This window comes from Pseudomonas sp. G34 (genome assembly GCF_031119625.1).
Lineage (GTDB): Bacteria > Pseudomonadota > Gammaproteobacteria > Pseudomonadales > Pseudomonadaceae > Aquipseudomonas.
Genome location: NZ_JAVHZV010000018.1, coordinates 167,932 through 214,049, shown reverse-complemented (window position 1 = coordinate 214,049; position 46,118 = coordinate 167,932). Strand labels below are relative to the sequence as shown.

Sequence of the window (46,118 nt, the reverse complement as noted above, 5' to 3'; positions counted from 1 at the left end):
CTAGCTGTGTAAACCCAGTCACGTAGGGTGGATGACGCTTTTTTCATCCACCATCGCGATATAACGTCAAACTCCTCACTCGCCGTAATTGTGGCCCGTCCGCTCGGGCTCTACACACCAGCCCGCGGGATAGACGCTTATCGCCACTGCCCGGTGAAAACTCGAATACGGCCAGTCCTCCAGCCGCTCCACATAGCCATGTTTCAGTGGGTTGATGTGGATGTAATCGAAGTGGCGTTGGTAATCCCGTTCATCACGGATCAGATGCTCCCAGTAACGCCGTTGCCAGATACCGCGCTCGCGCCGCCGTTGTTGGTTGACGGTGCGGGTTTCAGTGACTGGCAGACGCTTGGCGAAGGCAAATTTGATGACTTTCCAGCGCAAGGCGAAGTCCGCATCACCGGGTGGCAATGTCCATAGGCAATGCATATGCTCGGGCAGCAAGACCCAGGCATCAATATGGAAAGGATGGCGAGCTTTGGTCGCACGAACCGTTTCGCGCAGCAGGTCGATCTCGCGGATCAGTAGGTCGCTGGTGCGGTCACGCAGATTGACGGTAAAGAAGTAAGTAGCGCCGGGAACACGGGCGCGACGGTAATCGGGCATGGCGGTTCATCCTTGAACGTGCGGGTGTTTTCACCATGGTGGACAAGCTTCGCGTTGTCCACCCTACATCCGACATCACCACCACAGTTGCCCTACGTAGGGTGGATGACGCCTTTTTCATCCACCATTGCGATGGTAGTACGGGCTACTTGCTGATTAAGCGGTTGCCGCCAGAAAGCCAGGCTGAGTACAACCGGGCGAGCGAGCTTTACAACTGGGCGGAGCAGTTGAGAGAAGCCGGGAAGGTTCGCCCGGGAGATCTAGGCTAATTACAAGGCAGTTGATTCAGAGAGTAGCTGCAGGAGCATCTACGATTACCGCCCCTTTAAGGGGCGGTTTTCATGCCAAAGCTGCTGCAGAACCTAGATGGCAGCAGCGTCAGCAGCCAGCACTTGGTTGATTATGCTGAAAAGCAAGTGATAGGAAGCCTCATCGCCTTCATTGCCTAGTACAACCCGCTCAGGCAAGGTGTAGAAAGCGCCCGCGCTGTCCATGAGGACGCTTGAGACAATAGCCATCTCTTCCTCGACCGGGTGGGCGACAGCAAGCACGAGCTGCGCAAACAGCTTCTGCTGATCGCCTGCGCCATAGCTCAGCGGGGTCGCAGTGACGGTGAATTTCTTCCCAAGTGTCTCACCGTTCATTCGCCACCGAGCTGTCGTGGCTGGTGTGACCTTCGTATGAATGCCTGGTAACCGTTCGCACAGACCGGGCCAATATTCGGCGATCTCTTGCAACTGGTTTTGAATCCTTTTCCATGAGCCCGTCGTCCGATACAACAGACGTTGGGCCTCATCACCATCTTTGAAAAATTCCATCTGGCTTTCCTTGTGATCGGCCTGCATGGCCAAAAGCCATTTAAGGCTAGCGGAGCCGGTCACTTATGCCAAACAAACCGCGAAACGGCATCAGGCGCGACTGTTAAGGCTGTGCCAAACGTCGCGCAACGCTGTGCCAAAAATGGCGCGCTTACAGCTTGTTGCTCTGCCTTCCACATAACACTCAGACACCGCGATCCCCGAATCCCGTCAGGAGGCCGAGTGGAGGTGCTGTGGAGAGGGGCGTTTGGCATGGATGCCAAACGAGGAACGATGGGCCAGGGATGGCCCACCGTGACGACCCTCGGAACAGTGCCGGAGCGAGGGAAGTTTCGCGCAGCGAAACTCGGATGTCGGGCGCGCTTTCTCTTTGGTTACTTTCTCTTTCGCGCGAGCAAAGAGAAAGTGACTCGCCGTAAGGGCGAAAACGGTAGAAGAGGACCGCAGAGAAAGTGAATCTGCCTCTTTTCCTCTAATTACTTCCTGATATTTGAGCTCTAAGGCTTTGCCTTTCATTTTTTTCGTACTGATATGTAATGCAGAAAGCAAGGAAAACTTCAGAGGTATATCTTCTATAAAATTTTGAAAACCCTAGGTATAAAATTGAGAAGCATAAAAATGAAGCTGCCCCTAGTAATAAATAAGTAGGGCTGAAGTCTGGAAGTGATTTGTATCTATAAATGCTCACTGCGAGATTTTTTGACGTTTCAAATATAAATGCCCAGGCTGTTAGGAGTGCTACAAAAGCTGTGTTTCTGAATAGTCCATATAGTGCTACATAGTTCTGGATTTTTGATAAATGTGCCGAGCTATTTTCTACGCAGTAATGATATATGTGATGAAAGTACTCTGAGTTTATTAGGGATTCAATATCGTCGCATTTGTGGTTCTTAATAAAGTAGTGCTTTATTTTTTTGAGTGTAATGTTGTCTAGTTGGCTTTCGAGTGTTTTGGCTTTAAAGATATCGCTTCTGATGAGTATGCGGATAGTTTTTTCTGCTAAGTAGGTTGATAGGAATGTGAAAGGACTTTCTTTGAATAGCTTTAATTTTTCTTTTTTAACTTGTTTATATGTTGAGCTAAGGATTTGCCTTGAGGGATATCCATATCGGTCTACATACGCGTTTTCGATTGTGTAGGAGGATACTATGCCAATTATATGTCCTGCCATATAGGAGAATATGATAAGTGGCATTATTCCTTGTGTTGATCTGAAAAATACAGAAAGCTTATTTATATAGCTCAATTGGTAGAATAGGTCATTTAAGCCAAATGCTATGTATATTAATAGTGCGCCTGGTATCAAATAGCCGAGAAAATCGTAGAGTGAGAATGGATTTTGCTTTGAAGGCATGAGATTAGCACTTTTATTAATTCTATTAATCAGGGCTTAATAAAAAGCCCCGCACTAGGCGGGGCTTTTTATTAAGCTTCAACCCCAACATCCATGGCAGGTGTAGGGTCAATCTACTCTGATGTCAGCGAGCCATCAATCCCAGCTCAACGCCCCACCAGTCTGATACTCGATCACGCGGGTTTCGAAGAAGTTTTTCTCTTTCTTCAGGTCCATGATCTCGCTCATCCACGGGAACGGGTTGCTGGCGCCTGGGTATTCTTCTTTCAGGCCGATCTGGGTCAGGCGGCGGTTGGCGATGAATTTGAGGTAGTCCTCCATCATCGCCGCGTTCATGCCGAGTACGCCGCGGGGCATGGTGTCGCGGGCGTATTCGATTTCCAGCTGGGCGCCCTGCAGAATCATCTGGGTCGCTTCGTCTTTCATCTGCGCGTCCCACAGGCTCGGGTTTTCGATCTTGATCTGGTTGATCACGTCGATACCGAAGTTCAGGTGCATGGACTCGTCACGCAGGATGTACTGGAACTGCTCGGCGGTGCCGGTCATCTTGTTGCGGCGGCCCATGGAGAGGATCTGGGTGAAGCCGCAGTAGAAGAAGATGCCTTCGAGTACGCAGTAGTAGGCGATCAGGTTCTTGAGGAACTGGCGATCGGTTTCCGGGGTGCCGGTCTCGAACTTCGGATCGGAGATCGAGCGGGTGTACTTGAGGCCCCAGGAGGCTTTCTTCGCGACGCTCGGGATCTCGTGGTACATGTTGAAGATCTCGCCTTCATCCATGCCCAGCGATTCGATGCAGTACTGGTAGGCGTGGGTGTGGATCGCTTCCTCGAAGGCCTGGCGCAGGATGTACTGGCGGCACTCGGGGTTGGTGATCAGGCGGTACACGGCCAGCACCAGGTTGTTGGCAACCAGGCTGTCGGCGGTGGAGAAGAAGCCCAGGTTGCGCATGACGATGCGGCGCTCGTCTTCGCTGAGACCGTCTGTGGATTTCCACAGCGCGATGTCGGCGTTCATGTTCACTTCCTGCGGCATCCAGTGGTTGGCGCAACCATCCAGATACTTCTGCCAGGCCCAGTCGTACTTGAAGGGTACGAGCTGGTTGAGGTCGGCGCGGGCGTTGATCATCTGCTTGTCGCCGACTTCCACGCGTGCGGAGGTGCCTTCGAGCTCGTCCAGGCCTTCCTGGATGTCGAGGTCGTTCAGGGCTTTCTTGGCCCGGGCGATGGCGTCGGAGTCATTGGCGTCGATGGCGCGGGCTTCGAGGGCGGCGTTGCCACCGACCTGATTGAGCTTGTCCAGGCTCATGTCGGCAGCGGCTTGTGCGGCAGACTGTTTCGGAGCGGCAGCTTCAGCGCCGTCTTCCTTGTCGAATTCATCCCAGCTCAGCATGGTTTGGCTCCTGCTAGAGGGCCGGCGTGAAAGCCGGCCTGTGTGGATAGTGGCTAATCGTCGGTGGCTCGCGGTGCACGCAGAGCGCTACGGCTGATTATCAGAGGCCGGGCTATAGCCCGGCTCTTGGGTTATGTGGGCCGGCTGCAGCAGCTGCAGCCGGCTGGGCCATTACTGGCAGGCTTCGCAATCCGGCTCGTCGATGGCGCAGGCCTTCGGAACCGGAGCCGGGCCAGGGGAGGCCTGGGTGGCCGGCGCGGCAGCAGGTGCTGCGCTGAGGCCCTGGTCGCCACCACTGGACACGGCGTTGAGCTTGCCGGTGTTGATGGTGGACTTCTCGGTGCTGGTCGCGGCCAGGGCACGGAGGTAGTAGGTGGTTTTCAGGCCACGGTACCAGGCCATGCGGTAGGTCACGTCGAGCTTCTTGCCCGAGGCGCCAGCGATGTACAGGTTGAGCGATTGCGCCTGGTCGATCCACTTCTGGCGACGGCTGGCAGCATCGACGATCCACTTGGTGTCGACTTCGAAGGCAGTGGCGTACAGGTCTTTGAGTTCCTGCGGGATGCGCTCGATCTGCTGCACGGAGCCGTCGTAGTACTTGAGGTCGTTGATCATCACCGAGTCCCACAGGCCGCGCGCCTTGAGGTCGCGAACCAGGTAGGGGTTGATCACGGTGAATTCGCCCGACAGGTTCGATTTCACGTACAGGTTCTGGTAGGTCGGCTCGATGGACTGCGATACGCCGGTGATGTTGGCGATGGTCGCGGTCGGCGCGATGGCCATGATGTTCGAGTTACGAATGCCTTTCTGTACGCGAGCCCGTACCGGTGCCCAGTCGAGGGTTTCGTTCAGGTCGACGTCGATGTACTTCTGGCCACGGGCCTCGATGAGGATCTGCTGGGAATCCAGCGGCAGGATGCCCTTGCTCCACAGCGAACCCTGGAAGGTTTCGTAGGCGCCACGCTCGTCGGCCAGGTCACAGGACGCCTGGATGGCGTAGTAGCTGACCGCTTCCATGGACTTGTCGGCGAAGTCGACCGCGGCATCGGAGCCGTACGGGATGTGCTGCAGGTACAGCGCGTCCTGGAAGCCCATGATGCCCAGGCCGACCGGACGGTGCTTGAAGTTGGAGTTGCGCGCCTGGGGTACCGAGTAGTAGTTGATGTCGATGACGTTATCGAGCATGCGTACTGCGGTTTTCACGGTGCGCGCCAGCTTGGCGGTGTCCAGCTTGCCGTCGACGATGTGGTTCGGCAGGTTGACCGAGCCCAGGTTGCAGACGGCGATCTCGTCCTTGTTGGTGTTCAGGGTGATCTCGGTGCACAGGTTGGAGCTGTGTACCACGCCCACGTGCTGCTGCGGGCTGCGCAGGTTGCATGGGTCCTTGAAGGTCAGCCATGGGTGGCCGGTCTCGAACAGCATCGAGAGCATCTTGCGCCACAGGTCCTTGGCCTGGATGGTCTTGAACAGCTTGACCTTGCCTGGGTACTCGGTCAGGGCTTCGTAGTACTCGTAGCGCTCTTCGAAGGCCTTGCCGGTCAGGTCGTGCAGATCCGGTACTTCGCTTGGCGAGAACAGGGTCCACTTGCCGTCGTCGAAGACGCGCTTCATGAACAGGTCCGGGATCCAGTTGGCGGTGTTCATGTCGTGGGTACGACGACGGTCATCACCGGTGTTCTTGCGCAGCTCGATGAACTCTTCGATGTCCAGGTGCCAGGTTTCCAGGTAGGCACACACGGCGCCTTTGCGCTTGCCGCCCTGGTTGACCGCTACGGCGGTGTCGTTGACCACCTTGAGGAACGGCACCACGCCCTGGGACTTGCCGTTGGTGCCCTTGATGTAGGCGCCCAGCGAGCGAACCGGGGTCCAGTCGTTGCCCAGGCCGCCGGCGAACTTGCTCAGCAGGGCGTTATCGCGGATGGCGTCGTAGATGCCGCCCAGGTCGTCCGGAACGGTGGTCAGGTAGCAGCTGGACAGCTGCGGACGCAGGGTGCCGGCGTTGAACAGGGTCGGCGTGGACGCCATGTAGTCGAACGACGACAGCAGGTTGTAGAACTCGATGGCGCGGTCTTCGCGGTTGTTCGGCTCTTCGATGGCCAGGCCCATGGCCACGCGCATGAAGAACACCTGAGGCAGTTCGAAACGCACGCCATCCTTGTGGATGAAGTAACGGTCGTACAGGGTCTGCAGGCCCAGGTAGGTGAACTGCTGGTCGCGCTCGTGGTTGATCGCCTTGCCGAGTTTTTCCAGGTCGTAGGTTTTCAGTTTCGGGTCGAGCAGTTCGAACTCGACGCCGGCTTCGACGTAGGCGGGCAGGGCCTTGGCGTACAGCTCGGCCATCTCGTGGTGGGTGGCGCTGGCGGCGACGTTGAGGAAGCTCAGGCCTTCGGCGCGGATGTTATCCATCAGCAGGCGGGCGGTGACGTAGCTGTAGTTCGGCTCACGCTCGACCAGTGTGCGCGAGGTCATCACCAGGGCGGTGTTGACGTCTTTCTGGGCAACGCCGTCGTAGAGGTTCTTCAGGGTTTCTTTCTGGATCAGCGCGCCGTCGACTTCCAGCAGGCCTTCGCAGGCTTCGGTGACGATGGTGTTGAGGCGGCCCATGTCCAGCGGTGCCAGGCTGCCGTCAGCCAGGGTCACGCGGATGCTCGGGTGCGGCTCGGCGATGCCGTCGGCGGCGTCGCTGGTCTTGCGCTTGTTGGCCTGGGCTTCGCGGTAGATCACGTAGTCGCGGGCGACTTTCTGTTCGCCGGAGCGCATCAGGGCCAGTTCGACCTGGTCCTGGATCTCTTCGATATGGATGGTGCCGCCCGAGGGCATGCGGCGCTTGAAGGTCGCGGTGACCTGCTCGGTGAGGCGCGCCACGGTGTCATGGATACGCGACGAAGCAGCGGCATTGCCGCCTTCCACAGCGAGAAACGCCTTGGTGATCGCGACGGTGATCTTGTCACCGGTGTACGGCACCACGGTGCCGTTACGCTTGATCACACGCAGTTGGCCCGGCGCGGTAGCGGCCAGATCCTGAGGGGCGTCGCCCTGAGGCGCGTTGGCCTGAGGGTTCTCACGAGTGGTGTCGGTATGCATGAAGGTCTCCATGAGCAATGAAATTTTCGGGGCGAAGCGTTGTGGTGCTGATCGACGTGGTACCTGGCGTTCATTCCAATCGACAAAGCCTGTGCCTGCACGAGGCTGGCAGCAGGGTGTTGCAAAAAGGCGGTGATGGACCGCTCGAGGTTTGCCTCGGCTGCGGTCGGTACTGTTCGATGCCGGAACGCTTCATCCCTGGCGTTTACTGGTGCTTCCTGCTGCGTGTGGCCACTAGATGTAGTGGTGGCGGTTACAGGCGCAGCGTCTGGTGTCGCGTTGGTCGCGAACGATAGGCTCGTTCGCGGCCGGGGTATCTCGGTTTGCCTCGGCCCTGGCAAAAAAGGCTCGGGGGCATGGACTTTTTCAGCACATCTGTGCTTGGTCCGTTTTGGCCAGAAACCCAACATATAGGGGTCTGGTGAACTGGGGATACAAGATAGTGCGGTGTGGGCGCCAAGGCAAGCCCTTCGGGCTGTGGATAAATCTGTGGGTTAAAGCGGGGTAAGTGGCGCAAATGCCCATGGTTGCTGGCGCTCGCGCGAACCTGGGCATTTATGTCGCAGGCAGTTTTTTTTAGGGCAGCGGCGCGCACGTTCCACGGGTTCACAGAAACACAACATATGGGGTTTTTTACGGAACTTTCAGATCAAAGTGCCATCACGACTCGAGTGCCCGGTTTCGGGCTGTCGGGCACGACCGTTGGTCGCTCAAGGACGGATCGGTGCGCGTTTCTGCAAGGCGCGCCGCGGTGCTGGTAGAGCACCTCGTGCTCGCTGGCGGTTTGCGTCCACGGCACGGCATCGAGCGGGCGATGGTCCCTGGGCGTCTGCTGGCAGCCAGTGAGCAGGGCTGCCTATGGTCTGTGGGAACCTGTGGGAGCGGGCCATGCCCGCGAAAATCTCGGGCATGACCCGCTCCCACCTGATGTGGTGATCAGAAACTCACCGTGGCAGACAGGCGCGCCGTACGCGGATCCCCCGGGAACAGGTAGCCGTCACCCTGATAGGCGCCGGTGTCGCGCCAGTAGCGTTTGTCGAACAGGTTGTCGACGCTCAAACGCAGCACCGTCTCATGGCCTTCGATGCGCGTGGTGTAGCGGCTGCCCAGATTGAACACCGTGTAATCACCGACCTTTACCGTGCCGCTCGGATCGGCGTACTTGCTGGCGCTGTACTGCAGGCCGCCGAGCAGCGACAGGCCCTGGATGCCGGGTATCTGATAGTCGGCGGCCAGGCTGGCGCGCACCTTGGGCACGTTGACCGCCTGGTGGCCTTCGTAGGCTTCGCTGCCGCTGTCGATGGCCCGGGCGCGGATGAAGGCGGTGCTGGCGGACAGTTGCAGGTTGTCGGTGGCCTGGCCGCTGGCATTGAGCTCCAGGCCGATATTGCGCTGCTTGCCCTGCTGCACGTAGGTCAGCTCGCCGTTGTCGTCGGGGCGGCTGTATTGCAGCGCCTGGTCGATGCGGAACAGTGCCGCGCCCAGGCTCAGGCCCTGCCAGTCGCGCTTGAAGCCGGCTTCCAGCTGGCGCGACGTGGTAGGCGCGAGGGTTTCACCGCTGTTGGTGGTGAACCATGGCGCCTCGCCGCCCAGTGACAGGCCCTTGCTGTAGCTTATATAGAGGGTGGTATCGGCCTGGGGCTTATAAAGCAGCGCGGCGTTGGGCAGGAATTCACTGCGCCGGGTACGGCGGTTGCTGACGCCGCTGCTGGTGAAGGCTTCCTCGATCAGGCGTACCTGTCGCCCGCCGAGCAGCATCTGCCAGTGTTCGTCGAAGCTGATGCGGTCGCTGAAGAACAGGCCGTACTGGCGGCTGTCCAGGCGGCGCTGCCTGGGGTTGAGCGGCACGTCGGTGGGGGCGAATTCGGCTGGGTCGTCATGGATATTGCCGAAGCCAATGGGTACGTTGACCGCCTCGCGTCGGTCCACGGTGCGGCGCAGTGCGCTGCTGCCCACGGTCAGCTCATGTCCCAGCGTGCCGGTGGTGAAGGCGCCGGCGAGGGTAGCCTGCAGTTCGTCGTGGCGACGGGTATCGTCCGGGCTGCGGTAGTCGTAGATGTCGTAGCCGCCTTCGGGGCTGAAGTGGGCAAGCCAATCGCTGCACCCGGAGTCCGGGCTGCAGCCATACGGGAAACTACTGTAGTCGTCGATTACCACTTGGCTGCGCGAAGCATCGATGGCGGCTTTCCAGTCGTCATCGAAGCGGTACTCGAAGCGCCCGCCCAGGTTCAGCGAATCGATGCCCACCGGCTTGCTCCAGCGCTGGTGGCCAAGGCGCTTGTCCGGGTCGATGCCGCTTGGCACCTGGGTGCCGCCGAGCAGTTGATAGCCCGGCACCGAGTGCTGTTCGCGGGTCTGGTAGTCGGCGTCCAGCTGCAGGGTGGCGTTTGGCGAAAGGTTCCAGTCCAGCGCCAGGGAAATGAAGTCGCGCTTGCCGTCGGCGTGCTCGACGAACGAGCGGATATCCTCGTGGGCCAGGTTCAGGCGCAGGCCCAGCTGCTGCTCGGCGCCAAACCAGTGGCCAAGGTCGGCGGCCAGGTAGCGCTCGCCGTCCTGGTTGCTGGCCACGCTCAGCGAGCGCACGTTCTCGGCGCGCTTGGTCACGTAGTTGATCAGCCCGCCCGGTTCGCTCACGCCGCTCTGCAGGCCGGACAGCCCCTTGAGCAGCTCGACCTGCTGCTTGTTCTCCAGCGCCACGTTCTGCTCGCCCACCAGGCTGCGGCCGTTGAGCCGGTAGCTGTTGGCGGCGTTCAGGGAAAAGCCGCGCACCACGAAGTTCTCGTAGTAGCCGATGGGGGCATAGGCCTCGCCCACCGAGGCGTCGTTGCTCAGCACGTCGCTGAGCAGGCGTGCCTGCTGGTCGTCGATCAGTTGCCGGCTGACCACCGTCACCGCGGCCGGGGTGTCGAGCAGCTCGGCTTCGTTGAAGCCGCCCACTGCGGCGCTGCGCGCCCGGTAGCCGTCGCTGGCCTGCTCCTCGATGGTGGTGGCGTCGAGCACCATGGCCGGCTCGGCGGCCCAGCAGAAGGTCGGGCTCAGCGCCAGGGCGAGCAGAGTCGAGGCGAAACGCGGGCAGGGCAGGGCCATGCAAGTTTCCTTGGATGCGGGGTCGGAGGTGGGCTATCCGGTACGCGGGCGATTTGTTATCGGCACGAGGCGGCCATCGCTTGGCGGGGTGGCATTGTCCTTCATAAGCGCTGCCGTTGCCATGCCGGTTCTCGGTGTCCGTAGCCTGCGGATGTCGAGGCGATACCGGGGCGTTGTGCCTGGATTTCGCTACGCTCCACGCCGGGCGACCAGAGCAGTGATCAGTTCGTAGCCTGTGGTTGAGCGAAGCGATACCCAGGAGCTGTTCTCGGGCTTCGCTACCCTCCGAACCGGGCTACCAGGCGGGATTAACGCTTGAGCCGTCAGAACGGCGCCGGGCACTCGAAGCGCAGGCGTTCGCCGCTTTGCGGGTGGCTCAGGCTGAGCATGCTGGCGTGCAGGCACAGGCGCGGGTAGGCGGCCAGGGCTTGTTCGTGGGCATACAGGCCGTCGCCGAGCAGCGGGTGACCGATGGACAGCATGTGTACGCGCAACTGGTGGGAGCGGCCGGTGATCGGTGTCAGCTCGACGCGGGCGTGCTCGGCGTGCCGTTCGAGCACGCGCCAGAAGGTCAGGGCGTGCTTGCCCTGTTCATGGTCGACCACGTGGCGCGGCTTGGTGGGTGGGTCGTAGCGCAGTGGCAGGTCGATGCTGCCGCTGTCGCCTTCGGGCGAGCCCCAGCACAGCGCGGTGTAGGCCTTTTCGGTCTCGCGGTCGTGGAACTGGCGCGACAGCTCGCGGTGGCTGTCGGCATCCCGGGCCAATACGATCAGCCCCGAGGTTTCCCAATCCAGGCGATGCACGATGCGTGCTTCCGGGTAGCCGTTTTCCTGCAGGCGGGTGACCAGGCAATCCTTGTTGTCGTCGGCACGGCCGGGCACCGAGAGCAGCAGGGTGGGCTTGTTGATCACCAGCAGGGCGGCATCCTGGTGGACGATTTCGATTTGGCTGAGCGGCATGGGCGTTCTTTTGGTTGGGCTTTAAAAACGAAAAGCGGCCATCGAGGCCGCCATTCGTGGTGCTGATTACGCAGCGGTCGATACCGTTTCCGGCATCGCCTGATGGGTTACGCAGCGCTCAGGGTGCGATGGTGAACTGACGATCACCACCAGGCGCTGCTCACCCATCCTACAGTGCTGAGGAAAGAATTGATCAGCGGTCGGGCAGGGTGATGTTCAGCTCCAGAATCGAGCAGCTACCCTGATTTTCCAGGGCGACCTGCACCTGATCCGAATCGATGTTGACGTACTTGCGGATCACCTCGACCAGTTCCTGCTGCAGCGCAGGCAGGTAGTCGGGCTGGGTACGCTGGCCACGTTCGTGGGCAACGATGATCTGCAGGCGCTCTTTGGCGATGGAGGCGGTGGCTTCCTTCTTGCGCGAACGCAAGAAGTCAAAAATATTCATTCTCGACCTCCAAACAGACGTTGCAGGAAGCCCTGCTTCTTCACATCAAGGAAGCGGTGCGCCACTTCCTTGCCGAGCAGGCGATCGACGGCATCGCTGTACGCCTGGCCGGCGTCGCTCTGGTCATCGAGGATCACCGGCACGCCCTGGTTGGAGGCCTTGAGCACTGCCTGGGATTCCGGGATCACGCCGAGCAGACGGATAGCGAGGATTTCCTCGACGTCTTCCACGCCGAGCATCTCACCCTTGGTGACGCGCTCCGGGTTGTAGCGGGTCAGCAGCAGGTGTTCCTTGATCGGGTCGCCGCCCTGTTCGGCGCGACGCGATTTGCTGGCCAGCAGGCCGAGCATGCGGTCGGAGTCACGAACCGAGGAAACTTCCGGGTTGGTGACCACGATGGCTTCGTCGGCGAAGTACATGGCCAGGTGGGCGCCTTTCTCGATACCGGCCGGCGAGTCGCAGACCACGTATTCGAAGTTTTCGCGCAGCTCGTTGATGACCTTCTCGACGCCTTCCTGGGTCAGCGCGTCCTTGTCACGGGTCTGGCTGGCGGCCAGCACGTAGAGGTTCTCGAGGCGCTTGTCCTTGATCAGGGCCTGGGTGAGGGTCGCTTCGCCGTTGACGACGTTGACGAAGTCGTACACCACGCGGCGTTCGCAGCCCATGATCAGGTCGAGGTTACGCAGACCGACGTCGAAGTCGACGATGACGGTCTTGTGGCCGCGCAAGGCGAGGCCGGTACCGATGGCAGCGCTGGTGGTGGTTTTACCGACGCCACCTTTGCCGGAAGTGACTACGAGGATCTTGGCCAAGGTGATTCACCCTAAAAATGACTAAAAAGCAGAAGCCTGACGCGATTGGCGGTCTGTCGAAAGAATCGCTGCGGCGGGGCATTGCTACCAACCGCTGGTAGATGCTTGCCGGTGATTGTTTTGACAGCCCGCCCAGAGGCGTTCGAGGGCCCTGTGTGACAGTTAAAAGTGCCGGGCAGTATCCGTTAAAGACGGGTGATGTTCAACACGTCGCCCATCAGGCTGACTTGCACGGCACGGCCCCAGTTCGGGTCGCGGCGCAGGTCTTCGGCAACCTTGTACTGGCCGGCGATGGAGAGCATTTCGGCGCCCATCTGCTGGCAGAAAATCCGCGCTTGCCGGTTGCCCTTGACGCCGGCCAATGCCCGACCACGCATTGGGGCGTAGACATGGATGTTGCCATCGGCGAGAAGTTCCGCGCCGGCACTCACCGGGGCCAGAATCACCAGGTCGCAGCCCTGGGCGTAGATCTGCTGGCCACCGCGCACCGGGGTGGTGATGACGCGGGTCGGCTTGACCTCGGGCTCCACCGGCTTGGGCGGCTCGACCGGTTTGGGCGCCGGGTCGATGACCCGCTCGCGGGCGCCGGAGGGCGGCAACACCGGCAGGTCCAGGGCGTTGGCGGCGGCGATGTGTTCCTCGCGGCCGGCGCGCACGGCCAGGGTGCGCAGGCCGTGCTGGCGGCACAGGGCCATGAGCTCGCCGAGGTCGAGATCACCTTCCTCGCGCGGCAGTTTGTCCAGGGCCAATACCAGCGGCGTGTTGCTGAAGAAGTTGGGCGCCTGGGCGACCTTCTCGGCGAGTTGCAGGTCGAGGCGGGAGAGGTCGTTGTGCGCCAGCTCCATCACGGTGATGGCCAGCATGCTGCCTTTGAGCTGGAACACGGGGTCTTGGTCGAGGAGATCAGCTTGGCTCATGGTCTGCCTGATGGCCCTTGGAAAAGTAGCGGGACTTATAACGAGAACGGCGGCGGGGCTCAAGGATAAATGTCGCGCCGGTTGCCGTCGCCAGGCTTGCACTGACACGCTGGCGAGCCATTGGTGCCGCGCACTGCCTTCACGGCTGGCATCGGTTGTGCGGCGCCAGGCGTGCGCGTTATGTTGCCGGCCCTTTTCAGGCGAATGAGCGAGTAGCTTGCGGCCCCATGATGAATAGCGCTTGCGTACAGATAACCCGGGCCACGGGCGAGGATAGCGACGAGGCGATTGGCTTCGTGATGGCGGCCCGCGCGGAAATGTTCCCGATGCTCGACAGCCCCGTGCTGCCGGCCGACCTGCAGCGCTTCGCCCAGGTGTATGAGCAGGGCGAGGCGGGCGCCTTCTGGCTGGCGCGCTGTGCGGGGCAGATCGTCGCCGCCGTCGGCTACCTGCCCTACGACCACCGTTTCGCCCAGTTCGACTACCGGGGGGTGCACACGGTGGAGATCGTGCGGCTGTTCGTGGCCCCTGCCTTCAGGCGCTCCGGCCTGGCCGCGAGGCTGTGCAGCGAGTTGCGCGAGCACGCCATCAGCCAGGGCGTGGAGGTACTTTACCTGCATACCCATCCCTTTCTGCCAGGCGCCATCCGCTTCTGGGAAAAACAGGGCTTCACGGTCACCGACGTGGAAGACGACCCCCTGTGGCAGACCACGCATATGCAATGCCGGCTGGCGGACTTGCGCTAGAGTCACTGCCAGTCACGCCTGGAGAACCGTTGATGGACAAACTGCTGGCCTTGCAGGCCTTTGTGGAAACCGTGCGCACGGGTGGGTTTTCCGCGGCGGGGCGCTCGCTGGGTGTGGCGACCTCGTCGGTGACGCGGCTGGTCAGCAGCCTGGAGTCGGAGCTGCAGAGCGTGCTGCTCAACCGCAGTACCCGCCAGGTTGGCGTGACCGAGGCTGGGCAGGCCTACTTCGAGCGTGCCGTGGCGATTCTCGAGGCGCTGGCGGAGGCCGATGCGGCGGTGTGTGACGCCGGCAGCCAGGCACGCGGGCGGCTGAATGTCAGCGTGCCGGTGGAGTTCGGCCGGCGGGTGATCGCACCGCAGTTGGGCCGGTTGTTCGCGCTGCATCCTGAGCTGGAGCTCAATCTGCGCCTGAGCGACGAGGTGGTCGATTTGCTTGGCGCGGGAGTGGACGTTGCCGTGCGGCTGGGCAGCGCGGTGGTCAGTGATGATGTGGTGAGCGTTCGGCTCGGCGCGTTCAATCGTTGGCTGGTGGCCAGCCCGGAATATCTCGCGCAAAGCCTGCCAATCGATGAGCCGCAGGCGTTGCTCGACCACCAGTGCCTGCGCTTCGATTACGGCACGGCCAGTCAGCGCTGGCAGTTCAACGCTGCCGGTGAAGTGCAACAGGTGGCAGTGCGCGGCCGTTTGCAGAGCAACAATGCCGACGTGCTGCGTGAGGCGGCGCTGGCCGGGCAGGGCGTGGCGCTGCTGGCCGACTGGCTGGTGCGTGACGATGTCGCCGGTGGTCGACTGCTGCGGCTGCTCGAGCCTTACGACATCAGCCCGGGCTCGGCGAGCGGCGCCATCAGCGTGCTCTACCTGCCCAATCAGCGTGGCTCGCGCCGGGTGGCCGCGTTCGTCGAGTTCTTACGTGAGCTGCTTGCGGGCTGAGAGCGGGTAGCGTTCGACCTGGCGCAACGCTGCGTTGCGTGGCAGGTGGATTCTCCGCTGGTACCAGGGCCCGTAACCTTGCTTCACCCAGGCCGCCAGCCTCGTGCTGGTGACGCCCTGGCATCGGGGGCATCCCACCCGTGTCCTGTTCCGACGAGCCGCCGTGCAGGTCGGCTTATCGCGAGGTAATCATGAGTACATCCACATCCAACCAGCCCCACAGCCTTTCGCCGGCGCTGGTGCTGCTGTTCGCCTTTTGCTGCGGCGCCATCGTCGCCAACCTCTACTACGCCCAGCCGATCATCGAGCTGATCGCGCCCGCTGTCGGGCTGTCGATGCATCAGGCCAGCCTGATCGTCTCGTTGACCCAGATCGGCTATGCCGTCGGCCTGCTGTTTCTGGTGCCACTGGCCGATCTGCTGGAGAACCGACGGCTGATGCTGCTGACCACCCTGGCGGCGATGGCCTGCCTGTTGGCAGCCGGTTTCTCGAGCGCACCGGGGATCTTTCTCGGCCTGTCGCTGCTGATCGGCCTGAGTTCGGTGTCGGTGCAGATGCTGATCCCCCTGGCCGCCCACCTGGCCTCGGAAGCGACCCGCGGCCGGGTGGTGGGCAACATCATGGCCGGCCTGCTGCTGGGCATCCTGCTGGCACGGCCGGTGGCCAGCCTGGTCGCCGAATACTTCGGCTGGCGGGCGGTGTACTTCATGGCGGCGGCGCTGATGCTCGGCATCCTGGTGGTGATCGCCACCACCATTCCCCGCCATGCGCCGGATAACCGCGGCCATTACGGGCACCTGCTGTTGTCGCTGTTCAGCCTGCTGCGCCGCTACTCGACGCTGCGCCAGCGGGCGTTGTACCAGGGCTTGATGTTCGCCTCGTTCAGCCTGTTCTGGACGGTGGCGCCGATGGAGCTGGTGCGCCATTACGGCTTCACCCAGACCCACGTCGCGCTGTTCGCCCTGGTCGGCGCCATCGGTGCCATCGCCGCGCCGATTGCCGGGCGGCTGGCCGATGCCGGCCATACCCGCCGCGCCACCCTGGTGGCGCTGGTGCTGGCCCCGCTGGCGTTCATGCTGACCCTGGCCGGGCCGCTGGCTGGCGTGCTCGGCCTGGTGCTGTGTGCGGTGCTGCTGGATTTCGCCGTGCAACTGAACATGGTGCTCGGCCAGCGTGACGTCTATGCCCTGGAGCAGAACAGCAAGGCGCGGCTCAATGCGCTGTACATGACCAGTATCTTCGTCGGCGGCGCCAGCGGTTCGGCCATCGCCAGCCCGATCTACGAGAACTTCGGCTGGCCGGGCGCGGCGCTGGCTGGGGCGGCATTTCCGGCGCTGGCCTTGATACTCGCCCTGTGGCATGGGCGCCTTGCGGCCGGCGAACAGCGCCTGGCCATAGGCAAGTAGGCAAGCGCTGGCGGCGGGCCGATCAGCTGCCGCTGAGCGGTCAATCTACCGGCCGCTGAGGAACCCGACCGATCTGCTGCGGTCTTTCAGCAGTCGGCCAAACCGGTGGCAGGCATGGCGTTGCGCCACTTTCGCGCCTCTACCCACCGGTACAACAATTCGCCTGGCCGGCATTCGCGCGCTGCGTCGCATTGTGTTCCACCGCCGAGTGAAGATGGTTTTTATGTCCCTAGCCCGCCCTTTTACTGCATCCCTTTCCCTGCCGCAGCTTCGTGTGCTGGGGACTTGCCTTCTATCCGGCCTGTTGCTGATCGCCGCGCCGGCCCATGCCCAGCAGGCCAGCGACAACGTGCGCTGGGTCAGTGACAGCCTCAATACCTACGTGCGCAGCGGCCCGACCGAGGGCTATCGCATCGTCGGCACCCTCAGCTCCGGTACCCGCGTGCAACTGCTGCGCACCCAGGGCGACTACAGCCAGGTGCGTGGCGAGAACGGCGACGCGGTGTGGATCCCCAACAGCGACCTGCAGGAGGTGCCCGGCCAGGCCGAGCGCCTGCCAGCGCTGGAGAAGAAGGTGACCGAGCTGAGCACCGAACTCAAGAACATCAACGAGACCTGGGAAACCCGCGTGCAGGGCATGCAGGAGACGCTGGATACGCGCAAGAAGCTGATCGACGAACTCGAAGCCAACCGCAGCGCCCTGGATATCGAACTCAATCAGGCCCGCTCCGAGCTGCGCGAGGCCCAGGCGCAACTGGGCGACGAGCAGAAGCAGGTGCTGATGCGCTACATGGTCTACGGCGGCAGCATCGCCGGCGCCGGTTTGCTGGCCGGGTTGATCCTGCCGACCATGTTCCGCCTGCGCCGCAAGCGTAACGATCAGTGGGTCTGAGTCGGTAGGCTTTTAGCGCTTCTCATCGCTTTTGTTTGCAGGGGCGAGTGCTGCAGCCGAGGCTCGGGTTATCCATGTTTGTGGGAGCGGGCCATGCCCGCGAAAGGCAGTTGTATCGACTCGGTACTGCTGCATGTTCATCCAACTGGGCCAGCTTATAGATGGGAGTTCGCGCGCATGGCGCGCTCCCACATTTCCTAAGTCCCACAACATGGCGCGCCGGCCTGCATTGAGCAGTGCAGCGAGCAGTGCAGCACCTCAGTGCACCTCGGCCGCCACCGCCGCCCGAATCGCGTCGAGCAGCATCAGGCAGGCGGGGTTGTCGTTGTGGCTGCGCCAGGTCAGGTGCAGCTCGCTCTGAATGCCTTCGCCCAGGTCGATGTCGCGGAATGTCACCTCCTTGAACACCACATTGGTGGCGCAGCGCGGCACCAGGGCCAGGCCCATGCCGGCGTTGACCAGCGCCAGAATGGTCAATGACGAACCCAGCCATTGCACGTATTCCGGCGCCACGCCGGCGGAGCGGAACATGCCGGTCAGCAGTTCGTTGAAGGGCGGGTAGGCGGCGTGGGCGTACATCAGGAAGGGCGCGCCATCCAGATCCCGGACGCCGACTTCGCCAGCGCCCGCCAGCGGGTGCTGGCGGGGAATGGCCAGTACGAAGGGCTCGCGCACCAGGCACTCATTCTCGTAGCCGGCCTGCAGCAGCGGCTGGCGCACGATGCCCAGGTCGATGCGCCGGGTGCGCAGCGCCTCGTGTTGCTGGTGGGTGTTCATCTCGCTCAGGGAAATCTTCACCTGGGGCTGATTGAGCCGCGCCTCGGCGATCACCCTGGGCAGGAATTCGTACACCGCACTGCCGACGAAACTGATGCTCACCGAGCCGATATCCCCCGCCGCGAAGCGCCGCGCCGAGGCGGCGGCCTGGTGCGCACGTTCCAGCAGGTTCTGCGCCTCGATGAAAAACGCCCGGCCGGCGGCAGTGAGCGCCACGCTGCGGGTGCTGCGGGTGAACAGCTCGACGCCAAGGCTGTGTTCGAGCAGCTGGATCTGCCGGCTCAGCGGTGGCTGGGTCATGTTCAGCCGTTCCGCGGCGCGGCGAAAGTTGAGTTCGGTGGCTACGGTGGTAAAGCAGCGCAGCTGGGCGAGTTCGAACATTGATCTAATCCAGGTATCAATCGAGTGCCAATATAGATTAGACGGGATCAATGCGTCGCGTAATGATCGGCGCATCCGTTAATGGGGCACCGCTGAACGGCTCGATGCGGCCTGGTATCGACAGTGTCGCGATCGCTGCCTGATCGAGCGCCCCAGCTACCGTCTCTGCGCCATGTCGAGGATTACCAACAGTGAAGATCAAACAGGTACGCGTCACGCCTATCGCCTTTCGCGATGCCCCGCTGCTCAACGCCAGCGGCATCCACGAACCCTATGCGCTGCGGTCGATCATCGAAGTGGAAAGCGACAACGGCTACATCGGCCTTGGCGAGAGCTACGGCGATGCACCGGTGCTCAGTGTGCTGCAGGCCATGCAGGCGTCGCTGGTTGGCCTGGATCCCTTCGACCTCAACGGCCTGCGGGCCCGGGTGGTGAAGACGGTCGCCGCGCTGAAACCTGGCACCGCCGGCGCCGAGCTGGCGCCGGGCTCGCATCCCAGCAAGCAGGTGGCCAACGCCTATTCGGCCTTCGAGGTGGCCTTTCTCGACCTCCAGGCACGTTCGCTGGGCATGCCCCTGGTGGATCTGCTCGGCGGCGCGGTGCGTGATCGCGTGCCGTTCAGCGCCTACCTGTTTCTCAAGTACGCCGAGCACGTGGGGTCGCCCTACAAGCCGGATCGCTGGGGCGAGGGCATCAGCCCCGAGCAGATGGTCGCCCAGGCACGCACCATGATCGAAGAGAACGGCTTCAAGAGCATCAAGCTCAAGGCCGGCACCTTGCTCGGCCCCGAGCATGAGGTGGCGTGCATCAAGGCGCTGCGCCAGGCCTTCCCGGAGGCGCCGCTGCGTATCGACCCGAACGGCAACTGGTCGGTGGCAACCTCGCTGCGCATGGCCGAGCTGATGGGCGATGACCTGGAATACTACGAAGACCCCTGCCCGGGGCTGGAAGGCATGGCCGAAGTGCACAAGCGCACCGGCATCCCCCTGGCGACCAACATGGTGGTCACCGACTTTGACGAGTTCCGCCGCAGCGTGGCGCTGAACAGCGTGCAGATCGTGCTCGCCGACCACCATTACTGGGGCGGCCTGCGTGACACGCAGATCCTGGCGCGCATGTGCGACACCTTCGGCCTGGGTGTATCGATGCACTCCAACTCGCACCTGGGCATCAGCCTGATGGCCATGACTCACGTGGCGGCCGCGGTGCCGAACCTGTCCTACGCCTGCGACACCCACTACCCGTGGCAGGAACCGGATGAAGAGGTGATCACGGGCGGCAAGCTGCCGATCGTCGATGGCTGCGTGCAACTCACCCGGGCCCCTGGCCTGGGCGTCGAGCTGGATTACGATCAGTTGGCCAAGCTCAATGACCAGTACCTGACCTGCGGCATCCGCTCACGCAACGACGTGACCCAGATGCAGAAGTACGACCCGAGCTGGAAAGCGCTCAAGCCGCGCTTCTAACCGTGGCTTAGCGAGGCGGCCGGCATGGCCGCCTTATCGTTTTACGCGTGCTCGAGCAGTGCCAGCGCGGCGCTGCTGTTTATTACCTGCGCGTATTCGTCGTGCAGGTTGGCCAGCGCCATGGCATGTACCTCATCGGCGCTGCGCAGCACGCCGTTGTAGTCGTTCTTGGCGAAGGTAAAGCAGCCATCGGCGACCACGTAGGTGCTGAAGCCCAGGTTACCCGCCGTACGTGCGGTTGCTTCCACTGAATTGTTGGTGCTCACACCGACGATCACCAGCGACTGGATATCGCGCACGCGCAGCCAGCGCTCCAGCCCGGAGTTGATGAACGCATCCGGCACGTTCTTCTCGACAACATGCTCACTTGGCAGCGGCAGCAGCGCGGGCTGGAATTCCACGCTGGCCTGGCCTGGCGCGAACAACGAGCCTGTTGAGCGGGATATATGGCGTACATGCACCACCGCCGCGCCGGTCAGCCGCCATGCCAGCAGGATTTCGCCAATACGCGCCGGTGCATCGGGGTTGTTGCGTTCACCTGCTGCAGGCTCGAGCATGCCGCGCTGCATGTCGATGATGATCAGGGTGGGCTGGGCCATGGGCATACCTTGTGTCGGGTGGCAGGGCACTTCTCGGGGAATTGTCTCTCTATAGATCAATCCCCCTCGCATTCAGTATTGCATCTTGCACGACCAGAATCTGGCTACCGTGCAGGATGCATAGTTCATTAATTTTTTATTGGAAAATAGTTGTTTTAAATCAATGGCTTAGTTTTTATCAATAGCTGGCATGCAGTCTGCAATATCCCTCTCATAAGGAACACCACTCAGAGGGTACGAGCCATGCAATACGCCATCCAGCACCTGATCGAAAACCTCCCGGACTACGCCATCGATTTCAAGAAGCGCCCCGATGGGATGTTGCTGATGACGTTGCGCAAGGATGGTGAAGTGGCTTTCGTGAAAGCCATCGACCGTCAGACCGTTTTCTGCGAGACCCGCGTCCAGGCACTGCTGCACGAGATCATGCGTGACAGCAAGCTGATCAGCGGTGAAATCAACTGGAAGGGGCAGGGTGCACAGTGGATCGATCGCAGCCTGCCGACCTTTACCGGTGCGCCGATCAACCCGACTGCCGCCAAGATGATGTGGGCCCGTCGTGGCCGTGATGGCAGCTACCGCGCTAGCGCCTGACCTCAGTCAGCAGGCTCAAAGCCCCGCCTAGGTGACCGCCTGGGCGGGGCTTTTTCATGCTCGCGTGGCAGGGCTTCGCACTCGATTCCCTGCGGCCGAGCCGTTCTGGCGGTAGCGGGGGGCGCGAATGATCCTCGCGGCGTAGCCGCTGCGGCAGCTCGGTGGTCGGGTGGTTCAGCACCTTCGCACGGTTTCTGGCCGAGCAGGTGAGGGAGGCAGTCGCGACGCGCCTTCGTCTTGCCAGCTGCCTGCAGGCGGGGGCGGCGTGGCAACCGATAGGCGTAATTTGTTACCTGACAATTACACGCATTAGCGCCGCCGCGCACCCTGCCACAACGCGATTGGCTCTGCTCTGACGCCTCTTGATAAGGTCGCCAGAGCCGAGGTGCTAGCTATTCGCCAGGTGCTGTCACAAAAACTTCATGGAATTGCTGCAAAGTGCGGACTCCCTCTCACAAGGAGTCCCCTGATGAAAAAGCTAATCAAGTCTGCCGCTGTCGCCTTAACGGTTTCTCTTTGTGCCACTTCGGTGTCTTTTGCTGCAGAAAGCGTGCGACTGACCGGCTCTGGTGCCAGCTTCCCTGCACCGATCTACCTGACTTGGTTCAAGGACTTCAGCAGCAAAACCCCCGGCGTCACCGTTGACTACCAATCCAAGGGTAGCGGTGCCGGTGTACAGGATTTCCTGAACAAGACCGTCGACTTCGCCGCCAGTGACTCGGCGATGAAAGAGGAAGACATCGCCAAGGTGGCCGAAGGCGTACAGCTGCTGCCGATGACCGCGGGCGAGATCGTTCTGGCCTACAACCTGCCAGGCAACCCGCAGGGCGTTAAATTGCCTCGCGACGTTTACTCGAACATCTTCCTGGGCAAGATCACCCAGTGGAACGATCCGCAGATCGTCGCTGCCAACCCTGATCTGAAGCTGCCCGACCTGCCGATCACCGTGGTTGTCCGCGCTGACTCCAGCGGTACCACTGCCGTATTCACCAAGCACCTGTCGGCCATCAACGCCGAGTTCAACAAGGAGCTGGGCGAGGGCAACACGGTCAACTGGCCTGCCAGCGACCGGTTCATCAAGTCGCCGAAAAACGATGGCGTGACCGCTACCGTTCGCCAGACCCCGGGCTCCATCGGCTACATCGAGTATGGCTTCGCCAAACTGGCCAAGGTCGACTTCGCCGTGCTGGAGAACAAGGCCGGTCAATACGTAGTGCCGAACGCGGAAAGCGGTGCCGAAGCACTCGCCGCCGTGAAGATGCCGGAAAACCTGGTGGCCTGGCTGCCTGACCCGGACGGTGCCAAGTCCTACCCGATCACCACCTACACCTGGATGATCTTCCGCAAGGACAACGGCAACCCGGCCAAGGCCAAGGCCCTGCGTGAGATGGTTGAGTACAGCCTGACCGAAGGTCAGAAAATCGCTGACTCGATGGGCTACATCCCGCTGCCGCAATCGGTCATCGATCAGGTTCGCAAAGCAGCTGCCAACATCCAGTAATGCTCGCACGAGCTCTGCGGCGTGGGTGGTTCGCCACGCCGACAGAGCGGTGCATATGCGTCGGAATTAGCCAATGACCAGCCCTTTCGTTGTTCCAGACAATCCTGATTCTGCTTGTCAGCCTCCTTCTACCAAGGATTTTCTGGTTGATCGCACCTTCCGCGCACTTTCCCGAGTGGGCGTGATTCTGATTCTGGCGGTGGTCTTCGCCCTGATTTTCGAAGTCGGTAGCAAGGCATTGCCCGGCATGCAGGAGTACGGTTTCGATGTACTGTTTGGCACCGTCTGGGATGTCAATCAGAACAAGTACGGCATTCTGCCGGCCATTTGGGGCACGCTGTACAGCGCCTTTATCGCTCTGTTGATCGCTGGTTTCTTCGGCATCAGCATGGCCATCTTCCTGACCCAGGATTTTCTGCCGGCCAAGCTCGCTTCGGTGTTTCGCACCATCGTCGAGCTGCTGGCGGCCATCCCCAGCGTGGTTTACGGCCTGTGGGGGATCTACGTGGTGATCCCCGCCATCCGGCCGCTGACCGCCTGGCTGCATAGCGAACTGAGCTGGATTCCCTTTTTCGGCACTTCGCTGAGCGGCCCGGGGCTACTGCCTGCCGCGCTGGTGCTGGCGATCATGATTCTGCCGACCATCGCGGCGGTATCCCAGGATGCGCTGTCGAGCGTACCGATGAAGACCAAGCAGGCCGCCTATGGCATGGGCACCACCCACTGGGAAGCGATTCTCAAGGTGATGGTGCCATCCGCGGCGACCGGCATCTTTGGTTCTCTGGTGCTCGGCCTTGGCCGCGCGCTGGGTGAAACCATGGCGCTGGCCATGCTGGTCGGTAACGCCAACAACATTTCCCTGTCGCTGTTCGCCCCGGCCAACACCCTGGCGGCGCTGCTGGCGCTGAACTTCCCGGAAGCAGGGCCGCGCGAGGTCGAGGTGTTGATGTACGCCGCGCTGGTGCTGATGCTGATCACCCTGATCGTCAACATCATCGGCTCGATGCTGATGGTCTACGCCCAGCGGGGCAATAAGTGATGACTGACCTGACTGCTCCTACCGCCGAAATGCCGAGCCTGCAACGCCGCTTCGAGGGCCGCGCGCTGCGCAGCCTGATGTTGACCAGCGTGGTCTGGATCGTTGCGTTGCTGGCCAGTGTGCCGCTGCTCTCCGTGCTCTACATGTTGATCACCCGTGGCGGCGCGCGCATCAGCCTGGAAGTGTTCACCCAACTGCCACCGACTGGTTTCGAGACCGGTGGCGGCTTTGGTAACGCCATGGCAGGCACCTTCGTGATGGTCGGCATCGCTGCGGCCATCGCCGTGCCGGTCGGCATCCTGGCGGCGATCTTCCTGGCCGAGCTGGGGCCACACAGCAGGCTCGCCAATGTCGCGCGCTTCGCTGCCAAGATGCTCACCGGGCTGCCATCGATTCTCGCCGGGGTGTTCGCCTACGCCTTGGTGGTGGTCACCACCGGCACCTACTCGGCACCGGCCGGCGGCGTGGCACTGGCGGTATTGATGCTGCCCATCGTCGTGCTGACCGCCGAAGAAGCGATGAAGATGGTGCCCAAGGTCATGAGGGATGCCGCCTACGGTATGGGCTGCACCCGCTCTCAGGTGGTCTGGAAGATCATCCTGCCGACCGGCATGCCGGCGATCCTGACTGGCGTCATGCTGGCCGTGGCCCGCGCCGCTGGCGAAACCGCCCCGTTGTTGTTTACCGCGTTGTTCAGCAACTACTGGATCTATCACGACGGCGAACTGGCCGTGATGAATCCCACGGCATCGCTTGCCGTGCTCATCTACAACTTCTCCGGCATGCCGTTCGACAATCAGCTTGAACTCGCCTGGGCCGCCTCGCTGGTCCTGGTGCTGATCGTGCTCATGGTGAATGTGATCAGCCGTATTTTCGGCAAGCCCAAGTATTGAGAATCGGAGCACTCTGATAGTGAACCAATTATCTGCACAAATAGCCGCCCCGTTCGAGACCCACGCCCCCGTGGTCATGGACTGCAAGCTGGACAAGATTTTCTACGGCAACTTCCTAGCCGTGCGCGACAGCCATGTGCCGATCGAGAAGAACAAGATCACCGGCTTCATCGGCCCGTCCGGTTGCGGCAAGAGCACCGTGCTGCGCAGCCTCAACCGCATGAACGACCTGATCAAGGGCTTCCGTTTCGAGGGCCATGTGCACTTCCTCGGCCAGGATGTCTACGGCAAGGGCGTCGACCCGGTGGTGGTGCGCCGTTACATCGGCATGGTGTTCCAGCAGCCCAACCCGTTCTCGATGAGCATTTTCGACAACGTCGCGTTCGGCCTGCGCCTCAATCGCTACAAGGGCGACCTGGGCGACCGAGTCAAGCACGCCCTGCAAGGCGCTGCCCTGTGGGATGAGGTCAAGGACAAGCTCAAGGCCAGCGGCCTGTCGCTGTCCGGTGGCCAGCAGCAACGCCTGTGCATCGCCCGTGCCATTGCGACCGAGCCGGAGGTGCTGCTGCTCGACGAACCCTGCTCGGCACTCGACCCGATCGCCACACGCCGGGTCGAGGAACTGATGGTCGAGTTGAAAAAGGACTACACCATCGCCCTGGTCACCCACAACATGCAGCAGGCCATCCGGGTAGCCGATACCACGGCGTTCTTCTCGGTAGACATCTCTCAGGGCACCCGTACCGGTTACCTGGTCGAGATGGGCGCGACGGGGCAGATATTCGGCAGCCCCCGAGAAAAAATGACCGAGGACTACATCAGCGGCAAGTTCAGCTAATCGCCGCAATTCGTTGCAGGCCGAATGCCGTTTTGAGCGGGGACGCTCCAACGGCTATTCGGCCGTTTTGTCGTTGCAAGATTTTTCCTTCAGGAGTGCCAATGCCTGCCAAGCGTCGCCTTGATTTACCAGCGGTGGAGCACGCACTGCGTGAGGTGCAAAGCCGCTTTGCCGAGCTCAGCCGGCGCTTCACCGAACCGCGTGATCCGCTGACAGACGAGGTGCTGGAAAATGTGCTTGAGGGCTATGCCCTGATTGACGATTATGTCGCCCGCGGTATCGATCTGTTCGAGCTGCAGAATCTGAACCTGATGCTGGAGCTCAATGCCACTGTGCTCTGTGGCCGGGACGCGGCCCGTCGGCAGGAGTTCGCCCAGCACCTGGCGGCCACTGAAGCGCACTTCTTCAACAACATCGAAGGAGGAATCAAGGACGTGTTCAACTGGTATTGCGCACACCGCAGCGATTCGGTCTGGAAGCGTGCTGCCGGCGTGTATGTGCGGATTCTCAGCAAGCCGCAGCTGTTCATCGAGGGCAACAACCGTACCGGCTCGCTGATCGTCAGCTACCTGTTGATGCGCGACGGCCAACCGCCTTTCGTACTGACCCTGAAAAATGCCGAGGGCTACTTCAACCCTTCTTCGGTGATCCGCAACTCCGCCAAACACGGTATCAAGGCCTTGTACGAACTGCCCAAGATCAAGAAGAAATACGCCGCCTTTCTGGAAGACCAGTCGCCGGAGCGCAAGAAGTTTTTCCTCAGCGAGAAGAAGCTCGCCGCCGAACAGCGCTGGGAGGCTCAATGAACAAGCGATTTGCGGCCCGCCTGTCCCGCCTCACTGACCTGCCGACGCTGCAGACCTTCAAAGGTCTGGTACCGCTGGCTTCGCTCAAGCGTCAGCGCCTGCGTATTTCCTTCGACATCGACGACACCCTGGCTTGCCAGGCCCTGCATAGCGATGCCGAGCCGAGCAGGCTGCCGGCATTCATTCACCGCTGGCTCGGCGAGCCGCTGCGCATTGGCACCCGCTCGCTGATTCGCGAGTTGCGTCGTCAGAATTGCAGCGTGTGGATCTACACCTCGTCCGGGCGCACGCCTGCCTACATCCGCCGCTGGCTGATGCTGCATGGCATTCATGTCGACGGTGTGGTGAACAGTGTGCGCCACAAGCATGCGCTGACTGCCCGTGGGCTGTCGCATGCGCCTTCGAAGCTGCCTTCGGCCTTCGATATCGACCTGCATGTCGATGATTCCGAGGGGGTGCAGATCGAAGGCCTGCGTCACGGCTTTCGCGTGGTGGTGGTGCGCCCAGATGATCGGCAGTGGGCGCAACAGGTGCTGGGTGCCGTCGCCCAGGCACAGCGGCAGATGAGCCGGCAGCAGCAGTCGGTACGCCGGGCCAAGGTGGTGCAGGGGGCGCAAGTCGTGTAGTCAGCCGTCCGGCTTTTCGACTCGAGCAAAAAACGCCCGGCTGATGCCGGGCGTTTTTGTTGGTCAGCCTGCCAGCACGCTGTCGACCAGCGCCTTGGCCTCGCTCTGGATACGCTTGAGGTGGGCATCGCCCTCGAAGCTTTCCGCGTAGATCTTGTAGACGTCTTCGGTGCCGGACGGGCGGGCGGCGAACCAGCCGTTGTCGGTGACCACCTTGAGCCCGCCGATGGCCGCGCCATTGCCCGGGGCCTCGGTGAGGATGGCGGTGATCGGCTGGCCGGCCAGCTCGCTGGCGGTAACCTGGGACGCCGACAGCTTGCCCAGGCGGGCCTTCTGCTCGCGATCCGCCGGGGCATCGATACGCTGGTAGACCGGCGCGCCGAAACGCTCGGTCAGCGCCTGATAGCGTTCGCCTGGGTCCTTGCCGGTCACCGCGGTGATTTCCGCCGCCAGCAGGCCGAGAATGATGCCGTCCTTGTCGGTCGACCAGGCGCTGCCGTCCTTGCGCAGGAACGAGGCACCGGCGGACTCTTCACCGCCAAAGCCGAAGCGGCCTTCGATCAGCCCGTCGACGAACCACTTGAAGCCCACCGGCACTTCCACCACTTCGCGGCCGATGCCCTTGGCCACGCGGTCGATCATCGAGGAGGACACCAGGGTCTTGCCGATGGCCGCCTGGGCGGCCCACTGCGGACGGTGGGTGAACAGGTACTCGATGGCCACCGCCAGGTAGTGGTTGGGGTTGAGCAGGCCCACCGAACGGGCAACGATGCCGTGGCGGTCATGGTCGGTGTCGCAGGCGAAGGACACGTCGAAGCGGTCCTTGTTCTCGATCAGCCCGGCCATGGCATGGGGCGAGCTGCAGTCCATGCGGATCTTGCCGTCCCAGTCGAGGCGCATGAAGCGGAAGGTCGGGTCGATACGGGTCGACAGCACCTCCAGCGGCAGGCCGAAACGCTCGGCGATGCGCGTCCAGTAGTGCACCCCGGCGCCGCCCAGCGGGTCGACCGCGAACTTCAGGCCCGAGCCACGGATCGCCTGCAGGTCGAGCACCTGCTCGAGATCGCCGACGTACTGTTCGATGAAATCGTGACGTTGAGTCGTGGGCGCTTTCAGGGCGCTGGCGTAGTCGATGCGCTGCACGCCGTTCAGACCAGCCACCAGCAACTCGTTGGCGCGCTCCTGGATCCACTTGGTCACGCCGGTATCGGCCGGGCCGCCGTTGCTGGCGTTGTATTTGAAGCCGCCATCGGCCGGCGGGTTGTGCGACGGGGTGATGACGATACCGTCGGCCAGGCCACTGCTGCGGCCCTTGTTGTAATCGAGAATCGCCTTGGAGATCGCCGGGGTCGGGGTGTAGCCCGGCTCGCCGGCGGTTTCGCTGCAGCCGGCATCGATACGCGTTTCGATGCGGTTGGCGGCCAGCACTTCCAGGGCGGAAACGAAAGCGGGTTCGGACAGCGCATGGGTGTCCATGCCGATGTACAGCGGGCCGTCGATGCCCTGGCCGCGGCGGTAATCGCAGATCGCCTGGGTCACGGCGAGGATGTGCCATTCGTTGAAGCTGTTCTTCAGCGAAGAACCGCGGTGGCCCGAGGTGCCGAAGGCCACCTGCTGAGCGGGGTCGCTCGGGTCCGGGCGTTCGCTGTAGTAGCGCGCCACCAGACGGGGCAGGTTGACCAGGCTGTGCTCGTCGGGAAGCAGCCCCGCGTTGCTGTGAATGCTCATCAATCGTTCCTTTGCTGGGGTGAAAGGGCCGGGCGGCTGTTGCGCAGCGCCTGACATCGGACTCGGGGTTCGACACCAGGGCGGTGGGCTGGAGTTCCCCATACTCGCGCGCGGATGATAAAGATTGCGCGACAAAGCGCCAGTAGCCCCTAGGGTCTGTTGCCGTTTCAACGCGAGCCGCGTTGCCGCGAGAAATCTCGCCAGGCCGGGCGGCGATCCGCTAGGCGGAGGACGCAGGGAATGGCATTCCCTTTCCAAGTCCTCCAACGACACATGGCGAGACTTCCCGCGCAACCTAGGCGGCCCCACCCGAAGGGCCGGGCCCGTTTTGCCGCGAGGCGGCGTTTCTCGCCGGCTCATTTAGCCAGCTAAACTTCGCGGCTCGTGCCTTGCCTCGCGGCCAAACGAGCTCCGGCGCGGCCGTACGTGAAACGGCAACAGACCCTAATCTGGCCGACTAGTCAGGTTTTATTGCAAAAGCCCGGCACTTTGTATCGTGGCGATAGATTTATTTAACGTGCTCCGTGATGGCGTTTTGCTATTTTGTAAATGCGTATGTCGGAACCGGCAGCGCATCTGCTGGGCCGACAAGGAGTGGTTGGTAGAACACCCCTTCATCTGGTGCCACCATGAACCTTCGTAACTTCAATATCGCTCCCCGCGCCGCTTTCTGCTTCGCGCTCATTACCCTGCTGGTGATGGCGCTGGGCGTGTTCTCCCTGTTCAAGCTGAGTGATCTCTACACAGCCGAGCAGGATATCGAAACCAACTGGATGGCGAGCATCCAGGCCAGCGGCGAGCTGCAGAAGGATCTGCTCAACATCCGCCTGGAAACCCTGCGCATGCTGGCCGTGGTCGAAACCACCAGCGACCGGACCATCGACGAAACTGTCGCCCAGCAATATCGCGACGCGCTGCAGCAGGTGCTGGAGCAGTACGGCAGGCAACTGGTGAGCACCGAGGCCGAACGCGGCATCTTTGCGCGGGTCAACAGCGGCGCCCAGGCCTACCTGAGCGGTCAGCAGCGGATCGTCGAACTCCTGCGCCAGGGCCAACTGCCCCAGGCGCTGGCGCTGGCCAACGGCGAGGTGCGCGAGGCCGGCACCAGCCTGCAGCAACAGCTCGACGAGCTGACTGCCTACAACATGCAGGGCGCCAAGCAGGCCGGCATCAATGCCCACACCATCTTTGAACATGGCCGCACTGGCGTGCTGGTGACCATCGGAGTCGCGGTGCTGCTGACCATACTGCTGGCGACCCTGCTGACCCGCTCCATCGCCGCGCCGATCCGCGAAGCACTGCAGAGTGCCGAGACCATCGCCTCGGGCGACCTGACCCGTACCGTGCTGGTGACCGGCAAGGATGAGGCAGCACGCCTGCTCGCCGCCCAGGCGACCATGCAGAAGAACCTCAACGATGCCATCCGGCAGATCAGCGACTCGTCCACCCAACTGGCCGCCGCCGCCGAAGAGATGGCCTCGGTGACCGAGGAGAGCACCCGCAACCTGTCGAGCCAGAATGCCGAGATCGACCAGGCAGCCACCGCGGTGACGCAGATGAGCTCGGCAGTCGACGAGGTATCGCGCAACGCCAGTGGCGCCTCGGATGCTTCACGCGAGTCGACGGTGTCGGCCAACGCCGGCAACCAGCACGTGGCCCGCACCGTGTCGGCGATTCGGAACCTGTCGAGCAACGTGATGCAGGCATCCGACCAGGTGCAGGGGCTGGCCGACCAGGCCCGTGACATCAGCAAGGTGCTCGACGTGATCCGCAACGTGGCCGAACAGACCAACCTGCTGGCCCTCAACGCCGCCATCGAAGCGGCCCGCGCCGGTGACCACGGCCGCGGTTTCGCGGTGGTGGCCGACGAGGTACGAGGCCTGGCCCATCGCACCTCCGCCTCGACCCAGGAAATCGAGCAGATGATCGCGGCGATCCAGACCGGTACCGACAAGGCCGTGCAGGCCATGCGCGGCAGCAGCCAGGAGGCCACCAACACCCTGCAGGTCGCCGACGATGCGCGTGTCGCCCTGGAGCAGATCGTCGACTCCATCGGCATGATCAACGAGCGCAACCTGCAGATCGCCACCGCATCGGAAGAGCAGGCCCACGTGGCCCGCGAGGTGGACCGCAACCTGGTGAGCATCCGCGACCTGTCGATCCAGAGCGCCTCGGGTGCCAACCAGACGGCCGCGGCCTGCAGCGAACTGGCGCACCTGGCCCAGGGCCTCAATACCCTGGTGGGGCGCTTCAAGCTGAGTGCCTGATAGGCGAGGGCGACCGGCGGCTCATTGACCATGGTCAATGAGCCGTTTGCCTGTCTATGATGCAGGCCATGAATTCGTCCCTGCCGATCCGCCATCCTTGCCCTCCGGGCGCCTGCGACTGCCAGCGCGAGCAGCTGCTGGAAGCGCCCGGCGCGCATCAGCGCATCCTGATGCTGACCAAGAGCGAAGAGAAACGCCTGCTCGAACGCCTGGAAAACCTGGCCAGCCTTGAAGACCTCGAGCGCCTGCAGCAGCGCATGTTCGAGCAGCTGGGGATTCGCGTCGAGGTGGCACCGGGCTTCAACGAAGTGCGCAGCATGCGTGGCATCGCCATCGAGGTGCACAACTTCCCCGGCCTGTGCCGCAAGACCCGCCAGGCGATTCCCGCTGCGATTCGCCGCGGCCTGGAGCGGCGCCCGGAAATCGCCTACGCGCTGCTCAACGCCCACGACCTGTTCCGCGACCTGTAAACCCGGCCAAGGCCATACTCAGAGGTTCTTGCACGGCACCTCGAGGGCCCGGTAGCGCGCGTCGAAATCCTCCGCCAGGGACGCCACGCTGATCGACGCCAGCCGCTGCAGGAGCAGCGCCTGGGCCTCGTCGAACGCCTGCCCGAGGGCGTGGTTGACGGCCTGCTCGACCAGGCAGGTGGGGTTGTCGGTCGCCAGGCCGATGCTGAAGATCGACTGCGCACCCAGGGCCTGGTGAATGTCCAGCAGGGTGATCTCGCTCAGCGGCCTGGCCAGCGCCCAGCCGCCCTTGTGGCCCTTGTCGGAGGTCACGTAACCCTTGTCGCGCAGCAGGCCCATGGTGCGCCGCACCACCACCGGGTTGGTTTCCAGCATGCGCGCGATGGTTTCCGAGGTGGTGCGCTGTTCGTGGCGATCCATGTGGATCAGCACGTGCAGCATGCGGGACAACCGGGTGTCGTTTCTCATGGGCGTCTCGGGGCGGCGGCGATGGCCACGAGTATGATTCGTAATGAATGAAGTTACGAGAGGTTGACGCTGTTCCATTATGTAACTTATGGTGTTGCATGATGGCTCGGTGTTCTCCCGAGCCCACCATGGAGGAGTAACGCCATGAGTTATGACGCAATCATCGTCGGCGGCAGCTATGCCGGCCTTTCCGCGGGGCTGCAGTTGGCCCGTGCCCGGCGCCGCGTGCTGGTGATCGACGCCGGGGTGCGGCGCAATCGCTTTGCCAGCCATTCCCACGGGTTTCTCGGCCAGGACGGGCGCGCGCCGGACGACATCGCCGCCGATGGGCGTGCCGAGCTGATGGACTACCCGAACGTCAGCTGGCAGGTGGGCGAGGCCACTGCGGTGCAGCGTGACGGCGAAGGCTTCGTGGTGAGGCTGCGCGATGGCCAGGTGCAGGCCACCCGGCGGCTGATCCTGGCCGGCGGCGTGCGCGATGAGCTGCCCGCCATCGACGGGCTGGCCGAACGCTGGGGGCGCCATGTGTTTCACTGCCCGTATTGCCATGGTTACGAGCTGGATCAGGGGCGCATTGGCGTGCTGGCGGTCTCGCCCCTGTCGATCCACCATGCTCTGATGCTGCCGGACTGGGGCAGCACCACGTTCTTTCTCAACGGCGCCTTCGTGCCCGATGCCGAGCAGCTCGAACAGCTGGCGCGCCGTGGCGTGGTGGTCGAGCCGGACCCCGTGCTGTCGATCAGTGGCGAGCGCCTCGAGGTCAACCTGGCCGACGGCCGTACGGCGGCGCTGGACGGGCTGTTCGTGATGCCGCGCACCCATCAGAACAGCCCGTTGGCCGAGCAGCTCGGTTGCACCCTGGTCGAAGGACCGATGGGCCTGTATCTGCAAACCGGGGAAACCCAGGAAACCAGCGTGCCGGGCGTGTTCGCCTGTGGCGACGCGGCGCTGGCCGCCGGCTCGGTAGCGCTCGCCGTCGGCACGGGGGCGAGGGCGGGAGCCGGTGCTCACCAGTCGTTGATCTTTCGCTAGCGCAGATCAATGAATCGGTCACTGCGCTGGGGCATACTGGCGGCCCCTTTGCAGCAACCGCTCGCGTGCCAATGACCGTTTTTTTACCGATCCCTCTGCCGTGCCGCCGCCTGGTTGGTCTCGGCCTGCTTATCACCGCCGCTGCACTGCTCACTCAGACGGCCCAGGCTGAAGCCGACATCGCCGCTGGCGAGGCGCTGTTCAAGCGCGTCTGTGGCAACTGCCACAATGTCGGGCCGGGCGCGCGCGCCGCCTTCGGGCCGCAGCTCAATGGCATCTTCGGCCGGCATGCCGGCGCCACCCGGGACTACCGGTATTCGCCCGCCATGCAGCAAGCGGATCTGGTCTGGGATCGCGATACCCTGAGTGCCTTCATCAAGGACTCCGACAGCGTGGTGCCCGGCAACAAGATGCGCTTCTGGGGCATTGGCGATCAGCAGAAGATCGACAGCCTGCTGCTTTACCTCAAAGCCCAGCAGGATCACTGAACGGGCCGCTGCAGGCGCCGCAATCAATCTGAACGAAGCCCTCGCCGCTGGTTCTGAAATTCTAGAACCAGCGGACGGCCCGGCCGTTCGCGATCCATCCCTTCGCCCCCCGGGATCGCTATGGCAGATGAACAACAGATCAACTGGTTGGTCGAGCAGTCCATGCTGCACGCCGCCCGCCAGCGCATGCGCCTGTATTCGGGCCAGGCCCGTTTGTGGCAACAACCCTACGCATTGGCCCGGCCACGCAGCGTCACGGCGGTAGCCTCGGTATGGCTGGCGGTCTATCCGGCTTCGATCATTACCTCGCCCGACGGCTCGGTGCTGCAGGCGCTTGGCGACGAACGCCTGTGGTCGGCGCTCTCCGAACTCGGCGTGCAGGGCATCCACACCGGGCCGCTGCGTCGCTCCGGTGGTTTGCAGGGGCGCGAATACACGCCCACCGTGGACGGCAACTTCGACCGCATCAGCCTGGAGATCGACCCGCGCTTCGGCAGTGAGGAACAGCTGGTGCACCTGAGCCGGGTGGCCGCGGCCCACAACGCGGTGACCATCGACGACTCGATTCCTTCGCACACCGGCAAGGGCGCGGATTTCCGCCTGGCGGAAATGGCCTACGGCGACTACCCCGGCCTCTATCACATGGTGGAGATCGCCGAGGCCGACTGGGAGCTGCTGCCAGCGCTGCCCGAGGGCCGCGATTCGGTCAACCTGTCACCAGCCACCGTCGATGCGTTGCGTGACAAGCACTACATCGTCGGCCAGTTGCAGCGGGTGATCTTCTTCGAGCCCGGCGTCAAGGAAACCGACTGGAGCGCCACTGGCGAGATCACCGGGGTCGATGGCAAGGTGCGGCGCTGGGTGTACCTGCACTACTTCAAGGAAGGCCAGCCGTCACTGAACTGGCTGGATCCGACCTTCGCCGCCCAGCAGCTGGTCACCGGTGAGTCGCTGCACGCCATCGACGTGATCGGCTCGCGGGTGCTGCGCCTGGATGCCAACGGCTTCCTTGGCGTCGAACGGCGCAGCCAGGGCAATGCCTGGTCGGAGAGCCACCCGCTGTCGCTGACCGGCAACCAGCTGCTCGCCGGGATGATCCGCAAGGCCGGGGCGTTCAGCTTCCAGGAACTCAACCTGACCCTGGACGACATCGCCGCCATGTCCCAGGGCGGTGCCGACCTGTCCTACGACTTCATCACCCGGCCGGCCTACCAGCACGCGCTGTTGACCGGTGACGTGGAGTTCCTGCGCCTGATGATGCAGCAGATGCATGACTTCGGCATCGACCCGGCGTCGCTGATCCACGCCCTGCAGAACCATGACGAGCTGACCCTCGAGCTGGTGCATTTCTGGACCCTGCATGCCAACGATACCTACGTGTTCCGCGGCCAGAGCCTGCCGGGCAGCATCCTGCGCGAGCACATTCGCGGCGAGATGTACGAGCGCCTGACCGGCGAGCATGCGCCCTACAACCTGAAGTTCGTCACCAACGGCGTGGCCTGTACCACGGTGAGCATCATCACCGCAGCCCTGGGCATTCGTGACCTGAGCACCATCAGCGAGGCCGATATCGAGCAGATTCGCCGCGTGCACCTGCTGTTGCTGATGTTCAACGCCATGCAGCCTGGCGTGGTCGCGCTGTCGGGCTGGGATCTGGTTGGCGCGCTGCCCCTGGACGTCGAGCAGGTCGCCGATTTGATCGCCGAGGGCGACACGCGCTGGATCAACCGCGGCGGCTACGACCTGGTCGATCTCGACCCCGACGCGCTGCTGTCCGCCGAAGGCCTGCCGCGTTCCCGGCAGCTGTATGGCAGCCTCGCCGAGCAGCTGCAGGACCCGCAGTCGTTCGCCTCCCAGGCTCGGCGCATGTTCGCCGCGCGGCGCTCCCACGGTGTGGCCTCGAGCCGGCAGATCGCCGTGCCGGTCACCCAGCACCCGGCGCTGCTGATCATGGTGCACGAGCTGCCGGCGGGGCGTGGCATCCAGGTCACGGCGCTGAACTTCGGCGCCGAACCAATCAGCGAGGTGATCACCCTGGAGCACGTCGAGCCGGGGCCGGTGGTGGACATCATCCACGAGCGGCTGCTGGGCGACCTGTCTGCCGAAGGCGAGCTGCATATCCAGCTCGAACCCTATGAAGGGCTGGCGCTGCGCATCGCCAGCATGGCACCGGGGATTGCCGCCATGGACGGCTGAGCGATATGCCTTTGCGCACTAAGCTCATAACGTTCGAGTAGTTGAGCGCGCCTGCGGGCGCGCCGTATTGTCCCTGTCCAGGCTGGCCGATGGCGCTGGCCGCATGTCGAGTTGAGGTTTCAATGAACGGCGAGTTTGCCATCCGCACCGAGGATGGCGCCGAGGCTGAGTATTCATCCCGGCCGATCAACTGGAAGCTGGAGCAGACCGTTGCCGGTCTGCGTGCCGCGCGCGCCGAATGGCGCAACCATTCCGGGCGCAATCCCGAACTGGGCGGCCGTGAGCTGCCGTCGCGCCAAGCCATGGCGGCGATTCTCAGCGGGCTGTGTGGTGCGTTGTTCCCCATGCGCCTGGGCCCGGCCGAACTGCGCGAAGAAAGCGAAGACTATTACGTTGGCCATACCCTGGACCGCGCGTTGAACGCGCTGGTGGCGCAGGTGCGTATGGAGCTGCGCTATGCGGCGCGCCAGCGAGGTGATAACGCCGGTGATGTGGATTGCCAGGCCGTGGCCATCGTCCGCGACTTCGCGGCGGCGCTGCCGGCCCTGCGCCGCTTGCTCGATCAGGATGTGGTGGCGGCCTTCAACGGCGACCCGGCGGCGCGCAGCGTCGATGAGGTGCTGCTTTGCTACCCGGGCGTGCTGGCGATGATCTACCACCGCCTGGCCCATCATCTGTATCGCGCCGGCCTGCCGCTGTTGGCACGTATCGCCGCGGAAACCGCCCATGGCGCCACCGGCATCGACATCCACCCGGGGGCGCAGATCGGCCACAGCTTCTTTATCGATCACGGCACCGGCGTGGTGATCGGCGAGACGGCGATCATCGGCAACCACGTGCGTATCTACCAGGCGGTGACCCTGGGCGCGAAGCGCTTCACCAGCGATGAAAGTGGCCAGTTGCACAAGGGCCAGCCGCGCCACCCGATCGTCGAAGACAATGTGGTGATCTACGCCGGCGCCACGATTCTGGGGCGCATCACCATTGGCAAAGGTTCGGTAATCGGCGGTAACGTCTGGCTTACCCGCAGCGTAGAGCCTGGTAGTAACGTATCTCAGGCCAGCGCTGAGCGAAGTGGATGCTGAACCAGGCTGGCTTGATGTCTGTCATATAACAGACACGCAGACTTCATAGACTCGGTTCGAGACCAAAGAGAGAAAGGAGAAAGAGATGGACGATTATCAGGAAGAGCTGCTCGAGTCCCGTGCCGTGGAACAGGACGTACCCGAGTTCGCTGAAGACGCCACCGAGCTGTAACAGCTCGCTTGCGGCGGGGATGGAGACTGCAACGGCAAACCGTTCGGCCCATTTGCCAGAATCAACAGAAAAGGCCCGATGCGCATGCATCGGGCCTTTTCGTTGTAGCGCTGTTTTCAGCCGCGTGGCTCTCGACAGCTTGTCATTGCGCGAGCGCTTTGACCAGGCTGTCGACATTGCCTTCCAGCTCGGCCACTGGATCGTCTTGCTCGGTTTCCAGCACCAGCAGCGGCACACCGGCGGCCTTGATCGCATCTTCCACCGGTTTGGGCGGGTTGCGGTGGGCCAGTACCAGGGCCACGTCGTCTGCCTGCAGGGCGCCTGTCAGCGACCGCAGGGCTTCGCCATCCCAGTCGCGGTCATCCCGGCTGTCGCTGCTGACCAGGTCCAGATTGAGGCCGCTGATCAGGTAATCCAGGCGATCACTCAGGCTGTACACGGACAGGTTGTCGGCCTTGGCCAACTCGCGCTCGCTGTGGGCATTGAGCTTGAGCAGGCGCTGCTTGAGGGCGGCGAGGTTCTGCTCGACCTTGGCCTTGGCGTCCGGCGCCAGGCGCACCAGGTCGGCAGCCATCACGTCGGCCATGCGCCCCATGTTGTTGATCGCCAGCCAAGGGTGGCCCGCCAGGTCGTTGTCGCCGGCGCTTTCGGCCTGGATGGCGATACCGGGCAGGGCACCGTCCACCGGGCGCGCGGCGTCGATCTCGACGATACGGATATTGCTGCGCCGGGCCATGGGGTAGAGCGGGTCTTCGGCCCACAGCGAGCGCAGGGCGATGGCCGCATCGGCATCGACGGCGACCTTCTGCAGCGCGGCAGCGCCGCGCCCGGCGAAATACGACACCTGGCGGCTGGCCGGCAGGGTGGCGGGGGCGGCGCGCTCGATGTGCACCTCTGTGCCGTCGAGCAAGTCAGTGGCCAGGCCAAAGGTGATCGGCTGCGAAACCAGGACGGTGACGTCCTTTGCCAGGGCGAGGCCGGGCAGGCTGAGGAGCAGGGCGAGGCCCAGTTGGTGGAGTCGATGGGTCATCCCAGGTTCCCTTTCAAGCTTGGTACGACGCCGCGCGCGATGGCGGCGAGGGCGAAGGCGATACCGGCGATCATGATGATCGCGGCGCCGGAGGGGATCGGCAGATCCAGCACGATGGGCAGCAGAATGCCGAGCAAGGTGCTGACGGTGGCGATCAGCACCGAGAGCCAGAAGAAGCCTTTCAGCGACTGGCTGAGCAGGCGCGCGGCGGCCGCCGGAATCACCAGCAGGGCGCCGACCAGAATCGCGCCGATGACCTTGACCGCCGCCACGGTGATCAGCGTCACCAGGATCACGAACAGGTAATCCAGGGTCTTCACCGCTACGCCGCGCACCGCCGCCAGCTGCGGGTTGAAGCTGGCCAGCATGATGCGGTTGTACAGCGGCAGGGCCAGGCCCATGACCAGGCCACCGACCACCAGCAGCACCAGCAGGTCGGTGCCGTTGACCGTGAGCACCGAGCCGAACAGCACGTTTTCCAGAATGTGCACGTTGATCCGCCCGGCCAGCACCAGCAGCAGGCTGGCGCCCATGGCCAGGGACACCGACAGGAACACGCCGATCAGCGTGTCTGGCGCCAGGCCCGTGCGGTTGCGCAGGTAGTTGAGCAGGATGCCGAACAGCAAGGCGTAGCCGAACAGGGCGCCATAGGGGCCGGTGTAGGGTTCGCCCAGCAGGATGCCGATGGCCACGCCGGTCAGTGCGGCGTGGCCGACCGCTTCGGAGAAGAACGCGAAGCGCTTGACCACCACCAGGGTGCCGAGGCCGCCCAGCACCGGGCCGATCAGCAGGCCGGCGAGCAACGCATTGACCACGAAACCGTAGGCCAGCGCGCCTGGCAGGTAGCCGGAAGAGGCCCAGCCCTGGATCAGCAGGCGAAATTGTTCATAGTCGATCATGGCTGGACGGCCTCCACGGTGCGTGCGTGGGTGGAGAACAGGCCGAGCAGGCGCTCCGGGGTCAGGGCTTCGCCGGGTGGCGCATCGAACAGCACCCGGCGGCTGAGACCGGTAACGCGGTCGGCGAGGCGCTTGACCGCTTCCAGGTCGTGCTCGATCCACAGTACGCTGATGCCGGCGCGGCGCCAGTCACCGAGCAGGCGCTCGAACACCTGGATGCCGGCCTCGTCGAGGGCCGACATCGGCTCGTCGAGCACCAGCAATTGCGGTGCGGGGATCAGCCCCTGGGCGAGCAACACGCGCTGGCGCTCGCCGCCGGACAGCGCGCCCATGCGCCGCTTGCGCTTCTCCAGCATGCCGACGCGGGCCAGGGCCTCATCGATGGGTTTGGCGAAGTGTTTGGACAGGCCAAGAAAAGCCGGGCGGCGCTGGCACATGGCAGCCATGAAATCGTCCACGGTCATCGGCAGGCCACGGTCGAATTCCAGCGCCTGGGGCACGTAGCCGATGGTGCCGACGGCGCCGGGCCACTGCAGGCTGAGTTTGCCCTGGTGGGGCATCTGGCCGAGCAGGGTCTTGATCAGCGAGCTCTTGCCACCACCGTTGGGGCCGACCAACGCATGCACGCTGCCCGGCTGCACCGTGAAGCTGACGTTGTCGAGAATCTGCGTGCGGCCGAGTACCAGGCTGACCTGCTGGAAGTCGATGGCCGGGCCGACTGCCGCCACACTGAGGTTTTCTGCCGCGGTCATTGGCCGGCTTCCTGAATGGCGCGCACCACGGTGTTCATGTTGTCCGCCATTTCCTTCTCGTACTTCTCGGCGCTGTATTCGCCGTAGGAAATGTGCGACAGCGGGTAGAGCTTGACGCCGGATTCGCGCTGGATGGTGTCGACGTAGGTGGACGGGAAGTCCAGCTCGGAGAAGATCACCTTCACGTCCAGCTCGCGCAGTTGGTCGATGGTCTTTTTCAGCTGGCTCGGGCTCGGCTCGATACCGTGGGCCGGCTCGACCACCGCGGTGACTTCCAGGCCGAACTCGCGCAACAGGTAGTCGTAGGCCGCGTGCACGGTGGCTACGCGCAGGTCGGCGTTGGGCGCTTCGGTCAGCTGGGAGAGGGCGTCGGCGCGCAGTTTGCGCAGGCGTTTGCCGTAGGCGCGGGCGTTCTGGGTGTAGGTCTTGGCGTTGTCCGGGTCGAGCTTGCCGAGCTCGCGGGCGATGTTGTTGACCTGGGCGATGGAGGCACTGATCGACAGGAAGGTGTGCGGGTTGACCACCTTGCCGGCACCGCGGGCGGCAATCCCGGTGGCCGCCAGCAGCGGCACGTTGGCGTTGGCTTCGATCACGTCGATATCCGGCTTCTCGCTGGCGGCGATCATGCGGTCGGCGAAGTCGTCATGCCCCACGCCGTTGAGCACCACCACGTCCAGCGTGCCGATGCGCTTGATGTCTTCGGCGCGCGGCTCGTAGGCGTGGGGGTTGAAACCGGCGGGAATCAGCGGCACCACCTCGGCCTTGTCGCCGACGATGTTGGCCACGTAGCTGTAGTAGGGGTGCAGGGTGATACCGATGCGCAGCTTGGCATCGGCGACGCTGGCAGCGCCGAGCAGCAGCAGGGCGCACAGGCCGCTGCTCAGGCGTGGCAGCAGCTGGCGAGCGCGGGAAAAGCGGGAAATGGGCATGGGCGGGCGGTCTTCTGTCGGGTGAGTCGGAGGCGGTCAGTGGCGGTGTTGCCGGGTGACACCTGCGTCGTACTGGGAGGCGATCTGCTGCCAGCCGGCAGCGATCAGGCTTTGCGCGTCCAGACTGGAAGGCGCGCTGGCGCCGTTGCGGTTGAGCCAGACGTCGGCCTGCTCATGCTCGGTGTCGAGCAGCATCAGCAGCGAGCCGGCAACCTCCAGTGCCTGGCTGGCGCCGAAGTAGGCCGGCTGGTCGCCGGGCAGCAATTGCCAGGCGTGGCTGCCGCGGCTGGTGGCACTGGCGTCGGCCACGAACGGTGGGAAGCCTTCGTCGGCCAGCTCTGCGGGCGTCAGCAGCGCTTGCTCTTCGTCGCGGCGGATGCGGATCTCGTCGGCGGCCACCCGCAGGTCGGCGTAGATGCCTTGCTCGGCAGCGGTGAGGTCGCGGCGGGCGTCGATCTGATGGCTTTCGATGCGGGTTTCGCTATCGGTTTCGCCATGCCAGGCGACCACGCAACCGGCCGCCAGCACGATGACCAGGCACAGCAGCAGCACGTAGAGGGTTTCATGCCCCGCACCGGCGGGGCGTACGGCCTGAACCGTCATGGGGCGTCGATTTCCGAGTGGTCGATTTCGACGATGTGGCCGGGGCCGGCGTCGAACAGCACGTAGAACTCGCCCTCGGGCTTCTTGAAGGTCAGGGTCGAGTCCTCGGCGAGCTTGCCGGGCACCAGGATGCTTTCGTCATAGCCGATCACATCCAGGGTCACCCCTGGGGCGCCGCTGCCGTCGGAAAAACCGCCGGTGCAGCGAATGTTCTCGGCATCGACGGCTTCGCACTGGCACATCGGGTTGTGGGCCAGGGCCAGGCCACTGAGTGACAGCAGGGCGATACCTGCGGCGCTGCGCAGGACGTTGGGCTTGATCATGGTTTGCCTCCTTGTTGTTTCTGCAGCCACGCGACGGTGGCCGGGGATGCCTGTTCGAGCGGCACGGCGGCCTGGTGTACGGAGCCGTCCCAGCCCTCCATGGTGATCCACAGTTCGGCGTCGGTTTTGGTGCGGGTCGGCAGCGGCACGGTGGCGCCCATGCGGTAGGCGCTGCCGAAGAAGATGCCGCCGGCGGCGCGCAGGCTGCGCGGCTTGCCGATGCGCAGGTAGGTGGCCTTGACCTGGCTGATGCATTCCTTGCACAGCGCGCCGGTGAAGATCTTCATGTAGCCGGCCGGGCCGTCGAGCTCTGGCGGCGCGGCGCGAAATTCGGCCAGGGTGATCGACCAGGGACCCACCGGCACCTCGCCGATGGTGCGTTCGCCCAGGCCACTGGTGCCGCGAAACAGTGCGACGTCATGGAAATACCGGGGCATGAAGCCCAGCGGAATGAGCACCAGCAGGATGTTGATGTGGAAGCGCCACTTGTGCCAAAAGCGGCTCAGCGGCGAGGCGGGTTGTGCTGCCATGGCCTTGCTCATGCCTTGACCTCCGCGTTGTCGCCGAGGGCTGCTGCGGCGCGGGTGCGCGCCGGGCGCTTGATCACCTTGGCGGTGGCCTGGGCGGTGCGCTTGGTCCAGATCAGCAGGCCGCTGAGCACCATCATGCTCAGCACCAGGCCGAAGAAGAACCAGATCATCTTCACCCACAGGCCGCCGAAGTCACCGGTGTGCAGCGGACGCATCGACTCGGTGACGAACTCCAGCTTGGAACGGTCTTCGAGCAGACGCTGCTGGGCCACTTCACCGGTGTAGGGGTTGATCGAGGCGCTCTGCATCATCAGCGGGTACCAGCCGCGGCCGCCGACGGCGATATGGTCGTAGGCGTTGCTGGGCAGGCGGGTGAAGCTGACGTCCAGGCTCGGCACCTTGCCGATGGCGATACGCGCCGCTTCGTCGATGTCGAGCATCGGGATCGGCTCGCCGGGCCGCACGATCGGCACGTCCTCACGGGCCACCACGGCCGGTACGCCTTCGGTGGAGATGGAAATCTGGTTGTCGAACAGGATCGCCTGGATCAGGAACCAGATGCCGGTGATCGATACCACGGCGATGAACCAGATCGACCAGATGCCGCTCAGGCGATGGAAGTCGCCCCAGAAGATCCGCGCGCCCTGGTTGAAGCGCAGGCGCGGCTTGAAGAAGCCTTTCCAGAATTTTTTGTAAACCACCAGGCCGGTGATCAGCGACAGCAGCATGGGGATGCCCATCATCGACACCAGGTACCAGCCCCAGCTGAAGCCATTGGTGAACGGCACCAGCCACCAGCCGTGCAGGGCGCGGGTGAACTGGCGGAAATCGAACTCGGGGCTCACACCCTGGATGGCGCCGGTGTACGGGTTGACGTAGAGGGTCGGGTTGCTGCCGTCGGGGTAGCTGACCTCCGCGGTGAGGGCGAAGTGCGATTCGTCCGGGCGGGTGATGGACTCCACCACCAGCTCCGGCTCGGCTTTCCTGATCTCGGCCAGTACCTGGCCGAAGGTCAGCAGCTCGGCGTCGTCGGACGGCTTGCTGGCGCGCACGTCGGGGTTGGCCAGCCAGACGATTTCCTGGCTGACCACCGCCAGGGTGCCGGTGACGCAAACGATCAACACGAAGAACCAGATCGGCAGGGCGAGCCAGCTGTGAACCAGAAACCAGATTTTCGAGCGCGACTTCTTGGACATGGAATATCAGTCTTGTCTGAGCCCTCGCACGGCGAGTGAAAAGGGCGATTTAGGTACGAACGAAACCTCGCCAGCTTGTGGCCAGCGAGGTGAGGAACCGGTGAGACGCGACCGCAATCGCGCACAAATGGATCCGCTATCTACTAAGACGGGTGAGAAGCGTAAAACCCGCAGCCGCAAATGAAAATAGTTATTTTATAGATTCAGATGCGCTGTTGCTGGTTTGCCGGTAGCTGCGGCGCATTTCTCCCGGCGGGCGCTTGAGCCAGCGCTTGAAGGCGCGCTGGAAGGCTTCGGCAGACGCGAAGCCGAGCAGGTAGGCGATTTCACCGAAGGACAGCTCGGTGTCGCGTACATAGGCGACCGCCAGATCGCGGCGGGTTTCGTTGACGATGGCGCTGAAACGCGTGCCTTCTTCGGCCAACCGCCGGCGCAACGTCCAGGCCGGAAGCTGCAGCTGGCGAGCGATATCGTCCATGTCCGGTTCGCGGCCATGCAGGCGCGGGCCTAGCAACTGGATGACCCGGTCACGCATGTTTTGCGGCCGAGTCAGGCGCTGCAATTCCTGCTCGCAAAGTTGTAACAATTCATGCCAGGTGCCGGGGCAGTGCAGTGGATTGCGCAAATTCAGCGCTTGCTGGTCGAGCCGTAGGCCGTTGAAGTCGGCGTCGAAGGTGGGCGAACAGGCGAACTCCAGTGGGTAGCGCTCGGCGTAATCGGGGGCCGTGAATTCCAGCTGCAGCGCCTGGGCCGCCAGCGGCGTATGGGCGAGGGCACCCAGTTGCTGCAGCCAGGCGGCCAGTACGGTGTCGACCACGAAACGGTTGTAGACGTTGTACGGGCCGATGGAGTGAAAGCGCAGCCAGGCGCCGCCGCTGTCTTCGTGCAGGCTGCAGCGGCCGCGGTAGTTCGAGGCGTACAGGGCCTCGAAACGGATCAGCGTGCGGGCGGCCTCGCGCACCGTGGGGGCCTGGACCGCGGTGATACCGGCCAGGCCAAGCCGGTGCAGGTAGGCGAAGCGGCCCATCAGCAGGCCAAGCGCCGGCTCGCCAGTCAGCGCGATGGCCGCGTGGCCCAGGTGCATGTAACGCGGGATCGACAGCCGCGCGCGGGGTTCGGCGAGGCGCGCGGCATCGAAACCGTAGTGCTCGAGCAACGGCTGCGAGGCATGGCCCAGGTGCTCGACGGCATCGGCCAGGCTGTACAGATAGCCGACGGAGAGGTCGCCCAGGCGGATGGCGGCAGGTTTCATGGCGAGGCGTCGCACGGATGAAGGTGCGCCAGCGTAGCCCGGTGGCCTTGGCAGTGCCAACTTCGCTGTCAGTTTTGATCAGTAGTTTGTCAATTACGATCATTGAGCAGGCGCATCTGCTTCACTATCGTCTGTGCCATACGACCGCTGCCCGCGCAGGCTGCGGCAATTCCGTGATTGACGCCGATGGATCTGACCATGACCGCCTACCCGCACCTGCTCGCTCCCCTGGATCTGGGTTTCGTCACCCTGAAGAACCGCACCCTGATGGGCTCCATGCACACCGGCCTGGAGGAGAAGCCCGGCGGCTTCGAGCGCATGGCGGCGTATTTCGCCGAACGCGCTCGCGGCGGTGTCGGGCTGATGGTCACCGGTGGCATCGCGCCGAACGAAGAGGGCGGCGTGTACGCTGGCGCCGCCAAGCTGAGCACGCCCGAAGAAGCGGACAAACACCGCATCGTCACCGATGCCGTGCACGCTGCCGACGGGTTGATCTGCATGCAGATCCTGCACGCCGGGCGCTATGCCTACAGCCCCAAGCAGGTGGCGCCGAGTGCCATCCAAGCGCCGATCAACCCGTTCAAGCCGCAGGAGCTGGACGAGGCGGGCATCGAGAAACAGATCGCCGACTTCGTCAATTGCGCGGTGCTGGCTCGGCAGGCCGGTTACGACGGCGTGGAAATCATGGGGTCCGAAGGCTACTTCATCAACCAGTTCCTGGTCGCCCATACCAACCAGCGCAGCGACCGCTGGGGCGGCAGTTACGCCAACCGCATGCGCCTGCCGGTGGAAATCGTGCGCCGCGTGCGTGAGGCCGTGGGCAGCGACTTCATCATCATCTATCGCCTGTCGATGCTCGATCTGGTCGAAGGCGGCAGCAGCTGGGACGAAGTCGTGGTGCTGGCCAAGGCCATCGAGGCGGCGGGCGCCACGCTGATCAACACCGGCATCGGCTGGCACGAGGCGCGTATCCCGACCATCGCCACCAAGGTGCCGCGTGCGGCATTCACCAAGGTTACCGCCAAGCTGCGGGGCGAGGTGTCGATCCCGCTGGTTACCACCAACCGCATCAACACCCCGGAAGTGGCCGAGCAGGTGCTGGCCGAGGGCGACGCCGACATGGTGTCGATGGCGCGGCCCTTCCTCGCCGACCCGGAGTTCGTCAACAAGGCCGCCGCCGGCCGCGCGGATGAGATCAACACCTGCATCGGCTGCAACCAGGCGTGCCTCGACCACACCTTTGCCGGCAAGCTGACCACCTGCCTGGTCAACCCGCGGGCCTGCCACGAAACCGAGCTGAACTACATCGCCACCACGGCGGTGAAGTCGATTGCCGTGGTCGGCGCCGGCCCGGCTGGGCTCGCCGCCGCTACCGTGGCCGCCGAGCGTGGGCACCGCGTAACCCTGTTCGATGCGGCGGGGGAAATCGGCGGCCAGTTCAACGTGGCCAAGCGCGTGCCGGGCAAGGAGGAGTTCTTCGAGACCCTGCGCTACTTCAAGCGCAAGCTGGAAACCACCGGCGTCGACCTGCGCCTGAACACCCGGGTGAGCGCGGGCGAGTTGCTGGCCGGCGGCTTCGACGAGGTGATCCTGGCGACCGGTATCGTGCCGCGCACGCCGGCCATCCCAGGTGTCGAACATGCCAAGGTGATCAGCTACCTGGACGCCATCCTGGGGCGCAAGCCGGTGGGCCAGCGCGTTGCGGTGATCGGTGCCGGCGGCATCGGC

The 46,118-nt window shown here is 63.4% G+C and carries 43 protein-coding genes (1 of these 43 running past the window's edge); 19 read left to right on the top strand and 24 right to left on the bottom strand.

Going from position 1 to position 46,118, the window contains the following annotated elements; translation table 11 throughout:
* Nucleotides 1-75 precede the first annotated feature (75 nt).
* From QYS36_RS13520 to minC, 10 genes are all read right to left on the bottom strand, one after another.
* A complete protein-coding gene (locus QYS36_RS13520; RefSeq protein WP_308839963.1) occupies nt 76-606 on the bottom strand; it encodes a transposase in 531 nt (176 codons plus the stop codon).
* Nucleotides 607-968: 362 nt separating this feature from the next.
* Nucleotides 969-1,424: a hypothetical protein gene (locus QYS36_RS13515; RefSeq protein WP_308839962.1), complete on the bottom strand. Its 456-nt coding sequence runs from the start codon at nt 1,422-1,424 to the stop codon at nt 969-971.
* Between the two features lie 472 nt (nt 1,425-1,896).
* Nucleotides 1,897-2,778, bottom strand: coding sequence for a hypothetical protein (locus tag QYS36_RS13510; RefSeq protein ID WP_308839961.1), 882 nt, complete (start codon nt 2,776-2,778; stop codon nt 1,897-1,899).
* Between the two features lie 135 nt (nt 2,779-2,913).
* Entirely contained in the window at nt 2,914-4,167 is a 1,254-nt protein-coding gene (locus QYS36_RS13505; protein WP_111463471.1) for a ribonucleotide-diphosphate reductase subunit beta, read from the bottom strand.
* A gap of 171 nt (nt 4,168-4,338) precedes the next feature.
* Nucleotides 4,339-7,251: a ribonucleoside-diphosphate reductase subunit alpha gene (locus QYS36_RS13500; protein ID WP_308839960.1), complete on the bottom strand. Its 2,913-nt coding sequence runs from the start codon at nt 7,249-7,251 to the stop codon at nt 4,339-4,341.
* A gap of 936 nt (nt 7,252-8,187) precedes the next feature.
* Complete coding sequence (locus tag QYS36_RS13495) at nt 8,188-10,338, bottom strand: TonB-dependent siderophore receptor (protein WP_374990454.1); 2,151 nt, start codon at nt 10,336-10,338, stop codon at nt 8,188-8,190.
* A gap of 323 nt (nt 10,339-10,661) precedes the next feature.
* Nucleotides 10,662-11,297, bottom strand: coding sequence for an RluA family pseudouridine synthase (locus QYS36_RS13490; RefSeq protein ID WP_308839959.1), 636 nt, complete (start codon nt 11,295-11,297; stop codon nt 10,662-10,664).
* 193 nt (nt 11,298-11,490) lie between these two features.
* The gene (gene minE / locus QYS36_RS13485) at nt 11,491-11,745 is read right to left on the bottom strand and encodes a cell division topological specificity factor MinE (RefSeq protein WP_070883881.1); all 255 of its coding nucleotides are present in this window, start codon (nt 11,743-11,745) and stop codon (nt 11,491-11,493) included.
* Nucleotides 11,742-12,557, bottom strand: a complete 816-nt coding sequence (gene minD, locus QYS36_RS13480) for a septum site-determining protein MinD (RefSeq protein ID WP_070883882.1) — start codon at nt 12,555-12,557, stop codon at nt 11,742-11,744. The genes minE and minD overlap by 4 nt, the downstream gene beginning before the upstream one ends.
* A 185-nt stretch (nt 12,558-12,742) precedes the next feature.
* Nucleotides 12,743-13,474 carry a septum site-determining protein MinC gene (minC, locus tag QYS36_RS13475; RefSeq protein ID WP_308839958.1) on the bottom strand — a complete coding sequence of 244 codons (732 nt, stop codon included), beginning with the start codon at nt 13,472-13,474 and terminating at the stop codon, nt 12,743-12,745.
* Between the two features lie 230 nt (nt 13,475-13,704).
* Between minC and QYS36_RS13470 the strand changes: the two genes are divergently transcribed.
* From QYS36_RS13470 to QYS36_RS13455, 4 genes are all read left to right on the top strand, one after another.
* Nucleotides 13,705-14,220, top strand: a complete 516-nt coding sequence (locus QYS36_RS13470; RefSeq protein ID WP_308839972.1) for a GNAT family N-acetyltransferase — start codon at nt 13,705-13,707, stop codon at nt 14,218-14,220.
* 32 nt (nt 14,221-14,252) lie between these two features.
* On the top strand, nt 14,253-15,152 hold the full coding sequence (locus QYS36_RS13465) for a LysR family transcriptional regulator (protein ID WP_308839957.1): 900 nt from the start codon (nt 14,253-14,255) through the stop codon (nt 15,150-15,152).
* Nucleotides 15,153-15,343: 191 nt separating this feature from the next.
* On the top strand, nt 15,344-16,558 hold the full coding sequence (locus QYS36_RS13460) for an MFS transporter (protein ID WP_308839956.1): 1,215 nt from the start codon (nt 15,344-15,346) through the stop codon (nt 16,556-16,558).
* Between the two features lie 223 nt (nt 16,559-16,781).
* Nucleotides 16,782-17,450: a TIGR04211 family SH3 domain-containing protein gene (locus QYS36_RS13455; RefSeq protein WP_308839955.1), complete on the top strand. Its 669-nt coding sequence runs from the start codon at nt 16,782-16,784 to the stop codon at nt 17,448-17,450.
* Between the two features lie 258 nt (nt 17,451-17,708).
* Here QYS36_RS13455 and QYS36_RS13450 read toward each other — a convergent pair whose 3' ends face one another.
* Nucleotides 17,709-18,608 carry a LysR family transcriptional regulator gene (locus QYS36_RS13450; RefSeq protein ID WP_308839954.1) on the bottom strand — a complete coding sequence of 300 codons (900 nt, stop codon included), beginning with the start codon at nt 18,606-18,608 and terminating at the stop codon, nt 17,709-17,711.
* Nucleotides 18,609-18,799: 191 nt separating this feature from the next.
* Here QYS36_RS13450 and QYS36_RS13445 point away from each other — a divergent pair, with 191 nt between their 5' ends.
* Entirely contained in the window at nt 18,800-20,074 is a 1,275-nt protein-coding gene (locus QYS36_RS13445; RefSeq protein ID WP_308839953.1) for a glucarate dehydratase family protein, read from the top strand.
* Between the two features lie 41 nt (nt 20,075-20,115).
* Here the strand turns inward: QYS36_RS13445 and QYS36_RS13440 are convergent, their stop codons facing one another.
* Nucleotides 20,116-20,673 carry a cysteine hydrolase family protein gene (locus QYS36_RS13440; RefSeq protein ID WP_374990453.1) on the bottom strand — a complete coding sequence of 186 codons (558 nt, stop codon included), beginning with the start codon at nt 20,671-20,673 and terminating at the stop codon, nt 20,116-20,118.
* Nucleotides 20,674-20,916: 243 nt separating this feature from the next.
* On the opposite strand from QYS36_RS13440, the gene QYS36_RS13435 reads away from it, so the two are divergent.
* The 7 genes from QYS36_RS13435 to QYS36_RS13405 all read left to right on the top strand — a co-directional run bounded on the left by QYS36_RS13435 (nt 20,917) and on the right by QYS36_RS13405 (nt 26,970).
* A complete protein-coding gene (locus tag QYS36_RS13435; RefSeq protein WP_308839951.1) occupies nt 20,917-21,267 on the top strand; it encodes a hypothetical protein in 351 nt (116 codons plus the stop codon).
* 469 nt (nt 21,268-21,736) lie between these two features.
* A complete protein-coding gene (gene pstS, locus QYS36_RS13430) occupies nt 21,737-22,768 on the top strand; it encodes a phosphate ABC transporter substrate-binding protein PstS (protein ID WP_308839950.1) in 1,032 nt (343 codons plus the stop codon).
* Between the two features lie 73 nt (nt 22,769-22,841).
* Nucleotides 22,842-23,807 carry a phosphate ABC transporter permease subunit PstC gene (gene pstC, locus QYS36_RS13425; RefSeq protein ID WP_308839949.1) on the top strand — a complete coding sequence of 322 codons (966 nt, stop codon included), beginning with the start codon at nt 22,842-22,844 and terminating at the stop codon, nt 23,805-23,807.
* Nucleotides 23,807-24,700: a phosphate ABC transporter permease PstA gene (gene pstA, locus QYS36_RS13420; protein WP_308839948.1), complete on the top strand. Its 894-nt coding sequence runs from the start codon at nt 23,807-23,809 to the stop codon at nt 24,698-24,700. Before pstC ends, pstA begins: the two co-directional genes overlap by 1 nt.
* Nucleotides 24,701-24,776: 76 nt before the next feature.
* A complete protein-coding gene (pstB, locus tag QYS36_RS13415) occupies nt 24,777-25,538 on the top strand; it encodes a phosphate ABC transporter ATP-binding protein PstB (RefSeq protein WP_308839971.1) in 762 nt (253 codons plus the stop codon).
* A 101-nt stretch (nt 25,539-25,639) separates the two neighbouring features.
* Nucleotides 25,640-26,344: a hypothetical protein gene (locus QYS36_RS13410; RefSeq protein WP_308839947.1), complete on the top strand. Its 705-nt coding sequence runs from the start codon at nt 25,640-25,642 to the stop codon at nt 26,342-26,344.
* On the top strand, nt 26,341-26,970 hold the full coding sequence (locus QYS36_RS13405) for a hypothetical protein (RefSeq protein ID WP_308839946.1): 630 nt from the start codon (nt 26,341-26,343) through the stop codon (nt 26,968-26,970). The genes QYS36_RS13410 and QYS36_RS13405 overlap by 4 nt, the downstream gene beginning before the upstream one ends.
* Before the next feature lie 63 nt (nt 26,971-27,033).
* Here the strand turns inward: QYS36_RS13405 and pgm are convergent, their stop codons facing one another.
* The gene (gene pgm / locus QYS36_RS13400) at nt 27,034-28,698 is read right to left on the bottom strand and encodes a phosphoglucomutase (alpha-D-glucose-1,6-bisphosphate-dependent) (RefSeq protein WP_308839945.1); all 1,665 of its coding nucleotides are present in this window, start codon (nt 28,696-28,698) and stop codon (nt 27,034-27,036) included.
* 629 nt (nt 28,699-29,327) lie between these two features.
* On the opposite strand from pgm, the gene QYS36_RS13395 reads away from it, so the two are divergent.
* Both QYS36_RS13395 and QYS36_RS13390 read left to right on the top strand, forming a co-directional pair.
* Complete coding sequence (locus tag QYS36_RS13395; protein WP_308839944.1) at nt 29,328-30,965, top strand: methyl-accepting chemotaxis protein; 1,638 nt, start codon at nt 29,328-29,330, stop codon at nt 30,963-30,965.
* Between the two features lie 68 nt (nt 30,966-31,033).
* The gene (locus QYS36_RS13390; protein WP_308839943.1) at nt 31,034-31,435 is read left to right on the top strand and encodes a hypothetical protein; all 402 of its coding nucleotides are present in this window, start codon (nt 31,034-31,036) and stop codon (nt 31,433-31,435) included.
* Between the two features lie 18 nt (nt 31,436-31,453).
* Here QYS36_RS13390 and QYS36_RS13385 read toward each other — a convergent pair whose 3' ends face one another.
* Nucleotides 31,454-31,903, bottom strand: a complete 450-nt coding sequence (locus QYS36_RS13385) for an Rrf2 family transcriptional regulator (protein ID WP_308839942.1) — start codon at nt 31,901-31,903, stop codon at nt 31,454-31,456.
* A 144-nt stretch (nt 31,904-32,047) separates the two neighbouring features.
* On the opposite strand from QYS36_RS13385, the gene QYS36_RS13380 reads away from it, so the two are divergent.
* The 4 genes from QYS36_RS13380 to epsC all read left to right on the top strand — a co-directional run bounded on the left by QYS36_RS13380 (nt 32,048) and on the right by epsC (nt 36,704).
* Nucleotides 32,048-32,935, top strand: a complete 888-nt coding sequence (locus QYS36_RS13380; RefSeq protein WP_308839941.1) for an NAD(P)/FAD-dependent oxidoreductase — start codon at nt 32,048-32,050, stop codon at nt 32,933-32,935.
* Nucleotides 32,936-33,006: 71 nt separating this feature from the next.
* Nucleotides 33,007-33,423 carry a c-type cytochrome gene (locus QYS36_RS13375; protein ID WP_308839940.1) on the top strand — a complete coding sequence of 139 codons (417 nt, stop codon included), beginning with the start codon at nt 33,007-33,009 and terminating at the stop codon, nt 33,421-33,423.
* A 120-nt stretch (nt 33,424-33,543) separates the two neighbouring features.
* Nucleotides 33,544-35,619: a maltose alpha-D-glucosyltransferase gene (gene treS / locus QYS36_RS13370; RefSeq protein WP_374990452.1), complete on the top strand. Its 2,076-nt coding sequence runs from the start codon at nt 33,544-33,546 to the stop codon at nt 35,617-35,619.
* A 122-nt stretch (nt 35,620-35,741) separates the two neighbouring features.
* The gene (gene epsC / locus QYS36_RS13365; RefSeq protein ID WP_308839939.1) at nt 35,742-36,704 is read left to right on the top strand and encodes a serine O-acetyltransferase EpsC; all 963 of its coding nucleotides are present in this window, start codon (nt 35,742-35,744) and stop codon (nt 36,702-36,704) included.
* 43 nt (nt 36,705-36,747) lie between these two features.
* Here the strand turns inward: epsC and QYS36_RS13360 are convergent, their stop codons facing one another.
* The 10 genes from QYS36_RS13360 to QYS36_RS13315 all read right to left on the bottom strand — a co-directional run bounded on the left by QYS36_RS13360 (nt 36,748) and on the right by QYS36_RS13315 (nt 44,390).
* On the bottom strand, nt 36,748-37,053 hold the full coding sequence (locus tag QYS36_RS13360; protein ID WP_308839938.1) for a hypothetical protein: 306 nt from the start codon (nt 37,051-37,053) through the stop codon (nt 36,748-36,750).
* A complete protein-coding gene (locus tag QYS36_RS13355; RefSeq protein ID WP_308839937.1) occupies nt 37,019-37,906 on the bottom strand; it encodes a metal ABC transporter solute-binding protein, Zn/Mn family in 888 nt (295 codons plus the stop codon). The genes QYS36_RS13360 and QYS36_RS13355 overlap by 35 nt, the downstream gene beginning before the upstream one ends.
* The gene (locus tag QYS36_RS13350; RefSeq protein WP_308839936.1) at nt 37,903-38,805 is read right to left on the bottom strand and encodes a metal ABC transporter permease; all 903 of its coding nucleotides are present in this window, start codon (nt 38,803-38,805) and stop codon (nt 37,903-37,905) included. Before QYS36_RS13350 ends, QYS36_RS13355 begins: the two co-directional genes overlap by 4 nt.
* Nucleotides 38,802-39,557, bottom strand: coding sequence for a metal ABC transporter ATP-binding protein (locus QYS36_RS13345; RefSeq protein WP_308839935.1), 756 nt, complete (start codon nt 39,555-39,557; stop codon nt 38,802-38,804). Before QYS36_RS13345 ends, QYS36_RS13350 begins: the two co-directional genes overlap by 4 nt.
* The gene (locus QYS36_RS13340; protein ID WP_308839934.1) at nt 39,554-40,486 is read right to left on the bottom strand and encodes a metal ABC transporter substrate-binding protein; all 933 of its coding nucleotides are present in this window, start codon (nt 40,484-40,486) and stop codon (nt 39,554-39,556) included. Before QYS36_RS13340 ends, QYS36_RS13345 begins: the two co-directional genes overlap by 4 nt.
* Before the next feature lie 36 nt (nt 40,487-40,522).
* The gene (locus tag QYS36_RS13335) at nt 40,523-41,089 is read right to left on the bottom strand and encodes a DUF6162 family protein (RefSeq protein ID WP_308839933.1); all 567 of its coding nucleotides are present in this window, start codon (nt 41,087-41,089) and stop codon (nt 40,523-40,525) included.
* Nucleotides 41,086-41,412: a hypothetical protein gene (locus QYS36_RS13330; protein WP_308839932.1), complete on the bottom strand. Its 327-nt coding sequence runs from the start codon at nt 41,410-41,412 to the stop codon at nt 41,086-41,088. The genes QYS36_RS13335 and QYS36_RS13330 overlap by 4 nt, the downstream gene beginning before the upstream one ends.
* Nucleotides 41,409-41,954, bottom strand: a complete 546-nt coding sequence (locus tag QYS36_RS13325) for a thiamine pyrophosphate-binding protein (protein WP_308839931.1) — start codon at nt 41,952-41,954, stop codon at nt 41,409-41,411. The genes QYS36_RS13330 and QYS36_RS13325 overlap by 4 nt, the downstream gene beginning before the upstream one ends.
* A complete protein-coding gene (locus tag QYS36_RS13320) occupies nt 41,951-43,138 on the bottom strand; it encodes a PepSY domain-containing protein (RefSeq protein WP_308839930.1) in 1,188 nt (395 codons plus the stop codon). Before QYS36_RS13320 ends, QYS36_RS13325 begins: the two co-directional genes overlap by 4 nt.
* Before the next feature lie 190 nt (nt 43,139-43,328).
* Nucleotides 43,329-44,390 carry an AraC family transcriptional regulator gene (locus QYS36_RS13315; protein WP_308839929.1) on the bottom strand — a complete coding sequence of 354 codons (1,062 nt, stop codon included), beginning with the start codon at nt 44,388-44,390 and terminating at the stop codon, nt 43,329-43,331.
* A 198-nt stretch (nt 44,391-44,588) separates the two neighbouring features.
* Between QYS36_RS13315 and QYS36_RS13310 the strand changes: the two genes are divergently transcribed.
* A protein-coding gene (locus QYS36_RS13310; protein ID WP_308839928.1) for an NADPH-dependent 2,4-dienoyl-CoA reductase crosses the window boundary here: on the top strand, nt 44,589-46,118 show its 5' portion. The gene runs 501 nt beyond the window's last position; 1,530 of the gene's 2,031 nt are visible here — the first part of the coding sequence; its start codon is at nt 44,589-44,591; its stop codon lies off the right edge, out of view.

Bases quoted from the DNA above. Each gene is read 5' to 3' on its own strand.
- QYS36_RS13520 (WP_308839963.1), bottom strand. From the start codon at position 606: ATGCCCGATTACCGTCGCGCCCGTGTTCCCGGCGCTACTTACTTCTTT.
- QYS36_RS13515 (WP_308839962.1), bottom strand. From the start codon at position 1,424: ATGGAATTTTTCAAAGATGGTGATGAGGCCCAACGTCTGTTGTATCGG.
- QYS36_RS13510 (WP_308839961.1), bottom strand. From the start codon at position 2,778: ATGCCTTCAAAGCAAAATCCATTCTCACTCTACGATTTTCTCGGCTAT.
- QYS36_RS13505 (WP_111463471.1), bottom strand. From the start codon at position 4,167: ATGCTGAGCTGGGATGAATTCGACAAGGAAGACGGCGCTGAAGCTGCC.
- QYS36_RS13500 (WP_308839960.1), bottom strand. From the start codon at position 7,251: ATGCATACCGACACCACTCGTGAGAACCCTCAGGCCAACGCGCCTCAG.
- QYS36_RS13495 (WP_374990454.1), bottom strand. From the start codon at position 10,338: ATGGCCCTGCCCTGCCCGCGTTTCGCCTCGACTCTGCTCGCCCTGGCG.
- QYS36_RS13490 (WP_308839959.1), bottom strand. From the start codon at position 11,297: ATGCCGCTCAGCCAAATCGAAATCGTCCACCAGGATGCCGCCCTGCTG.
- minE (WP_070883881.1), bottom strand. From the start codon at position 11,745: ATGAATATTTTTGACTTCTTGCGTTCGCGCAAGAAGGAAGCCACCGCC.
- minC (WP_308839958.1), bottom strand. From the start codon at position 13,474: ATGAGCCAAGCTGATCTCCTCGACCAAGACCCCGTGTTCCAGCTCAAA.
- QYS36_RS13470 (WP_308839972.1), top strand. From the start codon at position 13,705: ATGAATAGCGCTTGCGTACAGATAACCCGGGCCACGGGCGAGGATAGC.
- QYS36_RS13465 (WP_308839957.1), top strand. From the start codon at position 14,253: ATGGACAAACTGCTGGCCTTGCAGGCCTTTGTGGAAACCGTGCGCACG.
- QYS36_RS13460 (WP_308839956.1), top strand. From the start codon at position 15,344: ATGAGTACATCCACATCCAACCAGCCCCACAGCCTTTCGCCGGCGCTG.
- QYS36_RS13455 (WP_308839955.1), top strand. From the start codon at position 16,782: ATGTCCCTAGCCCGCCCTTTTACTGCATCCCTTTCCCTGCCGCAGCTT.
- QYS36_RS13450 (WP_308839954.1), bottom strand. From the start codon at position 18,608: ATGTTCGAACTCGCCCAGCTGCGCTGCTTTACCACCGTAGCCACCGAA.
- QYS36_RS13440 (WP_374990453.1), bottom strand. From the start codon at position 20,673: ATGGCCCAGCCCACCCTGATCATCATCGACATGCAGCGCGGCATGCTC.
- QYS36_RS13435 (WP_308839951.1), top strand. From the start codon at position 20,917: ATGCAATACGCCATCCAGCACCTGATCGAAAACCTCCCGGACTACGCC.
- pstS (WP_308839950.1), top strand. From the start codon at position 21,737: ATGAAAAAGCTAATCAAGTCTGCCGCTGTCGCCTTAACGGTTTCTCTT.
- pstC (WP_308839949.1), top strand. From the start codon at position 22,842: ATGACCAGCCCTTTCGTTGTTCCAGACAATCCTGATTCTGCTTGTCAG.
- pstA (WP_308839948.1), top strand. From the start codon at position 23,807: ATGACTGACCTGACTGCTCCTACCGCCGAAATGCCGAGCCTGCAACGC.
- pstB (WP_308839971.1), top strand. From the start codon at position 24,777: ATGGACTGCAAGCTGGACAAGATTTTCTACGGCAACTTCCTAGCCGTG.
- QYS36_RS13410 (WP_308839947.1), top strand. From the start codon at position 25,640: ATGCCTGCCAAGCGTCGCCTTGATTTACCAGCGGTGGAGCACGCACTG.
- QYS36_RS13405 (WP_308839946.1), top strand. From the start codon at position 26,341: ATGAACAAGCGATTTGCGGCCCGCCTGTCCCGCCTCACTGACCTGCCG.
- pgm (WP_308839945.1), bottom strand. From the start codon at position 28,698: ATGAGCATTCACAGCAACGCGGGGCTGCTTCCCGACGAGCACAGCCTG.
- QYS36_RS13395 (WP_308839944.1), top strand. From the start codon at position 29,328: ATGAACCTTCGTAACTTCAATATCGCTCCCCGCGCCGCTTTCTGCTTC.
- QYS36_RS13390 (WP_308839943.1), top strand. From the start codon at position 31,034: ATGAATTCGTCCCTGCCGATCCGCCATCCTTGCCCTCCGGGCGCCTGC.
- QYS36_RS13385 (WP_308839942.1), bottom strand. From the start codon at position 31,903: ATGAGAAACGACACCCGGTTGTCCCGCATGCTGCACGTGCTGATCCAC.
- QYS36_RS13380 (WP_308839941.1), top strand. From the start codon at position 32,048: ATGAGTTATGACGCAATCATCGTCGGCGGCAGCTATGCCGGCCTTTCC.
- QYS36_RS13375 (WP_308839940.1), top strand. From the start codon at position 33,007: ATGACCGTTTTTTTACCGATCCCTCTGCCGTGCCGCCGCCTGGTTGGT.
- treS (WP_374990452.1), top strand. From the start codon at position 33,544: ATGGCAGATGAACAACAGATCAACTGGTTGGTCGAGCAGTCCATGCTG.
- epsC (WP_308839939.1), top strand. From the start codon at position 35,742: ATGAACGGCGAGTTTGCCATCCGCACCGAGGATGGCGCCGAGGCTGAG.
- QYS36_RS13360 (WP_308839938.1), bottom strand. From the start codon at position 37,053: ATGTCGACAGCCTGGTCAAAGCGCTCGCGCAATGACAAGCTGTCGAGA.
- QYS36_RS13355 (WP_308839937.1), bottom strand. From the start codon at position 37,906: ATGACCCATCGACTCCACCAACTGGGCCTCGCCCTGCTCCTCAGCCTG.
- QYS36_RS13350 (WP_308839936.1), bottom strand. From the start codon at position 38,805: ATGATCGACTATGAACAATTTCGCCTGCTGATCCAGGGCTGGGCCTCT.
- QYS36_RS13345 (WP_308839935.1), bottom strand. From the start codon at position 39,557: ATGACCGCGGCAGAAAACCTCAGTGTGGCGGCAGTCGGCCCGGCCATC.
- QYS36_RS13340 (WP_308839934.1), bottom strand. From the start codon at position 40,486: ATGCCCATTTCCCGCTTTTCCCGCGCTCGCCAGCTGCTGCCACGCCTG.
- QYS36_RS13335 (WP_308839933.1), bottom strand. From the start codon at position 41,089: ATGACGGTTCAGGCCGTACGCCCCGCCGGTGCGGGGCATGAAACCCTC.
- QYS36_RS13330 (WP_308839932.1), bottom strand. From the start codon at position 41,412: ATGATCAAGCCCAACGTCCTGCGCAGCGCCGCAGGTATCGCCCTGCTG.
- QYS36_RS13325 (WP_308839931.1), bottom strand. From the start codon at position 41,954: ATGAGCAAGGCCATGGCAGCACAACCCGCCTCGCCGCTGAGCCGCTTT.
- QYS36_RS13320 (WP_308839930.1), bottom strand. From the start codon at position 43,138: ATGTCCAAGAAGTCGCGCTCGAAAATCTGGTTTCTGGTTCACAGCTGG.
- QYS36_RS13315 (WP_308839929.1), bottom strand. From the start codon at position 44,390: ATGAAACCTGCCGCCATCCGCCTGGGCGACCTCTCCGTCGGCTATCTG.